This is a genomic window from Orrella sp. JC864 (assembly GCF_037026685.1).
GTDB lineage: Bacteria > Pseudomonadota > Gammaproteobacteria > Burkholderiales > Burkholderiaceae_B > Orrella.
This window is the reverse complement of sequence record NZ_JBANET010000006.1, coordinates 56,934-113,090: the sequence shown is the minus strand read 5'-3', so window position 1 is coordinate 113,090 and position 56,157 is coordinate 56,934. Positions and strand designations below refer to the sequence as shown.

Sequence of the window (56,157 nt, the reverse complement as noted above, 5' to 3'; positions counted from 1 at the left end):
TGGGCAGGTTGACCGCGGCTTTCACGCCGGCGGCCTGAGCTACGGCTACCGAAGCGTCGATGCTGATGGCGGAAAGCGCCTGGAGGTCAACCCAGAGCAAGCTGGCTGGGTCCGCTGGATATTCAAGAAGTACTCCGAAGGCTGGTCCGTCCAGCGTATTGCGCACGAGCTGAACCGCCTGGGCGTCCCCGCGCTGCGGGGCGGCACCTGGGCCGTGTCTGCCATTTATGGGAATCCGCGGCGGCTGGCCGGCGTGCTCAACAACGAACTCTACATCGGGCGCTACATCTGGAACCGGAGCCAGTGGCTCAAAGATCCGGATACTGGCCAGCGAATCCGCGTGGATCGCCCGCGTGAAGAGTGGCTAACCCGCGAGGTGCCTGAGCTGCGGATCGTGGATGACGCCACCTGGGAAGCCGTGCGCGAGCGGCTGTCGCTTTCCCGCACCTCGGGCGGACCCGGCAAATCGCCACCACCGCGGACGTTGCTTGGAGGCCTGCTGCGATGCAGCCTGTGCGGGGGGGCAATGGTCGCGATCAACCTGCGCATGTACGGCTGCGGCGCGCATAAAGACCGTGGGCCCGCAGTCTGCCGAGGCACGATGACACCGCGGCGGGAAACAGACAAGCGCCTGCTCGATATTATCCGGGAGGAATTGCTATCGCCCGCCGCCCTGGCCGAGCTGCAACGCCAGGTAAAACTCATGACGGAAGCGATACAACGCAACGGGCGCCAGGGCCGCGACGCGGCGGTACAGCGCCTTGCGCACGTGGACGCCGAACTGGATAGGCTGACAGATGCCATCGCCCGATTGGGCTTCTCTGAGGCCCTTGCCGACCGACTGCGGGCCGCCGAGGCCGAGCGGGCTAAGCTGAAGCGGGCCCTCGCCGAATCAGATCAGCCGCCGTCTCAGGTGCAAGACGCCGTGGAGCGGTACCGCGCGCTGCTGCGCAACCTGGAATCGGCATTGGCCAGCGACATCGAGCGTGCCCGGGCGATTCTGCTACAGATTCTCGGGCGTCCCGTCATCAGCAACGACGATGACGGGACCTGGGCGACCCTGGAAAGTGAAACGACCCCACTGCGCGTGGCAGTCGGGGCCGTTTCTGGGTGTGGTTGCGGGGACAGGATTTGAACCTGTGACCTTCGGGTTATGAGCCCGACGAGCTGCCAGACTGCTCCACCCCGCGTCTGGAGAAATGAATAATACACCAAAATGAAATACGTTGGCAAGCCGGCCTCAGTTCAGCCCGGCCGGCGCGCGCTCGCCGTCATAGCCCAGCACGTCCAGGGCGGCATCGTAGGCTTCGTGGTCCGAGCACAGGAACACCGCCACGTCGCCGGGATCCATGTTCTCGAGCACTTCGCCCACCTCGTCGTAGGCCTGCTCGACGCTGGTGACGGCGGCGGCATGGATCTGCGCATCGCTTTCGAACTGCTCGGCCGGGACGACCTCGGCGACCGCGTTCAGGTCGGCCGCGCTGATCACCACATAGACGCTGATTTCGTGGCCCTCGGCGCGGCATTGCAGCGCAAGGCCGCCGGGCGCGTCGGCGGTTTTGGTACTGACGATATCCATGGACTTTCCGTTGGCTGGGGCGCGCCGCAGGCTGCGGCGCGCCAGGATGGGTCAGCGGCCAATATAACAGCGGCGCGGTTCGCACCCGCCGGCCGGCACCCCAGGCCGGGCCGCCCCCGGGGCCCATTGAGCCCTGCTCATTTTTCGCTATTGTGAAACTGTGCGTAAAACAACGTTTGGCGCAGAAATGCCCGGGTTTCGTGTAAAAAACTGTCAATTCCCCGGGATCGTGGAGGTATGCTGTTGTTTTCCAAGGTGCCCCTATGTTCCCCAATCATTACGTATACAAGGGCTACCGGCTATCGGCGAACGTGCAGCGGGTGTTGTCTGGGGACCCCGGAGCGGGTCTGGAAGGCGTTACCTTCCGCGCAAGCATCGTGGTGGCCCGGGCGGCCGACTCCGACGAGCCCGGCATCGAATACGAAGTGCCGGCATTCGAGCAAAACGGCGGCATGCACAGCCCGCGCGAAGCCATCCACGCGGCGATCGAGCACGGCTGCAAGCTGGTCGATGCGATGTCCTCGCCCTCGCTGGCGCACTGACCTCGCTCCTGCGGGGCCCACGCATACCGATATCGCTTTTCCCGGGGGTTGACGCGCCCGGATTTCCCGGTCATAGTGCGCGGGCAGATCGTCAAGCGACGCGGTTTTGTGCATCAGTCGCCCTCGTTGGACCGTCGGTTGTTCTACTTCCTCTTCCTTGATCGTTCTGGCAATCCTGGGCTCGCGCCTATAAATATCTAGGAAGTACATCATGGCAACCGGTATCGTCAAGTGGTTCAATCCGGAAAAGGGCTTCGGCTTCATCGTTCCCGATGAAGGCGGCAAAGACCTCTTCGCGCACTATTCCGAAATCCGCAGGGAAGGCTTCAAGTCCCTGGAGGAAAACCAACGCGTCAGCTACGAAGTTGGCCAAGGCCCCAAGGGCCCCAGCGCCAAGAACATCCAGGTGCTGTAACCGGCTAAACCCGGTCCTCGCCTTGCAAGACCCGGCCCCGTGGCCGGGTCTTGTTTTTTGCGGACCTTTTGCGGCCTTAGCCGCCCGCCCGTGCCGGCGCCCGCAGCGGCTCGGGCGCGCCGCCGCGCAGGCAGCGCGCCATCAGCGCCACGACCAGCATGGTCAGCGCCACCCGCCCCACCAGCACCACCCAGATGTCCGCGCCCAGCGCCAGCATCAGCAGCGTGTCCTCGATCAGCGAATGCGACAGGGACAGCCAGCTGAGCGCCAGCAGCCGTGTGCGCGGCGGGAAATTCTGCTTTTGCGCCTCTTCGATGATGAGCGCCCCGCCATAGGTCAGGCCCAGCAGCACGCCCACGGTCGTGACGGGCGCCACCCTGGCGTCCAGCCCGGACAGGCGCAGCAGCGGCGTCAGGGCCACGGTGATGCGGCGCGTGATTCCCAGCCGCTCCAGCACATCGAGCAGCACCAGCAGGCCCAGTATCACCCCGTAGGTGGCAAGCAGCGAGAACAGCGTCGATTGCGCCCAGGCCAGGTGGACGTTGGGCGCCTGTTCGGCCGCCCATTGCGAGCCTTGCAGCCAGCCCAGCGATACCGGCTCGTCCAATACCCCCAGCAGCCGGCAGGTCCAGGCCACCATGGCGCCATACAGCAGGGCCAGGCCCAGGCGCAGCGCACTGGTGAACCAGAAGCTGGCGCCGGCGCGGCGCACGATGGCCTGCTCCACCGGGATGCTGTGCGCGAACAGCATCATGGCGGCCAGCGCGCTCAGCTGCGCCACGTTCAGGTCCATTTGCGGCGCCAGCCCGACCAGCGCACCGATGCCGCCGTATATGCCCACGAACACGCAAGCCACCCACACCAGGCCGGCCTGCGGCGGCAGATCGAGCAATGCCATGAACGGGCCCAGCGCCGCGCCCAGCAGGTCGATCAAGCCCGCCAGTTCGGCGGCGCGCACGGCCAGCATGACCGGCAGCATGACTTTGGCCAAGGCCCAGAACAGCCGGCGGCTGCGCGTGAGCAGGTGCAGGAGATAGATTTTCATGAACGGGACCGCCATACCGGAGAAGCGCACGCATCGCGCGGCAGTATGATAGTGCACACGGCATGCCGCGCCCGGCGTGCCGGCGCATCGCTGCCTGCCGCCGACGCCAGGGCCGACGGCAGCGGCGCCCCCTTTTCATTTCGTGGCAGTCAACATGCTCGACGCAACCAGCACTCCCGCTCTTTCCCCGCTCTCCGACATGCCGGCGCAGCCGGACCCGCGCCCCGCCCCGGTGGCCGCGCCCGTGGTGCGTCCGCTCAACGAAATCCTGCCCGACGACCCCCTGCTCATGATGGGCGCGGGGCCCGTGCCCATCCCCGACGCCGTGGCGCGGGCCAATTCCGTGGTCATCAACCACCTGGGCACCACGATGTCCACCATCATCACCCAGGTCAAGGAGATGGCGCGCTACGTCTTCCAGACGCGTTCGAACTGGGTGCTGGGCGTGGCCGGTCCCGGCTCGGCGGCCATGGAGATGGCCATCTGCAACCTGGTCGCGCCCGGCAGCAAGGTGCTGTGCGTGGTCAACGGCTTTTTCAGCGCCCGCATGGCCGACATGAGCCGCCGGCTGGGCGCGGACGTGGCCGTGCTCGAGATCGCCGGCCACCGCGCCGCCACGCTGGAGGAAGTGGAAACGGCCCTGCTGGCCCACCGGCCCGACTGCCTGACCATCGTCCAGGGAGAAACCTCCAATACCGTCTTCAACCGCGAGCTGCCGGCCATCGCCCGGCTGGCCAAGCAGCATGGCTGCATGGTGATCGTCGATGCCGTCTGCACGCTGAGCACCATGCCGCTGGACATGGACGCCTGGCAGATCGACGCGGTCATCACCGGCGGACAGAAAGGGCTGTCCTCGATTCCCGGCGTGTCGCTGATCGCCTTCTCCAACGAGGCCTGGGAGCGCATCGGCCGGCGTGAAAGCCACAACAGCCACTGGTGCCTGGATGCGCGCCTGGCCACCAATTTCTGGCACAAGGGTTCGTACCACTACACGGCGCCGGTCTCGGGCGTGCTGGCCTTGCACGAGGCCTTGCGGCTGGTCTGCGCCGAAACCCTGCCCGTGCGTTTCGAACGCCATGCGCGCTGCTCGCTGGCGCTGCAGCAAAGCATCACCGCCATGGGGCTGAAACTGTTCGCCCCGCAAGCGTCCCGGCTCAATTCCGTGGTCGGCATCGAAATGCCGGCATCGCTGGACAACGGCAAGGTCTGCGCCCACATCTCCGAGCACTATCACGTGGAGATATCCAGCTCCTTCGGCCTGCCCATCGTGCGCATCGGGCAGATGGGCGAACAATGCCGCTCGCACAACCTTTTCAGGACGGTGCACGCGCTGGGCTCGACCATGCGCGACCTGGGCGTGAAGGTCGACCTGCCCACCGGCATGGCCATGCTGGAGAAAGGCCTGCAAGTGCCGGCGCAGAAGACGGCCGGCGCGCCCGTGCCGGTATAGCGGGCCCTGCGCCCGGCCATCGGCCGCAGGCCGCCGGCGCCCGCTTGCGCGGGCCGGACGGCCTGCGGGCCAGGCGCCAGGCTAGGCGGCCTTGCGGCGGCGCGCCAGGACCCGGCGCGACACCAGGGAAGCGGAAAACGAGATCATCAGGCCAAACAGGCCGGCGGCGGCCGCCAGCAAGGGGGCATAGCCGGCGTCGGCCCCGCCCTGCGTCAGCCGGTAGGCCAAGCCCGCGCCCAGCACCGCCGTCAGCAGGCAGACGGCAAACCCCTTCTGTATGCTGGCCGTGCGGCCAGCCGCCGCGCCCACCAGCATGGCGAGGAGCACGACCCCCACCATGCCCAGGAAAAGATATTCGTATGTCATGGCCCTGCCCTGCATCGAGGATGGGCCAGTTTAGCAAGGCGCGGCCGGCCCCGCGGGCAGGGCCGTTAACGGCGCGGCTCGTACTGGGAAGCCCGTTGCGAGAACTCCTGGGGATCGAAGGGGCAGCCCAGCGCCTCGGCCATGACGGCCAGGCGCGAAGCCGCGTCGTGCAAATGCCCATCGGCAAACAGCGAGGCACAGCCCCACAGCGTGGAATTGCTGGCGACTTGACGCATGAAGGCGTCCAGGTTGTGTTGGCTCATTACAGTGGTGGGATGGCGGACAGTACGGGCGAATTATCACCCAGGCCGGCGCAGAGGGATGCCATGCAGGTCATTGAATTTATTGAAAAAGTAGATAAGGAAAGGCAATAATTCTCCAAGCTCCCGCTGGACAACACCAAGGGTTAACCCTAGTTCCGCGAAAAACCTGGATCCGCCCAGCGGCAAGCCCGTATGACGGGCGCTTCAGGCCAAAAAGCGCCGCCAGGCCGCAGTATTGCTGGTTTGCTGCCCTGCCCGGCCAGCCGGCTGCCTGGCCGCCCTCGCGGCCCGGCCTGCCGCCGCAACGCCGCGCGAGCCGCACGGGGCGTTGCGCCGATGCCACATGCTGGCTGCTAGACGGCTCGCGCGGTCAGCCATTGCGCCGGGGGCAAGGGCCGGGCCACGATACGGATCTCGCCCAGCGTGTCCAGAAAGCCGTTGTTGGGCGGCCCGCCGTCCCAGAAACCTGCGCCCACGTACCAGGGCAGGCCCAGGCTGGCCAAGCCCACGGCCCCGCCGATATTGCGCAGCACCGGCGCGCCTTCGACGTACAGGGTGGTCTCGCGCGTGGCCGGATCGTTGTAATGCTTGTCGGCCGTCCATGCCAGGTCCTCGACCTGGGCGGTATTGCCGGCCGGTTCGCTTAACGGCGCCCGCACCAGGTCGTTGCCGTTGCCCGACAGGTCGGCGATGACCGCGCCCGCAGCCACCGGCGAGCCGTCCGCGCCGCCGGCAAAGCGCCAGTGCGCGCGCGTCTCGGCCACCTGGGGATAGTCTTGCGGACCGCTGGCTGGCGTGCGCACCGGCGGCTGCGCGTCGGTAAAGCCGTCCAGGATCAGCGCCGCGGCCGCCGCGGCCAAGGGCGCGTTGCTGGGCGCCGCCGCGGCGAACCCGGGATTGAAGCCGGCGAACCGGCTGGCGAAGTCCATTTCGATCTCGAACTGGTCGTTCGGCGAGGTCAGCATGGCCTGGTCGAACTCATTGAGGGTTTCGGCCGGCTTTTGCGGCACCCAGGGGGAAAACGACAAGGCACGGATGCGGTTGTTGCTCAGGTCGAATTCATAGAAGCGCATCAGGCCGTTGCCGCCCTGGTAGGCCATCTGGTAGTCCACCACCATCTGCTCGACGGCATGGCCGAAGTCGTTGAGCTTGGTCAGGCGCGCCGAGCCGTGGAAATGCCCGTTCAGCGTCATGAAGATCTGGTGGTTGTCGCGGATCAGGCGGTCCCACAGCATCAGGCCGTAAGGGGTTTGCAGCGGGCTGACGCCGTCGCGGTCGGCGTCCGTGCCGTTGACCGGATCGGAATCGTAGCCAACCGGCGCCAGCACGTCGTGGTTGCCGGCCAGGATCGAGTACGGCAGGCCGGCGTCTTCCAGCACCTTCATCGCCTCGTCGGCGACCTCCCACTGCTGCGGCCTGCCGGCCTGGTCGACCACGTCGCCGACATGGATGACAAAAGGGATCTTCAGTGCGGGGGCCTGCGCGGCGAGCCACTGCGTCTGGGCCAGGAAAGGCTCGCTGCCATAGAGGCGGTCGAACTGGTTGCCGGCCTCGGCGAAGGCATAACGCGCGTAGAACTGGGTGTCGGGCAGCACCGCCAGCCCGAAGCTGGACACCAGGCCTTCGTCCTGGCCGGGCTGCCCCGGTTCGGGCTGGGGCTGCTCCGGCTGCGGCGGCGCGGCGGCCTCATCGTCGTCGCTGCTGCCCCAGCCGGCCAGCAGCCCCGTGGCGCCCAGGCCGGGCGCCAGCCAGGCGCCCATGCCCAGCTTGAGCAGCGAGCGGCGCTTGTTCGGCAGCGCGATCAGGCCGGCATCGCCGCCAGGCCCGGTGTCGTCCTGGCGATGGGAACAAGGAAGGGGGTTGACGTGGGAATCAGGCCAGCGGCATGGCCAAGCCTGCCGCACGCCCCGCGGGCCCAGAAAAGAAAAGCAAAAGCTGTCGAAAAATCCCCCACCAAAAAGAAAGCGCGGGCTGCGTCATCACACGCAAACCCGCGCCAATATTGGTAGGCCCCCCGAGAGTCGAACTCGGCACCAACGGATTATGAGTCCGCTGCTCTAACCAGGCATGAGCTAGAGGCCCGTTTGGAAAGGCTTTACTGGCCTTCCAGGAAACTCTTGAGCTTGTCGGCCCGGCTGGGGTGGCGCAGCTTGCGCAGCGCCTTGGCTTCGATCTGGCGGATGCGCTCGCGGGTGACGTCGAACTGCTTGCCCACCTCTTCCAGCGTCTGGTCGGTGCTCATCTCGATGCCGAAACGCATGCGCAGCACCTTGGCTTCGCGCGGGGTCAGCGAATCCAGCACCTCCTTGACCACGTCGCGCATGGAGCCATGCAGCGCCGCGTCCGAGGGCGCCAGGGTGGCGGTATCCTCGATGAAGTCGCCCAGGTGCGAATCGTCGTCGTCGCCGATGGGCGTCTCCATGGAGATCGGCTCCTTGGCGATCTTCAGGATCTTGCGGATCTTGTCCTCGGGCATGTCCATCTTGGCGGCCAGGGTCGCCGGATCGGGCTCGGCGCCGGTTTCCTGCAGGATCTGCCGGCTGATGCGGTTCATCTTGTTGATGGTCTCGATCATGTGCACCGGGATGCGGATGGTGCGCGCCTGGTCGGCGATCGAGCGTGTGATGGCCTGCCGGATCCACCACGTGGCATAGGTAGAGAACTTGTAGCCGCGCCGGTATTCGAACTTGTCCACCGCCTTCATCAGGCCGATGTTGCCCTCCTGGATCAGGTCCAGGAACTGCAGCCCGCGGTTGGTGTATTTCTTGGCGATGGAGATCACCAGGCGCAGGTTGGCCTCGGTCATCTCGCGCTTGGCCTTGCGGGCCTTGGCCTCGCCGGTGGCCATGCGCTTGTTGACTTCCTTGAGGTCCTTGAGGGGCAGCACCACGCGGGCCTGCAGGTCGATCAGCTTTTGCTGCAGCTCGTGCACGGCCGGGACGTGGCGCTCGAGGGTGGCGGAATACTCGTGACCGGCGGCCACTTCTTCCTGGACCCAGTTCATGTCGGTTTCGCGGCCCGGGAAGACCTTGATGAAATGGCTGCGGGGCATGCCGGCGCGGTCCACGCAGGTGTGCAGCACCGCGCGCTCGAGCTGGCGCACCTCCTCGACCTGGCTGCGCAGCGTGTCGGCCAGCCGCTCGACCATCTTGGCGGTAAAGCGGATGCCCATCAGTTCGTTCTGGATGGCTTCCTGGGCCTGCACATAGGCGGGCGACTTGTAGCCATCGCGCTCATAGGCCTTGCGCATGGCGTCGAACCACTTGCTGACCTCGTCGAACTTCTTCAGAGCCTTGACGCGCAGGTCCTCGAGCTGGCGGCTGCTCATGCCACCGGCCGGGCCGTCGTCGTCCGAATCGTCGGCCACGCCGGCGCCGGCGTACTCCTCGCCGTCCTCGGGATCGACCAGGCCATCGACCACCTCGTCGATCTGCGCCGAGCCGTCGCGCACGCGGCTGATGTGGGCGATGATCTCGTTGATGGTGGTCGGGCAGGCCGAGATGGCCATGACCATGTGCTTGAGGCCGTCCTCGATGCGCTTGGCGATCTCGATCTCGCCTTCGCGCGTGAGCAGTTCGACCGAACCCATTTCGCGCATGTACATGCGCACCGGGTCGGTGGTGCGGCCGAAGTCGGAATCCACGGTGGTCAGCGCGGCCTCGGCCTCGTCCTCGACGTCGTCGTCGTTGGCGGCCACGGGCGCGTTCTCGCTCATCAGCAGCGTTTCGGCATCGGGCGCCTGGTCATAGACCGAGATGCCCATGTCGCTGAAGGTGCTGATGATGCCGTCGATGGCCTCGGCATCGACCAGGTCGTCGGGCAGATGATCGTTGATCTCGCCATAGGTGAGATAGCCGCGGTCCTTGCCCAGCTTGATCAGCTGCTTGAGCCGGTTGCGGCGCGCTTCGTATTCCTCGGGCGAGACGGGGCCGCGGGCGATCAGGTCCTTGGGATCGGCCTTGCCGCGCTTGCCGCGCTTGGGGGGCTTGAAGTCCGGCACGACCTCGCCTTCGCCGTCGTGATCGCCGCCATCGTCGAAGTCGGCATCGTTGTTGGCGTTCTTGGAGGGGCGCCCGGGGCGGCGGCCGGTGCCCGACGGGCGCGTGACCATCTCGGTCAGGCGGTCCTCGGCGGCGTCGTCGTCAAGGGCGGCGGACTTGGGGCGGCCGGGCTTGCCGGCCGGCTTGGCCGCGGTCTTGCCGGCGGCCTTGGCCGTCTTGGCGGGCGCCTTGGGTTCGGCCTTGGCGGCCGCCTTCTTGGCGGCGGGCTTGGCCGCAACCTTTACCGAGGCCTTGGCGGCAGGCTTTTCCGCCGCACGCGAGGTGGCGCGCACGGGCTTGACGACCGCCTCGGACGTCGCCTGTTCGAGCGTGGAGCTTGCGGGGGATTTCTTGCCGTTGGATTGGGTCATGGTCGCTTCCGTGACTGGTATAACAGCCACATTAACTATTGAGTGCCATCCGTGCAACACGGACGGACCGTAAAACAGCTTCCGTGCTGCAGCGGGAACGTTTTCAGCCGGAAAAACCGGGCCGGACATCAAGGGGCGCGCATCCGCGCGACAGCGGCCGGACCGCAGGCCTTCCGGGGATTAGACCCCGATGCGATCCAGGCGTTCACCCGCCCCGGGCGGCCTGGCCGGTCCCGGCCTGCCAGTCTGCCCGCCAGCCTTCCTTGTACGGCTTGCACGGCTGTGTTTGCACTGCTGCTCGAAAACCCTTAAGTGTACCGCATTCCTTACTGTCCGGCAGCCCGGCTCAGCACCGTAATGCGTTGTGACAATTCGAGGTATTGCGCCCGGGCCGCCGCGTCTTCCAGGCCCTGCTCGACCAGCGCCGACTGCTCTGCGCGCAAGGCATCGAGTTCGATACGCCGCAGCGCGTCTTCCCACTCCTTCTGCGGATGCGGCAGTTCTTCCTGGGCCATGACGTCGGCCAAGGCCTGCTGCAGCACCAGCTGCAGGTCCGAATCGGGCTCGGCCGCCTGCAGCAGCGCGCCCAGATGGCGCGCCCCGCTGCGCTGGGCAAGCAGGATCAACTCCCTTACCAAGGACAGATGGGGGCCGCGATCCAGGACTTCAAGCTGCTGCTCGCCCATTTCGTCCACCAGCTCCGGATGCGAGAGCAGCAGGCGCAGCAGGCGCTTGGCCAGCGGCGTCACCGGCCGGCGCCCCCTGGGCGGCTCGGCCCCTGCGGCGCGTTCGCCGCGGTCCTGGCGCTTGAACTTGCGCCCGGCGCCTGCGTCCCGGCGCCACCCGCCCGGCCTGGGCTCGTAGACGGGCTCATCCGGCTCGTGCGCGGGCTGCCAGTTCAGGTCCATCTCCTCGGGGGCCGGCGCCTCGCCCTGCCAAGGCTGCGCGCCGGGCTCGGGCGGGCGGGCCGCCTTGGAGACCGGAGCGGGCTCGGGCGCGGCTGCCAGCAGTCCGGCCAGCTCTTCGGGGGTAAGCTGTACCTGGCGCGCCAGCGCATGCTGCAACTGCAGCCGCAGGCTGCCCTCGGGCACCGCGGCCAGCAACGGCTTGGCCTCGTGCACGCAGGCCGCCCGGCCTTCCACCTCGGACAGGTCATGGCGCGAGGCCAGCTCGTCCAGCAGGAAGCGCGACAGGGCCACCGCCTCGTCCAGGCGCGCCTTGAAAGCCTCGGCGCCGAATTCGCGCACATAGGAGTCCGGGTCGTGCTCGGCAGGCAGAAAAAGGAAACGGATGGAAATGTCGTCGCGCAACAGCGGCAGGCAGGCCTGCAAGGCCCGCCAGGCCGCCCGGCGCCCGGCGCTGTCGCCATCGAAGCTGAAGACGATGCGGTCGCTGGCGCGCAGCAGCTTCTGGACGTGCGTGCTGGTGGTCGCCGTGCCCAGCGTGGCCACCGCATTGCCCACCCCTTGCTGGGCCAGGCCGACCACGTCCATATAGCCCTCGACCACCACGACCTGGCCTTCGCTGCGCACGGCCAGGCGCCCTTCCCACAGGCCATAGAGCTCGTTGCCCTTGGAAAACAGCGGGGTCTCGGGGGAGTTCAGGTACTTGGGCTCGCCCTTGCCGATGATCCGCCCGCCAAAGCCGATCAGCTGCCCGCGCGCGTTGCGGATGGGAAACATCACGCGCTCGCGGAAACGGTCGTAGCGCCGGCCGTCCTCGGATTCGATCACCAGCCCGGCCTCGACCAGCAGCGGGTCGTCGTAGCGCGGGAAGACCTTGGCCAGGCCCTGCCGGTCGGCGTCGGCCCAGCCCAGGCCGAAACGCGCCGCCACGTCGCCCGTCAGGCCGCGCTGCTGCAGATAGCGGATCGCAGCCGGCGACTGGCGCAATTGCTTGCGATAGTGGGCCAGCGCGGTTTCCAGCACCTGGCCGTGGCGGGAGATTTCCTCGCGGCGGCGCGCGTCCTGCGCCCGTTGGCGTGGACTGCGATCCTCGTCGGGCACGGTCAGGCCCACGCCGCCGGCCAGCGAACGGACTGCCTCGGGGAAACTGGCCCCCGTATGCTCCATCAGGAAGGTGATGGCGCTGCCGTGCGCGCCGCAACCGAAGCAGTGATAGAACTGCTTGGTGGGACTGACGGTGAAGGACGGGGATTTTTCGTTGTGGAAGGGGCAAAGGCCGAGCAGATTGGCCCCGCCCTTGCGCAACTGGACGTAGCGCCCTACGACTTCAGCGATGTCGACACGGGCGAGCAGCTCCTGGATGAATGAATCAGGAATCAATTCCTGACCACCCAGGAATCAATACAGACGCGGAGGCAGCTGTTGGCTACGGATACGCTTGTAGTGACGCTTGACCGCGGCGGCAGCTTTGCGCTTGCGCTCGGCGGTGGGCTTCTCGTAGAACTCGCGCGAACGCAGCTCGGTCAGCAGGCCGGTCTTTTCGATGGTGCGCTTAAAGCGCCGCAGGGCGGCTTCAAACGGCTCGTTTTCTTTCAGTCGGACAATAGGCATGAATGGTATGCGCGTCAAAAGTTCCAGGTAACTGTAGATTCTAGCATGTTATTGCCAAAAATCCAGAAAAATCAATCGCGGCGCCCCTTGCGCATCCAGGCTTCGAGCTGGTCCGGGCGCAGGCTGTCGTATTCCTCGAAAGGCTGGTGTATCCACGGATTGGTTTCCAGCTTCTCGACGTAATAGTCGGGAACCGCCTGGGAATGCCCTTTCCACCACAGCACCGCGCTCTTGAGTTCGGTGATGCCGGGAAACTGCTTGCGCAGGTGATCGCGCACCCGGCTGAAGGTCAGGCCGGTATCGACCATGTCGTCCACCAGCAACACCCGGCCGGCCAGGGTGCCGCGCGTGATGGTGATGAACTGGGCGATGTCCAGGGTGCCCTGCACCGTGCCGGCCGCCTCGCGATAGCTGCTGGTGGCCAGGATGCCCAGGGGCACGTCGTAGATGCGCGAGAGCACGTCGCCCACCCGCACGCCGCCGCGCGCCAGGCAGACGATCTGGTCGAAACGCCAGCCCGACTGGTAGATGTTCAGGCCCAGCGTCTCGATCAGGCGATGGTATTGGTCCCAGCCGACCCAGAGATCGCGGTCGGTGCTCGGTGGCAGGTTCATGGCGCGCCCTCCCGCTCAGCCCTTGAAGGGATGGCGCAACAGGATGGTCTCGTTGCGGTCCGGGCCCGTCGAAACCATGTCGATGGGCACGCCGCAGGTCTCGGACATGCGCTCGAGGTAGCGGCGCGCGTTGGCCGGCAGCTTGTCGTACTCGGTGATGCCCACGGTCGATTCGCTCCAGCCGGGCAGCTCTTCGAGCACGGGTTCGACCCGGCCCACCGCCGCCGCGCCGTAAGGCAGCGTGTCGTGGAACTGGCCGTCCATGCGGTAGCCCACGCCCAGCTGGATCGTGTCCAGCCCGTCCAGCACGTCCAGCTTGGTGATGCACAGCCCCGAAATGCCGTTCAGGCGTACCGAGCGCTTGAGCGCCGCCCCGTCGAACCAGCCGCAGCGGCGCGGCCGGCCGGTGACCGAGCCGAACTCCTTGCCTACCGTGGCCAGGCGCGCGCCCACGTCGTCGAACAGTTCTGTGGGGAACGGGCCCGAGCCCACCCGGGTGGCATAGGCCTTGGTGATGCCCAGGATGTGATGCAGGGATTGCGGCCCCACCCCGGCGCCGGCCGCGGCCGCGCCCGCCACGCAGTTGCTGCTGGTGACGTAGGGATAGGTGCCGTGGTCCACGTCCAGCAAGGCGCCCTGGGCGCCTTCGAACAGCAGCTTGTGGCCGGCCTGCTGCGCGGCGTACAGGTTGTTGGAGATGTCGTTGACCATGGGCGCCAGGGCCGGCGCCAGCGCCATGGCCTGGTCGCGCACCTGGGCGGCGGCCACGGCCGGGGCGCCCAGGTACTGGGTCAGCACGAAATTGTGGTAGTCCAGCACCTCGGCGAGCTTTTCGTCGAAGGCCTTGGGATCGAACAGGTCCTGCACGCGCAGCGCGCGGCGGGCCACCTTGTCCTCGTAGGCCGGGCCGATGCCGCGGCCCGTGGTGCCGATCTTGCTTTCGCCGCGCCGCGCCTCGCGCGCCTGGTCGATGGCCACGTGATAAGGCAGGATCAGCGGGCAGGCCTCGGAGACCTGCAGGCGCGAGCGCACGTCCAGGCCGGCGGCCTCCAGCTCGGAGATCTCCTTGAGCAGGGCCTCGGGCGAAAGCACCACGCCATTGCCGATGTAGCAGGTCACCCCCGGATGCATGATGCCCGAGGGGATCAGGCGCAGGATGGTCTTCTGGCCGTTGATCCACAGCGTATGGCCGGCATTGTGCCCGCCCTGGAAGCGGACCACGCCCTGGGCCGATTCGGCCAGCCAGTCCACGATCTTGCCCTTGCCTTCGTCACCCCACTGGGTGCCTATCACCACAACGTTCTTGCTCATTGTCGCCAACGAATGAAAAGTTATTCCTGAAAACTCGCATCGCCCGCGCCGCCTACCGCCCGGCGCACTGGGCCCCATTGATCCATCTATAGCGCCCGCAGCGTCCAGACGCCGTCTTGCAGCACGAGCTCGCGATCGCAGACGAATTCGTCCTGGTCTTGCTCGTGGCCGGGCAGCGCCTGCACCACGACCTCGCCGCCGGCGCGCAGCTGCTGCACGGCCAGCACCAGCGCGGGCTCGCGCCCCCAGGGGGCGCGCACCGCGCGGGAGGGCTCGGCCGGCGGCAGGCCCGCGGCCAGCTTGCGCAGGTCCATGCTAAAGCCCGTGGCCGGGCGCGCCCGGCCGAAGGCGCGGCTGACGTCGTCGTAGCGCCCGCCGCGCACCAGCGCGTCATGCCAGCCTTCGGCGTAGATCGCGAAGGTCACGCCGGAGTGATAGGCATAGCCTCCCTGCACATCGGCCAGGTCCACGCTGGCGTCGACGTCCTGCAGCGCATCGAGCACGGTGGCCAGCGCATCCAGGGCCGCGGTCACGCCCGGCAGGCCGGGCAGCGCCTGGCGCGCCTGCGCCAGCACCTCGGCGCCGCCGTACAGCTCGGGCAGGCGGCGCAGCGCCGCCCAGGTATCGGGCCGCACGCCCTGGACCGTGGCCGACAGTTGCATCAGCCCGGGTACGTTCTTTTCGCCCAGGGCGGCGTAGATGGCGTCGGCATGGCCGGCGGCGGCCGGGTCGGCATCCAGGATGGCCCGCACCAGCCCGGGATGGCACAGGTCCAGCCGGGGCGTGCGCACGCCGGCCAGGCGCACGCTCTCGAGCGCCAGCTGCAGGATCTGCAGGTCGGCTTCGACCCCGGCATGCCCGTAGAGCTCGGCGCCGATCTGCAGCAGCTCGCGGCTCGAGAGCAGGCCGGCCGGCCGGGCATGCAGCACCGGGCCGCAGTAGCACAGGCGCGTGACGCCGGCGCGATTGAGCAGGTGCGCGTCGATGCGGGTGACCTGGGGCGTCATGTCGGCCCGCACGCCCAGTGTCCGCCCCGAAAGCTGGTCCACCAGCTTGCAGGTGTGCAGGTTCAGATCGGTGCCCGTGCCCGAAAGCAGGGAATCGATGTATTCCACCAAGGGGGGCGCCACCAGCTCGAAACCGTAGGTGCGGTACAGATCGAGCAGGCTGCGGCGCAGTTCCTCGATGCGCCGGGCCTCGGCCGGAAGGATGTCGGCCAGGCTCTCCGGCAGCAGCCAGTTACCCATCATTGATTGAATTTGCCCGAAAAACGAAAACGTATCTTGAACACTGGAGGATTCGGCCGGACGATGCATTTGCGCCGCCCAGACGAAAAAGCGGCTTGGGGCGTAAGCCCCAAGCCGCTTGGGAATGTTTTCTAGCTTACGGCGTATTGTACCCGTTTTGCCGGCAGGCGCCAGTGCCCGCCGGCGCCGGCCGCGGCACCCTTGCCGGCCGGGCCCGCTATTGCGCCGGCGCGCCCGCGCCGTTGGCGGACTTCATGAAGCGGAAGAACTCGGACGAGGGATCGACCACCAGCACATCGCCCGAATCGGAGAAGGCCGCGCGGTAGCCCTCCAGGCTCTTGTAGAAGCTGTAGAACTGCGGATCGCGGCCGAACGCGTCGGCATAGATGGCGCTGGCGCGGGCATCGCCCTCGCCCATGATGGCCTGCGCCTTGGCATAGGCCTCGGCGACGATTTCCTCGCGCTGGCGGTCGGCCTCGGCGCGGATCTTCTCGCTTTCGGCCGCGCCGATCGAGCGCAGCTCGTTGGCCACCCGGGTACGCTCGGCTTCCATGCGGCGATAGACCGACTCGGAGATCTCCGGCGCGAACTCGATGCGCTTGAGCCGCACGTCGACCACCTGCACGCCCAGGGGCTCGGCCCGGCGCGCCACGTTGGTGAGGATCTCGGCCATGATCTTGTCGCGCTGCGCCGAGATCACGTCGCTGACGGTGCGCACGTTGACCGAGGCGTTCAGCGCGTCGCGGATCTGCGCCTGCAGGCGTTCCTGGGTGGCGCGCTCGTTGCCGCCGAACGTGACGTAGTACTGGCGCGGGTCGGCGATGCGCCACTTGACGTAGGAGTCGATCAGCAGGTTCTTCTTCTCGGAAGTCTGGATGCGCTCGGCGTCGGGCGACTCGATGGTCTGGATGCGCTTGTCCAGCAGCACCACGTTCTGGAAGGGCGGCGGCGCCTTGAAATACAGGCCCGGTTCGCTGATGACGTTGCGCACTTCCCCCAGGGCGAAGACCAGGGCGTAGTCGCGCTCGCGCACGATGAACATGCACGAGGACAGGGCGGCCAGCACGATGAGCAGGCCGACCATGATAGGTACGAGGCGTTGCATGATCGTTCCTCCTTAGCGCGACGCGCGATCGCGCGTCAGGGTGTTGGCCGCCGCCTGGCCCGCGGTCGGGCGCGGTGCGGCGGGCACGCTGGGCTGGCTGGCGCCCGGCAGGCTCGAGGGCCCCGGGGGCGGCGAGCCGGCGGCCGGCTTGTTGCCGTCCCTGGCCGTCTGCTCGATGATCTTGTCCAGCGGGAGGTAGATCATGTTGTTGTTGTTCTGCGTGTCGACCATGACCTTGCTGGCGTTCTGGAACACCTGCTGCATGGTCTCCAGGTACATGCGCTCGCGCATGACCGCGGGCGCCTTCTGGTATTCGGCCAGGATGCTGATGAAGCGCGCGGCATCGCCCTGCGCATCGCCCAGCACCTTGGCGCTGTAGCCTTCGGCCTGCTCGAGCATGCGCGAAGCCTGGCCGCGCGCCAGCGGCACGACCTGGTTGGCGTAGGCCTGGCCTTCGTTGATCTGGCGCTCGCGGTCCTGGCCGGCCCGCACGGCATCGTCGAAGGCCGCCTGCACCTGCTCGGGCGGCTGCACGTTCTGGATGGCCACGGTGCTGACCTGGATGCCGGTCTGGTAGCGGTCCAGGATCTGCTGCATCAGGTCCTGCACCTCGATTGCCACCTGCGTACGGCCTTCGTACAGCACGAAATCCATGCGCTGCTTGCCCACGATCTCGCGCATGGCGGTCTCGGCCGCCTGGCGCACCGATTCATCGGGGTCGCGCATGTTAAAGAGGTAGTCCGGCGCGCCGTCGGGACTGAGGCGATACTGCACCACGAACTGCATGTCCACGATGTTCTCGTCGGTGGTCAGCATGAGCGACTCGGGCATGACCTTGTTGCGCGAGCTGCCGCGGAAACCGACCTCGAAGGTGCGCAGCTGCGAGACGTTGACCGCCTCGTGGCTCTGGATGGGATACGGCATGCGCCACTGGAAGCCCGGCGGCGCCGTGGTCTTGTACTTGCCGAACTGGGTGACCACGGCCACCTGCCCTTCCTGCACGATGAAAAAGCCGCTGGCCAGCCACACGCCCAATGCGATCAGGGCGATCAGGCCCACGCCGATGCGCGTGCCGCGCGGCGACGGGGTAAAGCCGCCGCCGTTGTTGCCGGCGTTGCCGCCGCCGCGATTCTTGCGGCCGAACAGTCCGTTCAGGCGATTGTTGAAATCGCGCCAGACCTCGTCCAGGTCGGGCGGACCATCGTTTTTCTGGGGACGCCGCGGCGGTTGGGAGCCATTGTTGTTACGGCCCCAGCCCGGGTCATTCAGGTTGAACAGTTTGGATATTAGACGCATTGTTTCCTGCGGGTGGGCCAACCTGTGCAATTGCCCCGCGCAACGCATCCAGGCCGGCGCGCTCGGTGGCGCTTACGAATATCCGCGCAATCGTACCATGTGAGTCCTGGTCCACCCGCGGGGCGAGCCCGGCTTTGTCTATTTTGTTGTAGACCAGGATACGGGGGATGTCGGCCGCGCCGATTTCCACCAGCACCTTGTCCACTTCGGCGATCTGCTCGTCGCGCTGCGGGCTGGCCGCATCGACCACGTGCAGCAGCAGGTCAGCGTGCACCGTTTCCTCCAGCGTGGCGCGAAAGGCCGCGATCAGCGTGGTGGGCAGGTCGCGGATGAAGCCCACGGTATCGGACAGCGTGACCTGCCCCGCCCCTTCGATCCAGATGCGGCGCGTGGTGGTGTCCAGGGTGGCGAACAGCTGGTCGGCCGCATAGGCGCCGGCGCGCGTCAGCGCGTTAAAAAGCGTGGATTTGCCGGCATTGGTATAGCCCACCAGCGAGACCGAGAGATTGCCGCCGCGCTCGCGGGCCCGGCGCTGGGTCTGGCGCTGGCGCTCGACCTTGGCCAGGCGCTCGCGCAGCACGCGCACCTTGGCGCCGATCATGCGCCGGTCCATTTCGAGCTGCGACTCGCCCGGGCCGCGCATGCCGATGCCGCCGCGCTGGCGCTCCAGGTGGGTCCACAGGCGCGTCAGGCGCGTGGACAGGTGCTGCAGCTGGGCCAGCTCGACCTGCAGCTTGCCCTCGTGGCTCTTGGCGCGCAGCGCAAAGATGTCCAGGATCAGGGCCACGCGGTCGACCACCCGCAGGTTGATCTTGCGCTCGAGGTTGCGCTGCTGCGCGGGCGAGAGCGCCTGGTCGAACAGCACGATGTCGGCGCCCTCGGACTGGCTCAGGACCATGGCCTCCTCGAGCTTGCCGGTGCCGATGAAGTAGGCCGCGTCGGGCCGCGCGCGGCGCACCGTCAGGCGTGCGACGATCTGCGCGCCCGCCCCTTCGGCCAGCATGGCGAATTCTTCGGAATGCGCGTGGAAATCCGGGTTGCCCAGGTCCACGCTGATGATCAATGCGCGCATGGCGCCTCCGTGCCGGGCGCCCAGCGAAAACGCCCGCCTGCGCAAGACGCGCGGCGGGCGAAGGATACTGCGGGAAAGACCCGTGAAACGACTGGAAGATAAAGACTATTCAGCAGGAACGTCCACCTGGAAATTGACGGCGCGGGCCGGCACGACGGTGGAGATGGCGTGCTTGTAGACCATCTGGGTCACGGTATTGCGCAACAGCACCACGTATTGGTCGAAAGATTCGATTTGCCCTTGGAGTTTAATCCCATTGACCAGGTAGATGGAAACGGGGACGTGTTCTTTGCGTAGCGTATTGAGGAACGGGTCTTGCAGCGTTTGCCCTTTATTGCTCATTGGCAGGCTCCATTGTGTTGTTTTGAGATGGTGGTACTGATACCGGCACTCTACAGGGTTTTCCCGGGGTTCGCCAGCATGGCCCTGACGCCGGGCGGGTAAAGCGCAATGGCCGGCAAGGCGTTGCTGTCGGACCGGCGCGCGCCGCCATCGTTCCCCGGTTTTGCGCGAGCGCGCGCTTTCCGGCGACACCCCGTCGGCAGGCACGGGGCGGTTCAGCGGCGCGGCACTTCGATGCCCGCCACGGGCGGGTCGATCCAGTCCTGCATGACGGCCACGCCGGCCGCGCGGGCGCGCGACTCGGCCGCGTGCCGCTGCGCGAGCAGGCCGGGCATGGCCTGCGCGTAGGCGTTGCGCGCGGCCTCCCAGCCGCCCGCGCCCGCGGGCGCATGGGCCCGCAGGACGGCGCGCTCGCCCTGTACGCTGGCGCGCAGCGCCGCGGCCTGGCCCTGCGCGGCATCGCCCCGATAGTAGGACAGGCGCAGGAACGCGCCATCCAGGTACCAGATCCAGGTGGGCGTATGCCGCAGCGCCAGCCAGTCCTGCGGCTCGGGCAGGTAGCCGGTGTCGGAGTCCTGCACCTGTCCGGCCTGCCACGAGCCAGGCAGGTCGTAGCTGTCACGGCCGGCCACGCGCGGGCTGGACAAGGGGATATAGCGCTGCCAGCCCTGCTCGCGCAGCGCCTGCTGGACCTGTCCGACGGTCCGGCGCAGCGCGAGCGCGTGGCGGCGCTGAGCCTGACCTTCGCTTGCGGCCTGCCCGGTCCCGGTTCCGTTTATTTCCGCGGTGTCGCGATCGTCTGCCGGCACGGCGAACTGGATGTTGACCTCCTGCACGCCTTCGTCGCCGGCCAGGCTGTCGTAGAACAGCAGGGATCCGGCCGGCGGCAGCGCCACGCGCCGGCCGCGATGCTCGATGACGGGCACCACCGGCGTACCCAGCTGGCCAGGGCTGGCGTCGTAGAGCAAGGCCTCGCCGGCCTGGCTGCGGCGTATCGGCAGGCCCGAACGATTGACGATGTCGTCGCCCGCGGCGCCCAGTTCGAGGGTCACGCGCACGGCGGCCCGGTCCGGCCCCGGCGGCGGCCGGGACTGCCACAGGACCACCGCCCAGGAAACCAGCACGGCGGCCAGGGCCAGGACCGCGCTGCGTAGGATCGCGCTTTTTGTTTTCACGGTAATCGACACATGGCTGGCGCCGCCGGGACCGGCCGCCGCGCCAAGCATAGCAGCCGCCGCGGGCCCGCCCGTCCGCCCGCGCCCTGCCCGCCCGCCGCTGCGGCCCGCCGGCCGGACGGAAAGGATCAGCGCCCCAGGATCTGATCCAGCGCCGCCAGCAGCGCGTCGCACTGCTCGTCCGTGCCCACGGTGATGCGCAGGAACTGATCGATGCGCGGCTTGGCGAAATGGCGCACGATAATGCCGCGCTCGCGCAGCGCCGCGGCAATCTGCGCGGCATCGCGGTCCGGATGGCGCGCGAAGACAAAATTGGCCTGCGAAGGCAGGACCTCGAAGCCGCGCTCGCCCAGGCCCGCCGCCAGCCCTTGGCGGCTGGCGATGACGCGCTGGCGGGTGGCCTCGAAATAAGCGGTGTCCTGCATGGCCGCGGTCGCGCCGGCCAGGGCCAGGCGGTCCAGCGGATAGGAGTTGAAGCTGTTCTTGACCCGGTCCAGCGCCTGCAGCAGCGCCGGCTGCCCCACGGCGAACCCCACGCGCAAGCCGGCCAGCCCGCGCGACTTGGACAGGGTCTGCACCACCAGCAGGTTCTCGTGGCGCGCCACCAGCGGCACGGCCGACTCGGCGCCGAAATCCACGTAGGCCTCGTCGATCACCACGACCGCCTGGGGATTGCTGGCCACGATGCGCTCGATCTGCGCGCGCGCGAGGGCATGTCCGGTGGGCGCGTTGGGATTGGGCAGGAAGATGGCGCCGGCCTGCCCCTGCGGGCCGGGCAGGTAGCTGTCCGGGTCGATCCGGTAGCGCTCGTCCAGCGGCACCTGCCGGCCCTGGATGCCGTACAGCCCGCAATAGACGGGATAGAAGCTGTAGCTGATGTCCGGATACCAGAGCGGCCGCTCGTGCCGCAGCAAGGCCATGAAGGCATGCGCCAGCACCTCGTCCGAGCCGTTGCCCACGAAGACATGGTCGGCCGGCACGCCGCACTGCGCGCCGATCGCGGCGCGCAGGCCCTCGGCCGCGGGATCGGGGTACAGGCGCAGGTCATCGCCCGCGGCCGCGCGGATGGCCTGCAACACGCGCGGCGAAGGGCCATAGGGCAGCTCGTTGGTGTTGAGCTTGACGAGATTGGCCAGCTTGGGCTGCTCGCCCGGCACATAGGGCGTCAGCCCATGGACAACCTCGCTCCAATAGCGGCTCATCGGGTCTTATCCTTTGCAAAGGGACCGGCGCGGCCGGTCAGTCGTCGACGTAGGGATTGCGCGAGGACTTGAACTCGATGCGCAGCGGCGTGCCGGCCAGCTTGAAGACCTCGCGCATGCGGGTCTCCAGGTAGCGCCGGTAGGAATCCGGTATGGCATCGAGTGCGCTGCCGTGAATGATGATGCGCGGCGGGTTCTGCCCGCCCTGGTGCGCATAGCGCATCTTGGGACGGAAGATGCCCTTGCGCGGGGGCTGCTGCTGCTCGACGGCGGCATGCAGGGCCCGCGTCAGCTTGGGCGTGGAAAGCTTGGCGAAGGCCGCGGCGTGGGCCGCTTCGACCGACTTGAGCAGCGCGTTCACGCCCTGGCCCTTGAGCGCCGAGAGCGTATGCATGCGCGCGAAGGACAGAAAGCGCAGCTTGCGCTCGAACTCGCGCAGGATGCGTTCGCGCTTTTCTTCGTCCAGGCCGTCCCATTTGTTGATGCCCACCACCACGGCGCGGCCGGTCTCGAGGATGAAGCCGGCGATATGCGCGTCCTGCTCGGACACTTCCTGCTGGGCATCGAGCATCAGCAGCACCACGTTGCTGGCCTCGATGGCCTGCAGCGTCTTGATGACGGAGAATTTCTCGACCGCCTCGAAGACCTTGCCGCGCTTGCGCAGGCCCGCCGTGTCGATCAGCGTGTACTGCCGGCCGCCGCGCTGGAACTCGATCTCGATGGCATCGCGCGTGGTGCCCGGCATGTCGAAGGCGATGACGCGCTCCTCGCCCAGCAGCGTATTGATCAAGGTGGACTTGCCCACGTTCGGCCGCCCGACGATGGCCAGCTTGATCCGGTGCGGCACCGGCTCGGGCGCCTGCGCCTCGTCGGCGTCGGCCTGGGCCAGCGCCTCTTCGCCGGGGTCGCCCGGATCGGCATCCTCGCCGTCCTGCGGCGCGGCCGGCTCGGGCTCGCCCAGGCCTTCGAGCGCGCGCTCGATCAGCTCGACCACGCCGTCGCCATGCGCGGCCGAAATGGCGATCGGCTGCCCCAGGCCCAGCTCGTGGAACTCGGAGACCGCCGCGGTATGGGCCATGCCCTCGGCCTTGTTCACCGCCAGCAGCACGCGCTGGCTGTTGCGGCGCAACTGCCGGGCGATCTCGTGGTCGTGGGCGTTCACGCCGGCCCGGGCATCGACCAGGAACACCACGGCGTCGGCCTCGGCGATGGCCTGCTGGGTCTGGCGGGCCATCTCGAGCAGGATGCCGCTTTTGGCCACCGGCTCGAAACCGCCGGTATCGACGACGATGAAGGGCTTATCGCCCACCCTGCCCTCGCCATAGTGGCGATCGCGCGTCAGGCCGGAGAAATCGGCCACCAGCGCGGCGCGCGAGCGCGTCAGGCGGTTGAACAAGGTGGACTTGCCGACGTTGGGCCGGCCCACCAGGGCGACGACAGGCTTGAGGGACACGGTTTCTCTATCAGTTCACGGAAATCATGGCCAGATCGCCGCGGCCGGTCTGCACCAGCACGCCTTGCGAAGTGGCCTGCGGCGGGGAGACGATGGCGCCGCCGCCCACCGAGATGCGGGCAAGCAGGCGGCCGTCTTCGCGCGCCAGGAAATGGACGTAGCCGTCGTAGTCGGCCAGGGCCACGGCGCCGCCCAGCACGGCCGGGGCGGACAGGCGGCGGTTGCGCAGCGCATCCTGGCGCCAGATGTTGCCGCCGCTATCGAGCGCAAAACCGTAGACCACGCTGTGCTGGTCCGGCACGTAGACGAAACGGTCGTCCAGCGCCAGTCCGGCGCTGCTGGAGAAGTCCTTGGCCCATTGGGTGCGCCCGCCCGCCGACACGTCGAAGCAGGCCACGCGGCCCTGGTACGAGGCGGCGCACAGCAGCCGGCCAGCCACGCGCGGCATGCCGACCACGTCGGTGACCCGCTCCAGGTCGCTGGAGCCGCGCGGCGTGGCCACGGTGCCCTCCCATTGCACGCTGCCGGTGGCGGCCTGGATGGCCAGCAGCTTGCCGCCGGGCATGCCCGAGAGCACCATGCCCTCGGCCAGGATCATCTGCGTGCTGCTGCGCAGCGCCAGCGCAGGCCCGGGGCGCTGCACGTTCCAGAGACGCTCGCCGTTCTCGGCGTTGAAGGCCTGGATGCGGTAGTCGCCGCTGCGCACGATGACCACGCCATAGCCCACCACGGGCGGCACGGTGACCTCGCTGGTGGCGCGCGAACGCCACTTGACCTGGCCCTGGTCGTCCAGGGCGATCACCTCGCCTTGCGGCGTGGCCACCGCCGTGGTGACGCCGTCGCTGCCCACGCCGGCCGACAGCCGGGCGTCGACGTCGGCGCGCCATATCTGGCGGCCGGTGCGCAGCTCGTACTTGCCGACCCGGCCGTTGGGCGCGGCCGCATAGACAGCGTCGCCGACCACGGCGGGGGCAAAGCCGATGCCGCTGCCGCTGCCGATCGAGGCATTCCAGGCGACGGAGACCGAAGCGCCGGGCTCGAAGTCGGTCAGAGCGGCCGGATCGTAGCGCCCGTCGTCGCTGGAGAACAGGCCGCAGCCGCCCAGGCCCAACAGGGCCGAGACGGCCAGCGCGCCACGCAGCGAACGCAGGCCGGCAGGGGTCCAGAGCATGCGCAGAGCGGATTTCATCAGGCGCCTCCCAGAGCGTCGATCTTCAGTTGCAGCACCGAAGCCAGCGGATCGCCGGCCGGCACTTCCTTGACGGCGCCGCGCCATGCGGCCAGGGCCTCTTCGTGCTTGCCCTGGGCCGCCAGCACGTCGCCGCGGCGATCGGCGTACAGGGCCGCAAAGGCCTGCGGCGCATCGCTGAGCTGCGCCAGGGCGGCGTCGTATTCCTTCTGGTCCAGCAGCAGGCTGGCCAGGCGCAGCCGCGCCAGCGGCCGCAAGGCCGGGTCCTTGATGCCCACCAGCCATTCGAGCTGCTCGCGCGCGCCCACCACGTCGCCGCGCACTTGCAGCGCATGGGCCGCCACCAGGGCGCCGCGCGGCGCATAGGGCGTCTTGGCGAAATCGTCGCGCAAGGTCTGGCTGGCCGCCTTGATGCGGGCGGCCGCCTCGTCGCCCTGCTGGCCGGCGGCTTCCTGCAGGGCCTCGAAATAGCCCATGGCCTGCGTGGCACGGTGCGTCTCGTACCAGCGCCAGCCCTGCCAGCCGGCCAGCACCGCCATCACCACGAGCAAGGCGGTCGAGACCACGATGCCGTAGCGGCTCCACCAGGCCTTGAGCGAGTCGAGTTTTTCCTGTTCGTCGAGATCGTATGCCATGCACTACACCTTCGATTGCAAAACTTCGGCCAATTGGTCCAGCGGCACCTGCTGCTGGGCCTCACCTTGCTGGGCGTCACCGCGCAGCCACTTGACGCCGGCGCTGCCCGAGGCGAGCTCGTCGCCGCCCAGGATGACCGCCGCACGGGCGCCGCTCGCGTCGGCGCGCTTGAACTGCGATTTGAAGCCGGCGCTGCCGGCGTGCACGATGACCGACAGGCCGGCGTCGCGCAGGGTTTCGGCCACGCGGGCGGCGCGGCGCTGGGCCGCTTCGCCCTGGTGCACGATGTAGACCTGGCACTCGGGCACGGGCTCGGGCGCCTGGCTCTGACCCCACAGATCCAGCAGGCGTTCCATGCCGATGGCAAAGCCCACGGCCGGCGCGGGCTTGCCGCCCAGCAGCTCGATCAGCCCATCGTAGCGACCGCCTCCGCAGACGGTGCCCTGCGCCCCCAGGCGGTCGGTGACCCATTCGAAGACGGTCAGGTTGTAGTAATCCAGCCCGCGCACCAGCCGCGGGTTCATGCGGTAGGCGATGCCAGCGTCGTCCAGGCGCTCGCACACGCCCTGCAGGTGGGCGCGCGAGGCCTCGCCCAGGAAGTCGGACAGGCGCGGCGCGCTGTCGGCCATCTCCTGCATGGCGGGGTTCTTGGTGTCCAGCACCCGCAAGGGGTTGCTGTAGAGCCGGCGCTGGCCGTCCTCGTCCAGGATGTCGCGATGGCGCTCCAGGTGGGCGATCAGCGCGGCGCGGTGGGCCGCCCGCTCGTCGGGCTGGCCTAGCGAGTTCAGCTCCAGGCGGATATCGGCCAGCCCCAGCCGGCGCCACAGCCGCGCCAGCATGACGATCATCTCGGCGTCCACGTCCGGGCCGGCAAAGCCCAGTGCCTCGACGTCGATCTGGTGGAACTGGCGATAGCGCCCGCGTTGCGGGCGCTCGTGGCGAAACACCGGCCCCATGGCATAGACGCGCTGCGGGCGCTCGTAGAGCAGGTTGTGCTCGATGGTCGCGCGCACCATGCCGGCGGTGAACTCGGGCCGCATGGTCAGAGAATCGCCGTTCAGCGCGTCGGTGAAGGTGTACATCTCTTTTTCGACGATGTCCGTGACCTCGCCGATGCCGCGCGTGAACAGGCGGGTATGCTCGAGCACGGGCGGGCGCATGTTGCGATAGCCGTACGAATGCAGCCAATCGCGGATCAGCGCCTCGAAGGCTTCCCAGCGGTGGCCCGCCTCGGGAAGTACGTCGTTCATGCCGCGGATGGCGGCCAGTTTCTGGAATGCCTGGGTCATGTCTTGGTGGCTGGAACGCCGCCCGGTCGGCGGCGCGGCGGCCAGTTTACTTGCTTATGGAGATTTGCCTACGGCCGGGCCTGCGCCGGCGCGCCGTAGCGGCGCGCCACGTAGTCCTCGACGATGGCCTGGAACTCGGCGGCGATGCCATCGCCCTTGAGCGTGACGGTGCGCTCGCCGTCGATGAAGACCGGCGCCGAAGGCACCTCGCCCGTGCCGGGCAGGCTGATGCCGATGTCGGCATGCCGGCTTTCGCCCGGGCCGTTGACCACGCAGCCCATCACGGCCACGTTCATGGTTTCCACGCCGGGATACTGCTCGCGCCAGATGGGCATCTGGCGCCGCAGGTAGGACTGGATGCTGTCGGCCAGCTCCTGGAAGAAGGTGCTGCTGGTGCGCCCGCAGCCCGGGCAGGCCACCACCATGGGCGTGAAGGCGCGCAGGCCCATGGTCTGCAGGATCTCCTGCGCCACCACCACCTCGCGCGTGCGGTCCCCGCCCGGCTCGGGCGTGAGCGAGATGCGGATGGTGTCGCCGATGCCTTCCTGCAGCAGCACCGCCAGCGCGGCGGTGGAGGCCACGATGCCCTTGCTGCCCATGCCGGCCTCGGTCAGTCCCAGGTGCAGCGGATAATCGCAGCGCGCCGACAGATCCCGGTACACGGCGATGAGGTCCTGCACGTGGCTGACCTTGCAAGAGAGCACGATGGCGTCGCCGCGCAGGCCCAGCTCCTCGGCGCGCCGGGCGTTGCTGATGGCCGAGACCACCAGGGCGTCGCGCATGACGGCCTGGGCCGTCCAGGGCGCGGCGCGGCGGCTGTTCTCGTCCATCATGCGCGCCATCAGCTCGTGATCGAGGCTGCCCCAGTTCACGCCGATGCGCACGGGCTTGTCGTGGCGGCAGGCCACCTCGATCATCTGGGCGAAATTATCGTCGCGCTTCTTGCCCCCGCCCATGTTGCCGGGGTTGATGCGGTACTTGGACAGCGCCTGGGCGCATTCGGGGAACTCGGTCAGCAGCTTGTGGCCGTTGTAGTGGAAATCGCCGACCAGCGGCACGTCCAGGCCCATGCGGTCGAGCTGCTCGCGGATGGCCGGCACCTCGCGGGCGGCTTCGGGCGTATTGACGGTGATGCGCACCATCTCGGAGCCGGCCTGGGCCAGTTCCTTGACCTGGATGGCCGTCTCGATGGGCTGGGCCGTGTCGGTATTGGTCATGGACTGCACCACCACCGGCGCCTGGCCGCCGATGGTGACGACCCGCTGCCCCCAGCGGACCGCCACGGCGCGGGTCTTGCGCTTGGGAGCGGGGCCCACGGGCGCGGGCTGTGGATTGCTGCAGGGCTTTTCGGTATCTAGCATCGGAGTTCAACCGCCGGAAGACGGCCGCGTGAACCAGTCGAAGGAAGACAGCCAGCCGGTGGGGAGCCAGCCTTGCCAGAACGCCACGGCCACCAGGCCCGCGGCCACGAGCAGCCCCAGCACGAGCCAGAAGCCCGAGCCGGGCCCGCCGCGGGTATCGGCCGGCGCCGGGTGGCCGGTATCGCCGATGGAGCCGGCCAGCCGGGCCTGGCTGCTGCGCGCGACGTGCGGCTCGATGGCCGCGATCAGCGCCTGGGGATCGGCGCCCAGCAGCCGGGCATAGTTGCGCACCAGCCCGCGCAGGGAAATGCCGCCGGGCAGGTCCTGCCAGCGCTCCTGCTCGAGGGCTTCGATCTGGCGCGCGGAGAACTTGAGCCGGCTGGAGACTTCGTCCAGCGACAGCCCCTTGGCCTGGCGCAGGGCGCGCAGCGCCGGGCCCACCGAGGCGGTGGCCGCCGCCGCCAGCGGGCTGTCCTGGGCCGATACGGACAAGCCGTCGTCCTGCTTCATGCGCGCAGCTCCTTGATGGGAATGGCCGCGCGCTGGGCGGCCAGGCGCTCCTTGATGCGCGTGCGGTCTTTCACGTCGCCGGCCAGCTGCCCGCAGGCCGCCTCGATGTCGTCGCCGCGCGTCTTGCGCACGGTGGTCAGCACGTCGGCGTCCATCAGGCGCTGGGCGAAACCCTTGACCCGCGCGGCCGGCGAGCGCAGCAAGCCGGACTCGGGGAAGGGATTGAAGGGAATCAGGTTGATCTTGCAGCGCACCTGGCGCGCGATGCGCACCAGTTCGCGCGCATGCGCGTCGCTGTCGTTCACGCCGTCGAGCATCACGTATTCGAAGGTGATGAAGTCGCGCGGGGCGTGTTCCAGGTAGCGGTTGCAAGCCGCCAGCAGCTCGGCCAGCGGATATTTTTTGTTCAGCGGGACCAGCTCGTCGCGCAGCGCGTCGTTGGGCGCATGCAGCGACACCGCCAGGGCCACCGGGCAGTCGCGCGCCAGCCGGTCCATCATGGGCACCACGCCCGAGGTGGAGACGGTGACGCGCCGGCGCGACAGCCCGTAGGCATTGTCATCGAGCATCAGGCGCAGCGCCGCCACCACGGCGTCGTAGTTGAGCAGGGGCTCGCCCATGCCCATCATGACGACGTTGCTGATCAGCTTGGCCGGCGCGGCCTCGACGCCCTCGCCCTGCCCGGGCAGCCGGGCCGAGCCCTGGTCGGCGGCCAGCACGTCGCGCGCATGCCAGAGCTGGCCGATGATCTCGGCGGTGGCGAGGTTGCGGTTAAAGCCCTGGTGGCCGGTCGAGCAGAAGCGGCAGGCCACGGTACAGCCGGCCTGGCTGGAAATGCACAAGGTGCCGCGGTCGTCCTCGGGGATGAACACCGATTCGATCGCGTTGCCTTGCCCCACGTCGAACAGCCACTTGCGGGTGCCGTCGGACGAACGCTGCTCGGTGATCACCGGCGGGGTGGCCACCTTTGCGCGCGCGGCAAGCTGGCTGCGGAAATCGCGCGCCAGGTCGGTCATGGCCTCGAAGTCGGCCACGCCGCGCTGATGCAGCCAGCGCATCAGCTGCTTGGCGCGAAACGGCTTGCCGCCCCACTGGCCGACCAGGTCGGCCATGGCTGCGGCATCCAGGCCCAGCAGGTTGATGCGTTCGTCCATGTCGCGGGTAGCGCGTATCGGGCGCGCGCCGGCCGCAGCCGCCGCGCGCTGCCGGTCAGCGGCTGTGAATGTCGATTTCGGGGAAGAAGAAGGCCACTTCGACGGCGGCCGTCTCGGGCGCGTCCGAGCCGTGCACGGCGTTGGCGTCGATGCTCTCGGCGAAATCGGCGCGGATCGTGCCCTTCTCGGCCTTCTTGGGGTCGGTGGCGCCCATCAGCTCGCGGTTCTTCTGGATGGCGTTCTCGCCCTCGAGCACCTGCACGAACACCGGGCCCGAGATCATGAAATCGACCAGGTCCTTGAAGAAGGGACGGGCCGAGTGCACGGCGTAGAAGCGCTCGGCATCGGCGCGCGAGAGCTGGGTCAGGCGCGCGGCCACGACCTTCAGGCCGGCCTGCTCGAAGCGGGACACGATCTGGCCGATGACGTTCTTGGCGACGGCATCGGGCTTGATGATCGAGAGGGTGCGCTCAATGGCGTTGGCTTGGGACATCGAAAAAGCTCCAGGAGGGTTTTGGCTCGGGGCCAAAATTCAATAAAAACAGAGACTTCGCGGCAATTTTTGCTAACCCGGTATTCTATCATGCCGCAGATTTGCGCTACATCTTAAAATTACGGGTTTTGCCCTGCCCCGTAGCGGGCGGCGCGCCCGTCACACCCCAGCCGAACCTGCAGGACAACACGCCCCATGAACGCACCCTCCCCGTCCACCGAGACCCAGGAACTGTCCAAGAGCTTCGAGCCCGCCGAGCTCGAGGCGCGCTGGTACGCCGAATGGGAGCGCCGCGGCTATTTCCGCGCGGGCAGCCACGTGCCCCCGGCCGACGGCAAGAGCGAGCCCTACGTGATCCAGTTCCCGCCCCCCAACGTGACCGGCACGCTGCACATGGGGCACGCCTTCAACCAGACCATCATGGACGGGCTGGTCCGCTACCACCGGATGAAGGGCTGCGACACCGTCTTCGTGCCCGGCACCGACCATGCCGGCATCGCCACGCAGATCGTGGTCGAGCGCCAGCTCGATGCCCAGAACCTCTCGCGCCACGACCTGGGCCGCGAGAAGTTCCTAGAAAAGGTCTGGGAGTGGAAGGAGCGCTCGGGCAGCACCATCACCGGCCAGGTGCGGCGCCTGGGCGCCTCGGCGGACTGGCCGCGCGAATACTTCACCATGGACGAGCGCATGTCGCGCGGGGTGGTCGAGACCTTCGTGCGCCTGTACCGGCAGGGGCTGATCTACCGCGGCAAGCGCCTGGTGAACTGGGATCCCAAGCTGCTGACGGCGGTCTCGGACCTGGAAGTGCAGTCCGAGGAAACCGACGGCCACATGTGGCACATCGAATACCCCTTCGTGGACGGGCCGCAGACCATCGTCGACAAGGACGGCACGCGCGTGACGCTACGCGGCCTGACCATCGCCACCACCCGTCCCGAGACCATGCTGGCCGACGGCGCGCTGTGCGTGCATCCGGAGGACGAACGCTACAAGCACCTGGTGGGCAAGCAGGTGCACCTGCCGCTGTGCGAGCGCGACATCCCCATCATCGCCGACGATTTCGTGGACCCGGCCTTCGGCACGGGCTGCGTCAAGATCACCGGCGCGCACGATTTCAACGACTACGCCTGCGCCCAGCGCCACGGCCTGCCGCTGATCGTGATCTTCACGCCCGATGCCCACATCAACGAGAACGGCCCGGCGCGCTTTCGCGGCCTGGAGCGCTACGAGGCGCGCAAGGCCGTGGTGGCCGCGCTCCAGGAGGAAGGCTACCTGGTCAAGGTCGAGCCGCACCGCATGATGCAGCCCAAGGGCGACCGCACCGGCGTGGTGCTCGAACCCATGCTGACCGACCAGTGGTTCGTGGCCATGAGCCGGCCCGCCCCCGAAGGCACCCACCACCCGGGACGCAGCATCACCGAGGTGGCGCTGCAGGTGGTGCGCGAGGGCAAGGTGAAGTTCCATCCCGAGAACTGGACCACCATCTACAACCAATGGCTGGAGAACATCCAGGACTGGTGCATCTCGCGCCAGCTGTGGTGGGGCCACCAGATCCCGGCCTGGCACGCCCAGGACGGCAGCATCTTCGTGGCGCACAACGAGCAGGAGGCGCTGGAGCAGGCGCGCGCGGCCGGCGTGCAGGGCCCGCTCGTGCGCGACCCGGACGTGCTGGACACCTGGTTCTCCTCGGCCCTGGTGCCCTTCACCACGCTGGGCTGGCCCGAGCGCACGCCCGACCTGGCGCGCTACCTGCCCTCCAGCGTGCTGGTCACGGGCTTTGACATCATCTTTTTCTGGGTGGCGCGGATGGTGATGATGAGCACGCACCTGACCGGCCAGGTGCCGTTTCGCGACGTCTACGTGCACGGGCTGATCCGCGATGCCGAAGGCCAGAAGATGAGCAAGTCCAAGGGCAATACGCTCGACCCGGTGGACCTGATCGACGGCATCGGCCTGGAAGAGCTCGTGTCCAAGCGCACCTTCGGCCTGATGAACCCCAGGCAGGCCGGCGAGATCGAGAAAAAGACCCGCAAGCAGTTTCCCGACGGCATCCCGGCCTTCGGCACGGACGCGCTGCGCTTTACGATGGCGGCCTATGCCACGCTGGGGCGCAATATCAACTTCGACCTCAAGCGCTGCGAGGGCTACCGCAACTTCTGCAACAAGCTGTGGAACGCCACCCGCTTCGTGCTGATGCACACCGAAGGCCGGCCCGAGGCCACCCAGCCGGCCCAGCCGCAGGCCCTGTCCTTTGCCGACCGCTGGATCGCCAGCCAGCTGCAGCGGCTGCAGGCTGACGTGGCCCGCGGATTTGCGGAGTACCGCTTCGACAACGTGGCCAATGCGCTGTACCGCTACGTCTGGGACGAATACTGCGACTGGTATCTCGAACTGGCCAAGGTGCAGCTGCAGCAAGGCGACGCCGCCCAGCAGCAAGCCACGCGCCGCACGCTGATCCAGGTGCTCGAGGCGGTGCTGCGCCTGGCCCACCCCATCATCCCCTTCATCACCGAGGAGCTGTGGCAGAAGGTGGCGCTGGCCGCCGGCGTGCGCGCCCCGGGCCAGGCCGCCAGCGTCAGCGTGCAGCCCTACCCCCAGCCCGACCCCCGGGCCATCGACGAGCAGGCCGAGGCGCAGGTGGCCGAGCTCAAGCGCCAGATCGAGGCGGTGCGCGCCCTGCGCAGCGAGATGTCGCTCTCGCCGGCCCAGCGCGTGCCGCTGCTGGCCGAGGGCGAGGCGGCGGTGCTGCGCCGCAACGCACCGTACCTGGCCGCGCTGGCCAAGCTCAGCCAGGTGGACGTGGTCGCCACGCTGCCGGAACTGGGCGCGCCGGTGCAGGTGGTGGGCCAGGCCCGGCTGATGCTGCACGTGCAGATCGACGTCGCCGCCGAGACCGCGCGGCTGGACAAGGAGATCGCCCGGCTGCAGGCCGAGATCGCCAAGGCCCAGGGCAAGCTCGGCAACGCCAGCTTCGTCGAGCGCGCGCCCGCGGCGGTGGTCGAACAGGAAAAGGAGCGCCTGGCCCAGTTCGGCGCGACGTTGGACAAGGTGCAGGCCCAGCGCGCCAAGCTGGGCTGAACGCGGGCGCGCTGCGCCGGGGCGCCGGGCGCCCTGCCTGCCGGCAAAAGGAGCATGTACGGTGCGGATCCTGCTGGTCGAAGACGATGCCCTGCTGGGCGATGGCCTGCGTGCCGGCTTGCTGCAAGGCGGGGCCACGGTGGTGGACTGGGCGCCGGACGCCGGCGCGGCGCGCCTGGCGCTGACAGATCACGCCTACACCACGGTGCTGCTGGACCTGGGACTGCCTGACGGCTCGGGCCACGGCGTGCTGGCTTCCTTGCGGGGGCGCCTGGACCCCACGCCGGTGCTGGTGATCAGCGCCCGCGACCAGTTGAGCGAGCGCCTGCAGGCGCTGGATGCCGGGGCCGACGACTACCTGGTCAAGCCCTTCCCGCTGGACGAGCTGCTGGCCCGCATCCGGGCGGTCATGCGGCGCAGCCAGGGCACGGTGGTGCCGCTGCTCACTTGCGGCGACGTGGCCATGGAGACCGCCAGCCGCAAGGTCACGCGCGCGGGCGAGCCGGTCACGCTGAGCCAGCACGAATACCTGACCCTGCTGGCGCTGATGCAGCGCCAGGGCCAGGCCGTCTCGCGCAACCAGCTCGAGGACGCCGTCTACGGCGGCCATGGCACCATCGAAAGCAACACCATCGCCGTCTACATCCACCAGCTGCGCCGCAAGCTGGGCGAGTCGCTCATCGTGACGGTGCACGGCTACGGCTACCGCCTGGGCGAGGCCGCGCCATGAACACGCTGGGCGTGCGCCTGTTCGCCACTTTCATCGCGGTGATCCTGGTCGCATCGCTGCTGGGGCGCGTGGACCAGATGTACGAATACACCCGCCCCGAGACCGGCGTATGGGACAGCACCCTGAAGGAGATCGGCGGCCAGATCGTGGCCTCGATCCCGCGCGCGCTGGCCGAACTGCCCGAGGACGCGGCCAGCGAGAACTACACGCTGCCGGCGGGGCAGGAGCTGCGGCCCGAAAGCCTGACCTTCCAGGCCTGGGACCGGCAGAGCGGCCGGCTGCTGATGCGCTCGCCCGGCGCGCCGCTCGAACCGCTCAGCACGCTGAGCCAGGAAGGCTTCAGCGACAGCCGGGTGGCCGGCCAGCGCTGGCGGATCTACACCCTGTCCGATGCCGACTCGCTCATCCTGGTGCACGTGGCCAAGAACCGCGAACAGCTGCGCGCCGAATACCGCGAGCTGCTGGACCACAAGCTGCGCATGACGGTGCTGTTCGTGCTGCTGATGACCGGCGCCGTATGGTGGGTGCTGCGCCGCGCGCTGCGTCCCCTGGACACGCTGCGGCACAGCATCCTGCACCGCCCGGCCCTGGACTTCAGTCCCCTGCCCCATCACGACCTGCCCAAGGATTTGCGCCCGCTGATCGATGCCTTCAACCGGCTGCTGGCGCGGCTGGACGGCGCGGTGCAAAAGGAAAAACGCTTCGTGGCCGATGCCGCGCACGAACTGCGCACGCCGCTGGCCGTGCTCGCCAGCCAGGCGCAGGTGGCGCGCCAGGCCGACACCCCCGAGAAAGCCCGCGCCGCGCTGGACAAGCTGCAGGAAGCCGTGAACCGCAGCTCGCGCCTGGCCGAACAGCTGCTCGACCAGGCGCGCCTGGACCGCCTGGAGGAAGCCGCCTTGCAGGAAGGCGTGGCGCTGGACCGGGTGGTCAACGTCCTGACGCGCGAGTTCGAGACCGCCGCCCGCAACAAGGGGCTGAGCGTGTCGCTGGAGACCCAGCCGTGCACGGTGCGCGGCAATGTCGATGCACTGGGCGTGCTGGTGGGCAACCTGCTGGATAACGCCATCCGCCATGCGCCGGCCGGCGGCATGGTGCGCGTGCGTTGCGCCCGGCGCGAGGACGGCGGCGTGGAGCTGAGCGTGGCCGACAACGGACCCGGCGTGCCGCCCCAGGAACAGGAAAAGATCTTCGACCGCTTCTACCGCGTGCCGGGCAGCCGCGAGCGCGGCAGCGGCATCGGCCTGTCGCTGGTGGCGCGCGTGGCCGCGCTGCACGGGGCCACGCGCCGCTGCGGGGCGGGCCTGCAGGGCCGGGGGCTGCAAGTGAGCGTGATCTTTCCCGGCGCTTGACGCAGGACAAGCTGCGCTGGGCGGCAAGCTGCTACGCTATGGCCGTTGCCTTTCAATTTCCATTCAAGGAGACTTCATGGCCAAGCTGCTCGTTCCCGTCGATGGTTCCGAAAACGCCCTGCGCGCCGTCGATTTTGTCATCCAGCAAGCCAGGCAGGCGCCGGATACCGAGCTGCACGTGCTGAACGTCCAGCCGCCGATCATCTCCGGCGCGGTCAAACAATTCGTGGACAAGGCGACCATCGACCAGTACTACCAGGCCGAGGCCCGGGACGCGCTGAAGGCGGCCCTCGAACGGCTGGACCAGGCCAAGGTGCCCTACACCCGCGCCGAGCGCGTCGGCCCGGTGGCCGAGACCATCGCCAAGTATGTGCAGGACGAGGACATCGGGCACGTGGTGATGGGCACGCGCGGCCTGAGCGCCATGAGCGGCTTCTGGCTCGGCTCGGTGACGACCAAGACCCTGCACCTGATCCAGGTGCCGGTTACCCTCATCAAATAAGGCCGCGCAGGCCGGGGCCGGCCGGGCGGGCGACGCCGGCCCTTGCGCAAGCCCGGCAGCCCCGCCTTCAAGCGTCAGGCCGCTCGCGCTCCAGTTCCGCCAGGAAACGCTCGTCCCGGGCGCAGAGCAAGCCCGCGCGGCGCGCCGCCTCGATGATATCCGGGCGGCTGGCCGCGGTCAGTCGCAAGGCCTGCTCGCGGCGCCACTGGACGATGCGCGCATGGTGCCCCGAGAGCAGGGGCGCCGGCACCGCCAGCCCTTCGTAGACCTCCGGACGCGTGTAATGGGGGCTATCCAGCAATCCCGAGACGGCGGGATGGAAGGAATCCTGCAAGGCCGAGTCGGGATCGCCCAGCACGCCCGGCAACAGCCGCACCGCCGCATCGATCATGGCCATGGCGGCCAGTTCGCCGCCGGACAGCACAAAATCGCCCAGGGACCATTGCTCGTCCACGCAGCGCTCGATGAAGCGCTGGTCCACGCCCTCGTAGCGCCCGCAGACCAGGATCGCCCCGGCGCCTTCCTGGGCCAGGCGCTGCGCATCGGCCTGGCCATAGCGGCGCCCCGCCGGGGACAGCAGCACCACCTTGGCTGGCGGGCAGCCCTGGTTCATCCGATCGTCCCTGGCCTGGCGCACCGCGTCTTCCAGGGGCTGGGCCATCATGACCATGCCCGGGCCGCCGCCATAGGGGCGATCGTCCACCGTCCTGTGCACGTCGTGCGTGAAGTCGCGCGGGTTCCAGGTGTGCAGTGCCCAACGGCCATGCGCATGCGCACGGCCCGTCACGCCCATGTCGCGGATCGCCCCGAACATCTCGGGAAACAGGGTAAGAACGTCGAAGCGCATGGCCTTGGCGCCTTGGCAGGCTATTCGTAGTCGCTGGGCCAATCGGTATCGATGCGGCGCGCGGCCAGATCGACCGACCTCAGATGCGCATCGACGAACGGCACCAGGATTTCCTGCTCGCGCCCCTTGGCCGACAGCAAGGGCTGCAACTGGCCGTCGGCCTGCCTTTGCAGGCGCAGCACCTGCAGCAGGGCATGCGCGCCGTTTTCGGTCACGCCGCGCACCCGCCCCAGCAATACCGGCTCGCCGGCGTCCTCGCCCCAGACCAGGCAGCCGATCAGGTCTATCCAATAATATTCGCCCGCCTCGAGCGCGGGGAAGTCGCTGCGCGGGACAAGGACGCTCAGGCCGCGCAAGGCCTGGGCCTGGTCGCGGTCGGCCACGCCTTCGAGAGCGGCCACGACGGTCGCGCCCTGCGGGCGGGCGCTTTGCACCGCCACGGCGCGCAAGGCGCCAGCCGGCGGGCACGCCGGCACCGCGCCGGCGGCGGGCGCAGGCGGCCTGGCCAGCCACCAGCGGCGGGCAGCCAGCAGCACTTCGGCTTGGGAAGAATGCGGCTGGACCTTGACCCAGCCGCGTACGCCATACGCGGATACGACACGGCCCAGCTCGACGAGGTCGGCCGGGACTTCAGGCCGCTCGCCGGCCCGCGTCACCGCGCTGTCCTCCGACCGCCAGGCGGCATCCTTCCCGAGGAAGAAAGCGCGTCCTTGCGGACGGCCGAAGGGCCCAGGCGCATCTTAGGCAGCGGCCGAAACCTTGGCCGAGTATTCCTTGACCAGGCGCGCCACGGCCGGCGAAAGCTGGGCACCGTTGCCGGTCCAGTGCTGCACGCGGTCCAGGGAAAGACGCAGGCGCTCGTCGTTCTCGTTGGCGATGGGGTTGTAAAAGCCCACGCGCTCGATGAAACGGCCATCGCGACGATTGCGCGAATCGGCAGCCACTACGTTGTAGAAAGGTCGCTTCTTGGACCCACCGCGGGCCAGGCGAATCACCACCATAGGTAATTCCTTGAAAATGTTGAGAAAAGCCAGTAAGGATAGCACTTGCAAGCCACTCTTGGCAAACATTCTTGCAAGTGCAAACCCGTTATTCTAACCCATACCGCACTGCAGCGGACCGGATGTGGTTCAGCGCCTACGCATGAAATGCAGGACGCGCGCGCCGGCCTGGTGCTGCAGCATCAAGGTATTGCCCGTCTGCTTGGCGAAGGCCTGGAAGTCCTTGACCGCATTGCGGTCGGTCGTGACCACCTTCAGGACCTGCCCGCTTTCGAGCTGCGCCAGGGCCTTCTTGGCCCGCAGGATGGGCAATGGGCAGGCCAGCCCGCTGGCGTCGACCTCCAGGTGGTGCATGGGCAGTTCGCCCGGGGCCTGGGATGAAGAAGCATGTTCGGCGCTCATAGCCTTCCCTTCGTGCTGCGCACTGCCGTATTCGCGCTCGGGGCGGCCCGTCACAGCCGCTGCTCGACCCAGGCCCGCACGCTTTGCACCGCGCCGGGCAAGGCAGCCAGGTCGGCGCCGCCGCCCATGGCCATGTCGGGGCGCCCGCCGCCCTTGCCGCCCACCTGGGCGGCGACATGGCCGACCAGTTCGCCCGCCTTGACGCGCCCGACCAGTTCGGGCGTGACCCCGCCCACGATGCTGATCTTGCCGTCGGCCGCACCCGCGGCCAGCAGCACCACGGCGGGCTTGAGCTTGTCCTTCAACTGATCGACCATGCCGCGCAGGGCCTTGGGATCGACATCCTTGACCACGGCGGCCAGCAGGGTGGCGCCGTCGAGCTTGACCGCCGCGCTGGCCGCCAGGTCGTTGCCGGCGCTGGCCGCCAGGCGCGCCCGCGCCTGCTCGAGATCTTTTTCCAGGGCGCGCAGCTGCTCCTGCACCTGGGCGATGCGCTCGGGCAGCTCGGCCGGCTGGCTCTTGAGCGCGCCGGCCGCGCGCGCCAGCGTGGCATTGATGTTTTGCACCCAGCGCAGGGCATTGTCGCCGGTGATGGCCTCGACGCGGCGCACGCCGGCGGCCACGCCGCCTTCGCTCACGATCTTGAACAAGCCGATGTCGCCAGTGCGGCTGACGTGGGTCCCGCCGCACAGCTCGCGCGAGCTGCCGATATCGAGCACCCGCACGGTATCGCCGTATTTCTCGCCGAACAGGGCCATGGCCCCGCCCTTGACGGCCTCTTCGTAGCCCATCAGGCGCGCCTGCACCGGCGCATTGGCCAGCACCTCGGCGTTGACGATGGCTTCCACCTGGGCGATCTGCTCGGCGCTCAGCGGCGCATCGTGCGCAAAATCGAAGCGGGTCTTGTCGGCATCGACCAGCGAGCCGCGCTGCTGCACGTGGCTGCCGAGCACTTCGCGCAAGGCCTTGTGCATGAGGTGGGTGGCCGAATGGTTGCGCACCGTGCGCGCCCGGCGCTGCGCATCGACCTGGGCCTGCAGCGTCATGCCCAGCGCGAGTTCGCCCGATTGCAGCGTGCCGTGATGGCCGAACACGCCGGCCTGGATCTTCTGGGTATCGGACACGTCGAACAGCACGCCCGGGGCCTGCAGCGTGCCCGCATCGCCGACCTGGCCGCCGGATTCGGCGTAGAACGGCGTGGCGTCCAGCACCACGATGGCCTCCTGGCCTGCCTGTACGCTTTGCACCGCGGCCCCGCCCACGTACAGGGCCGTCACCCGCGCCTGGCCGGACAAGGTTTCGTAGCCGTCAAAGCGCGTGGGCGCGCCCTCGTAGGCCAGGCCCTCGGCCGCCTTGAACTTGCCCGCGGCGCGCGCCTGCTCACGCTGGCGCGCCATGGCGGACTCGAATCCTTCCAGGTCGACCTCGACGCCGCGCTCGCGGCAGATATCGGCGGTCAGGTCCACCGGAAACCCATAGGTATCGTAGAGGGTGAAAAGCGTGCCGCCCTCGATGCGCCCGCCTTCTTGCACGCCGGCCAGGGCGGCGTCCAGGATCTTCATGCCGTGCTCCAGCGTTTCGCCAAAGCGTTCTTCCTCCTGCTTGAGCACCTGCTGCACACGCCCGGCAGCCTGCTCTAGCTCGGGATAGGCCGCTCCCATCTCGCGCACCAGGTCGGGCACCAGGCGATGGAAGAAGGGTTGGGTCTGGCCCAGCTTGTAGCCGTGCCGCAGGGCCCGGCGCACGATGCGGCGCAGCACGTAGCCGCGCCCCTCGTTGCTCGGAATGACGCCGTCCACGATCAGGAAGGCGCAAGCGCGGATGTGGTCGGCAATGACCTTCAGGGAGTTCTCTTGCAAGTCGGTGCAGCCGGTCTCGCGGGCGGCCGCGGCGATCAGCGCCTGGAACAGGTCGATCTCGTAGTTCGAATGCACCCCTTGCAGCACGGCCGCGATGCGCTCCAGGCCCATGCCGGTGTCCACGCAGGGCTTGGGCAGCGGCGTGAGCTTGCCCGAAGCGTCGCGGTCGAACTGCATGAACACCAGGTTCCAGACCTCGATGTAGCGGTCGCCGTCTTCCTCGGGCGAACCGGGCGGGCCGCCCCATACGTCCGGACCGTGGTCGTAGAAGATCTCGGTGCAGGGACCGCAGGGGCCGGTCTCGGCCATCTGCCAGAAGTTGTCCGAGGCATAGCGCGCGCCCTTGTTGTCGCCGATGCGGATGATGCGCCCGGCCGGCACGCCGATCTCGTTTTGCCAGATGCCGTAGGCCTCGTCGTCTTCCTGGTAGACCGTGACCCAGAGCTTTTCGGCGGGCAGGCCGTAGACCTCGGTCAGCAAGGTCCAGGCATAGCGGATGGCATCCTGCTTGAAGTAGTCGCCGAAGCTGAAGTTGCCCAGCATCTCGAAGAAAGTGTGATGCCGCGCGGTATAGCCCACGTTCTCCAGGTCGTTGTGCTTGCCGCCTGCGCGCACGCTGCGCTGCGCCGACGTGGCGCGCGAATAGGGGCGCGCCTCCTTGCCGGTGAAGACGTCCTTGAACTGCACCATGCCGGAGTTGGTGAACAGCAGCGTCGGATCGTTGCCGGGCACCAGCGACGAGGATGGGACGATGGTATGTCCCTGGGACTGGAAGAACTGCAGGAACTTTTGGCGGATCTCGGAGACTTTCATGGCATGGTGGCCGAAACGGGGCGAATCGCCGATTATAAGGGCGCGCCCGGGCAGCGGCGCAGCCGGGCCGCCGGCCAGGGCCCGGCGTGTCAACGCAGGCAAATATAGGTCCTCAGGAACACGCCGTCGTCGTAGGGCCCGGGCGCCCATTGCGATATCCATTGCGCCTGGTAGCCTGCCGGGCAGGAGCAGCCGCCGGTACGCGGGTTGACCAGGTCCGGGTGGATGCAGCCGCGCACGTTGTTCACCACGTAGCTGCCGCCGAAACCGCCATCCTGGGCCGCCCAGACGCCGCCGCTGCATCCGAGCAGGCCGCCGGCCGCGTCCCGGGCGATCAGGCCCGCCGGCGAACAGCCCGTCCCGGCCGCGGCGATCCCGCCCACCTGCAGGAATTCGTGGGCCACCACCCTGCCCTGGCCCGTGAGCGTGCCGCCGGCGGTCAGGCCGCCCTGGACCGAGGCCCAGCCGCCCAGGGCCGCGCCGCCGCGCACCTGCAAATCGCCCTGCAGCAAGGCCCCGGCGCCGAAGTTGGCCTGGCCCGCCACCGACAAGGCCCCCTGCAGCGCCGGATCGCGCGTATCGCGGCGGCGTACGTAGGGATCGTCGTAGGGCGCGCTGCCCGCGACCAGGACGGCAATCGAACCGGGCGCCAGCGGCGCGGCCTGGGCGGACGGGGGATTGGGCAGGTTGAATACAGCCCCGCGCACCCGGCCCGGGTCGTGCGCGTGCACGGCACCCGCCTTGCCTTGCGCGGCCAGCAGGACCGCGCCCACCCGGTCGGCCCGCCGGCCCGGGTCCGCCGCACCGCTCCCCACGCCGGTGTGGATCAGCAAGTCCATGGCGCAGGCCGGCCCCGGACATGACTGGCCCTGCAGCACCTGGATGGACGCGCCGTCGTTCCAGGCGGAACGCTCGGGAAAGCCGGCGTCCAGATAGCCCAGCTGCTTGAGCCCGGCCACCGTTACGCCGCCGGACAAGGCCGTGGGCAGGGGGCCGGCGGCCTGCCCGCGCGCATGCTGCTCCATCTGCGCGAGCGCGGGCCGTGCGGCCGCCTCGATGGCCAGCAGCCATCGGGCCAGCGCCTGCGCGCCGGCGTCCTCGATGCGGCGCTCCCAGGCCCCGGCCGCCCAGATGGCGGCCAGCGACAGCAAGGCGGCGGCAAGCGTCAGCTCGATCAGGGCGAATCCCCGCGGCGCACGGCGCGCGCCGGACCGCCCCGCGCGAGGCCTGGCGCGCGGGCCCGGGCGCTTGGCCTTAGCGGAAGGTGAATTCGAAAAGATTGTCATCGCCGGCATTGCAAAGGTTTTGCGCCGTGATGGCGCTATAGGCGAGCGGGACGGTGCCCCGGTCGTTCTTGGCATAGCCGCCGCCGCGCGAGGTCTCGATGCGGACGGTTTCGGCCAGCCGCTGCAGGATGGACGGCAAGGCCGGGCAGGCGGCGCGGTTCACGTTGCTCAGCGTCAGCGAGAAGGCGGCGCCGCCGTCCACCGGCTGCACGGTCACCACGCCGTTGCCGCCCTCGCCCGCGCCGCCCAGGCCATGCGCCACCACCGCCGAACCGCCCATGCCGGCACTGCCGTTGACGGTCAGCACGCCGGAGGTGCGCATGGCCTCGGCCAGCACGCCGGTCTGCACGCTGGCATAGGGCATGGGCCCGGCGCCCTGGGCGCCGACCTTGAGCCGCAGCACGAAACGCTGCAGTTCCTCGGCCACGCGCGGCACCTTGTTCTCGACCACGTAGGCCGTGACGGCCGGCACGCCGATTACCGCGATGAGCAGGATGATGGCGGTGACGATGGATACTTCGATCAGCGAGAACCCGCGCTGCAAAGGGTGCCGCAAAGGGCGCGGCAAGCCGGCGCGCCGAGGCAGTGGCCGGCGCGCCCGCGCGCGGGGCGGTGAAGGAAAGCGAAGAACGGGCATGGCAGGGTTATCTCCGTAACGGGGTTGGGACGGACGGGGGCTTGGGGGGGGGCGGCCGAGGCAGGCATACGGTGGTCTCGTGCGGGGACCGGCAGCTCAGACGCCGGCATGGCGCAGCAGCAGCGCCCGGCGCATTTCGTCGATGACGGCGTAGTGCCAGCCGGCCAGCGCCAGCAGGCAGGCCAGCGCACCGAGCAGCAGCAGCCACCGCCAGGCCTGGGCCTGCGCCTGGATGCGCCGGCGGGCATGGGTCTCCAGCCGCAGGCGCGCCCGCCGCACGCCTTCGTCCATGCCATAGGCCTCGATCATGTCCTGCATGAACCAGCGGGTGGACGCATCGAGCAGGCCGGTATCAAAAACGCCGGCCCCGCGCTCGCCCTCGTCCATGCGCTCTCCCATGCGCTGTGCCTGCCAGGCCATCCAGGGCGCAGAACCGCCCGCGATGCGGGCCAGCGCCTCGCCCAGGGCCATGACGCGGTGGCCCTGGCGGCGCAGCAACAGCGCCAACAAGGCAAGAAAGCGCAATGCCTGGAAATCCCGGTAGACGGACCAGGGCGGAAGGCGATCCAGCCAGGGGCGCAGCCGGCCGGTGTAGCGCGGCAGGCTGGCCAGGCCGGCGGCCACGGCCAGCGCGATGCCAAGCGCTAGCCACGGCCAGCCCTGCTGCAGCGCCTGCGCGAAGTCGTGGAACAGCCTGGCGCCGGGTCCGTAGTGCTCCGGCGCCAAGCCCTGGAAAGCCTGCCTGAGCCGCGGCGCGGTGTAGTAAGGCACCGCGGCCAGCGTCGCCAGCATGACGGCCAGCGCGGCCAGCGCCACGCCCAGCGTGCCCGCCAGCAAGGCGCGCACTTGGCCCACCAGCCGGACGGCGCCGGCCAGTTCAGCCAGCGTCTGGACGAAGGCCTTGGCGCCGGCCTGCTGGGCAATGCGCAGCAGGAGCAGCTCCTCTTCCGGGAACACGCCCTGCCAGATCGCGTGCACGTCGGCGCCCTGCTCCTGGCACAGCGAGGCCCAATGGGCCGACAGCAGGCCGCGCGCCGTATGCGGGCCATGGCGGGCCGCATCATCCAGGAACAGCGCAAGCAAGGTCTTGCCGCCATTGCCGGCCTGCAGCCGTTCGGACAGGTATTCGTAGTAATCGCCGCGGCTGCGCCGCAGCACGGTTGCCGCATGCGCGCGCCAGATCGCGCGCATGCCCGATGCCAGCCTGGCCGCGATCATGCTGGCCTGCCCGCCGGGGCCACGCTGTCGAAGGGCCGGAAACGCGCCTCGACGTCGCGCGGGTCCACCCATCCCTGGCTGGCCTTGTACAACGCGCACTGCATGGCGGTCTTGCCGCGCATGTCCGGCTCGTCGAAGGCCGCGCCGCGCTGGCCGGCGAAATGCCGCAGCAGCCCGAGGTTGTCGCGCTCGCGCAGGCAGCGCAGGAAGACGGGGTCGTCCTCGGGCTCGAACATCTCCGCCGCCACGGTGCGCCCGGACAGCCCCGCCATGTCCGGCAGCCGGTCCGAGCGGCAAGCCGCGCAGCCTTGCGGATTGCGCACCTTCATGCGCAAGGGATCCAGCGCAAATGCCGTCTCGATGCGCTCGGCCCAGCGTCTGCAGGCCGCCGCGCCCGGGCCTTCGAACAACGATTCGAGCGGCAAGGCGCAGTGCGCGCACAAGGCCGGCAGCAAGGCCTGGTAGACGAGCAGCTTGAGTATGCCGGGCGTGGCCAGGAAATCGCGCGAGATGCCGATGAAGTCCGAGGCCAGGCGCTCGCCGATCAGCAGCACCGAGCCGGCATGGGTGGTGGTGTAGACGCTCACGCCCGAAGCGGCCAGGTCCATGAATGCGCGGCCGGTCTGCGCATCGCGGATCTCGCCGATCATCAGGTCGTTCATGGCGCTGCGCTTGAGCGTGCGCAGCTTGGCGTCGAACACCGTCTGGCCGTCGTCCTGCAAATCCCGCCCTACCGTGTTCTGCAAGGCGCCGGGGATGAGGTATTCGACCGGATCCTCCAGCGTGACGACCTTGCGGGTGGCCGGCACCGCGCGCATGAGCGCGGCCAGGGTGGTGGACTTGCCCGACCCCACTGCTCCGGCCAGCACCACGGCGCCGCCCTCGCAGCGGCCGGCGCGCGCCAGGGCCTGTGCCTGGCCGGGCAGGTAGCCCAGCTCGGCGATGCCGGTGGCGGCGCTCTCGCCGTCCAGGCGGATGATCCGCAGGCAGACGCTGGGGCCGGCATCGGCCGCCAGCGAAGCCCAGCGCAGCATGACGCCGGCCGGCGCCGGGCCGGCGCGATGCCAGATCTGCCCCTGCTGCTCGATGGAAGGATCGAACACCGCGCCGTTGCCCCCGCGCACCTGCATCCAGGCCACCGATAGGATTTCCATCAGGGTGGCCGTGGGCATGCGGGCATAGCACTCGGGCGCCACGTACCGCCCCGCCACGGTATAGCGCACCTGGGATTGGCGCTGGCGCAGGCTCACGTTCAGGTGGATGTCGCTGGCGCCATGACGCAGCCCCCAGGCCACGATCTCGTCGAAAGCGCGGGCCAGCGCCGTACGGCGGGGATCCGCATGCAGGGCGCGGCGGCTGCGCAGGCTGGCGGCGGTGATCTGGCCTCGCGACAGCGCCAGCAGCAAGGGCGCCGGCAGGACATAGATGGAAGGCTCGGCCAGGGCCAGGCCGCGGCCGCGCAACTGGCGCAGCAGCTCGGCCGCCGCATCGGTCAGGGCCTGGTCCTGGACGGCGAACACGGCGGCGCTGCCGTCCTCGAGCAGCGCCGGGCACAGCTGGCCCTCCAGGGCCGCCAGGTCGAAGTCGGCCGCGATGACGCGGGCCAAGGCCGGAGACAGCGCAGCCAGATCGTCGTGGCCGGACAGATTGGCCACGACGGGCCTGAAGGCGGACGGCTCCAGCCCTTCGGGGGGCAGCGGACGCAGCGAGCGTGCGGCTCGTTTCATTTCAGCGCTCCTGCCCGGACGCGCCCAGGCACAGCGTCAAGGGCGCCTGGCCCGCACGCGCGGCCTTCAGGCAATGGCCGCGCACCTCCAGCAGGTGATAGGCGCCGTCCCAGTCCGCCGGGCCGTCCGGCGAAAGGCGGTGCCGGTGTCCGTCGACCAGCATCTCGGCATGCATGCGCTTGCCCACGCCGTAGATGGCCAGCACGCGAGGCGCCTGCGCCAGCGGCTGCGCCGGGGTGGCGGCGGGCACGTGCGCCGGCCCGGGCACGTGCCCTGGCGGCGCGGCCCCTGCGGCGGCCAGCGCGGCCTGCAGGTCCAGGCGCATCAGGTCCTGGACGGTGGGCGCCTGGCTCCAGGCCGATGCAGGCCCGGGATGCGGCCGGGCAGGCGCGGGCAGGCAGGACAGGCCGGCGGCCAGCATGAGCGGCGCCCCGTATTTAGTGCATTTCATAGAGCATTCCTTGCAGGCTGACCTGCGCACGATGGGACGCCAGTCCGGCGCCGGAAGGAGAAGCCAAGCGCAGGTGCAGGCGCTGCCAGGACGCGGACAGCGCAAGATCCTCGAGCAAGGCGTAGGCATGCAGCGGCCCTTCGAGCAGGATGGCGCGCCGGCCCGGCACGGGCAGCGCGTCGGGCCGGCGCAGCATCTGGCCGGCCGCATCGCGCGGGGCCTCGACGGGCAGGGCCTGCCAGGCATGCACCTGCACGCGCGTGAATAGCCGCATGACTGACTGCAGGCGGGTAGCCAGGTCTATCTCGATCTCCTGGGCGCCGGCCAGCGTGCGCCAGCGCAGCGGCTTGGCCGCGCCATCCTGCCGCCAGCTCAGCTGCGCGCCGTCCAGCAGATCCACCCGCAGCTGCCAGCCCGGCGGCAGGACGTCGGCCAGATGGCGGTTGCGCCCCAGCGTGCCGCGCGCATAGCTGGCCTGGCAAAGCCAGCCGGGCCCCTGGGCCAGGCAAAGGGCTTCGTTCAGCGTCCATCCCGTCACGGCGGCAGGCAGCTGGCGCAAGCTTTGCAGGACCGGCTCCAGGTCGGCCGGCGTATGCCAATGGACGGAGGCCACGCTGGCATCGAGCGCGGCCTCCCAGGCGGCCTGTGCCTGGTCCGCGGCCAGGGCCGGTTCCTGGCGCTGTGCGCCGCCCCACCCCAGCCAAGCCGCGCAGCCAGCCGCCGTGCACGCCCCGGCGATCCACGCGGCACGGCGCGCCGCGCCATGCACGGGCCGCAAGGCCCCGGCCTGCTCGCGTCCAGCCTGCAGCTGGGCCCAATCGAAGGGCACGATGCCGTCCAGGTCCACGTTGCCATAGACCGGCATGGCGGGATAGCGGACTTGCAGCGCCTCCAGGGCCAGGCGCGCCTGCGGCACGGAGCCATACACCCGGTCGGTTTGCGCCACGACCGCGCCCGCGTGCCAGGCCGCCAGCCAGCAGCCGGCCTCGCCGGCCTGAAGCAGCATGGCGGCCGAAGGCACGCCGGCGGCGCGCATGGCCGCCAGGGCCGCCGCATGGCGATGGCGCGGGCCCTTGCGCCGCAGGCGCGCGCAGCCCGCGCTGGCCTGCGACTGGCCGGACCAGGTGTAGTGCGTGGCGCCGAGCGCACGCGCGCGCCGCCGCGCCAGCCGGGCAAGGTCGCGCCCGAGCAGCGGCGCCCAATGCAGCCCGAACAGCCATTGGACGCCGGCCTCTTGCGCCAGCCACTGCCCGGGATGCGCCGTATCGGGAAGCAGGCGCATGCTAGAAGCCCTCTTCGATTTCGGCGCCGACCATGACCACGGTGGTGGTGCGCTGCGAGGCGGCGCGGTCCCGGCCGCCGCTGAGCAAAGGCCAGCCGTCCAGGTGGCGGCGCCGCTGGCCGTCGTCTTCGCTGCGGTCGAAACCCGCGATCACCATGGGCTGGCCCGGCCGCAGGGCCACCTGCTGCACGGTGCCGGAGCCATCGATGGCCAGTTGCTGGATCTGCACCTGGTTTTCCTGGGCGCCGAAGGTGACGGTCTTGAGGGGCTGGGCGACGGTGTTGTCGTAGGACACCGACAGCAATACCTGTCCGTCGTCCTGCGCATCGGGCAGCAGCGTCAGGAAGGTGCCGGTGGTTTCCTGCTTCTGGCTGACCGACACCGACGGCAAGGCCGCCCCCAGCGCGCCGCCCATGCCCAGCGTGGTGCTGGTCTGGGCTTGGTCGATATAGGAGAAGGTGGTGCGAACCGCGTGCGTGACGGGCCGGCGGTTGAGGGTGTAGACCGGCACGCGGGTATGGCGCAGCACCGTGCCGACCTGCGACAAGGCGGCGACGATGGCATCCGAGCCTCCCAGCGGCCCGGCCAGCAGGCCCGCTTGCAGCCGGCCGGCCTCGGGCAGCAGGCCCGCGGCCGTGCCCCCGGCCAGCGCCGCGGCGGTGCGGCTGCTTTGGTGAATGAGATGCCAGTCGATGCCGCCCTCGGCGCTGCGGTCCAGCGCCAGCGTGATTTCCTCGAACACCAGGCGTACGCGCCGGGTCAGCACGCGGTTTTCGCGCGCCAGGAACTGCGCCACGCGCTCGAGCGCGGCAGGCGTATCGGTGACGACCAGGGACGCCCCTGCGCCCGGCTCGGCGCTGACCGTGCCTGCCCGTGAAAGCAGCGCCTGCACGCGCAGCCGCACCGCTTGCAGGGGGTCGGCCTGCTCCAGGCTCAGCGACGTGCTCGATACGTTCTCGAAGCCGCCTTCCTGCTGGCTGCCCGAGCGTCCCAGGCTTACGTGCGAACTGGCATCCATGGTAAGCAGGCGCACGTCGAAAACCCGCGTCTGCACACGGTAGAACTCGATGGCGCCTTCGTGATAGCGCCAGTGGATGCCCAGGCGGTGGGCCAGCGCGTCGAGCATGCGGGGCAAGGGCTGGGGACCCTGCGCGAAGCCCGCCGTCGTAGGCGCCAGGACCAGCAGCTTGCCCGCGCCGGCCACGCGCGGCAGGAAATCCTCCGCCGGCAGCAAGGCATCGGGCATGACCCGTACCGCGATGCCGGTGGCGCGGGTGATGCGCTCGGCCAGCACGGGCAGCTCGGCCAGCTCGTCGGCGAACAGCAAGGTGGTGTTGACGTGCGCCTGCAAGGCAGGCGGCAGGACCGCCTCGCGCGCCAGCGGCTGCGCCCGGCCTGCCAGCCATGCGCGGTCGACCTCCTGGGCGGCACGCCGCGCCTGCGGATCGGGCAAGGGCTGCACGAAGGCCTGCCGCCGGCTGCGCAGCTGCTCGCCAGCCTGCTCATGGCGGGCCAGCATGTCGTCCACCTGGCGGACCACGGCGCAGCCGGACAGCGCCATGCCGGCAAGCAGCACGCCGACCCATGCCCGCCGCGCACCGCGGCATCCGCCCTTGGGGCGGCCCGGCGGGCTCATCGGGCAACCTGCGTGCTGCGCACTCCGGTATTCGCCCTTGGGGCGGCCCGGCGGGCTCATATCGCCCCCCTTTCGCCCGCGCTGCGGTCGCAAGGTTCGTTCAGCGCCACGACCCGCAATACGCGGTTTGCGTAGAAACACGGCTGCACCGGGCGCTCGCCCAGCTCGGAGGCCGCCAGCAGGGCGCGCACCGCCTCGCGGTAGCCGTTGCTGAACGAGGCCGAGCCGCTGAGCGGGATGTCCACGTCGACCGCCCAGTGCTCGTTTTCGAAGGTCCAGCCGGCCTGGCGCGACCATGTGCCCAGCAAGGCCCGCATGGTGCCGTCGGCGGGCGAGGCGTGGAACACCGTGGGCGCGGCAGGCGGCTGCGTGCCGTCTTTCGGCGGCGCGGCCGAAGCCGCGCCGGTAGCCGCGGACCCGGGCGTGACCACCGGCCCCTGGACCGGCAGCGCGGCTGCCACCGGCCCCGCCGCTGCGGCAACGTCCGGCGTATCGCCTGCCGGCGAGTTCGCCAAGGCATGGGCATGCTGCATGGGCCCGGCCTGGGCCGGCACGGCGGCGCCCTGGCCGCCGGGCCCGAGATAACGGGCCTGCGCCAGGCTGCGTCCGCCGCGCAGGGTGATGGCGGGCCACACGCCCTGCACCACCACATAGGGATCGCGCCGCGTATAGGCCGCCAGCCGCTCGCCCTGCCCGGCCGAAACGAACAGGGCCGGCACCGGCTGGCCGGGCGGAAAGTGCAGCCAGGTATCGCGCCCGTCGTGAAAGACCTGCAAGGGCGCCACGGCCCTATCGCCCGACAGGCTCCAATTGAAGTCGTAGCCCTGGGCCGCAGCCAGGCTGGGCCAGGGAGGCTGGGACGGCGACGGCGCCGTGCAGGCCGGCAGGACGGCCGCGCAGGACAGGAACAGGATGCAAGGCTTCATGGCTCACCACGCAAGGCCCGGCCAAGATGGCCGGATGGCTTGCATGGTGGCCCGCGCAACGGGGGCGGACAAGCCGCGAAATATCCGGATGGATACAAACGCCGCTTAAGCCCCCCCGGGCCTCGCGCCGCGTTTCAGCGGCCCTGCGGCATCACCGCATGAGCGCCGACGCCTTCTCCGAGATGTTGTTCAGCGCCCGCATCGGCGGCGTCTGGCCGGTCAAGGCGTTTTGCAGCTCGGTGTTCATCACCGTCTCGATCTGCGGATAGTTGTTCAGGCGAAAGCCGCGCGAAGACGGCGAAGGCTGCGTGCGCAGCGCTTCGATCAGCTGGTGGGCGCCCGGGATCTTGTTGTAGAACGACACGTCCGAGGCGCGGAAGGCCGCCTCGGTCAGGGGCAGGTAGCCCGTCTGCTGGTGCCATTGCGCCGCCACCACCGGCGTGGCCAGGTAGGCCAGGAAAGTCGCCGAAGCCTTGTCCTCGCTGCGCGGATGGCCGGCGATGGCCCACAGGGCCGAGCCGCTCACGAAGGGACGGCCGGGCTGCTTGGCCACTTGCGGATAGTAAGGCAGCGGCGCCACGCCGAAGGACAGCCCCTTGGCCGCCTGCAGCTGGCCCAGCGCGCCGGTGCCCGAGGTCAGCACCGAGCAGGCGCCCTTGGCGAAGGAGGCGTCGGGCGTATTGTCGTTGGGGTGCTCGGTCAGCAGCATCGACCGCGTCCAGCTGACCATCAGCGAGATGTGGCGCATGTAGAGCGAATCGAAGTTCAGCTTGGGCTGGCCCTTGCCCAGCCCGTTATCGGAGGTGGCGTAGAGCTTGCCGTTGACCGGCGCCAGGTTGGCCAGGTGCACCTTCACGGCGTCGCTGGTGGCGTAGGGGCAATGCACCCCGGAAGCCCGCAGCTGCAGCAGCTCGGCCTGCAGGTCGTTCCAGGTGCGGGCCGGGGCCTTGGGATCCAGGCCGGCCTTCTTGTAGGCATCCAGGTTGTAGAACATGACCGGCACCTCGGCCATGAACGGGAAGGCCAGCAGGCGGCCGCGGCTGTCGCGCACGAAGTTCGAGGTCTGCGGCAGGAACCAGGCCAGGTCCCGGATCGGGTAGTCGTCCAGCAGGCGGTACATCGGCAGGATGTTCTTGTGCTCGGCGATCACCTCGGGCGAATGGTTGTCGGCGATCTGCACCAGGTGCGGCGCCTTCTTGGCGGCCAGCGCCTTGCCGGTTTCCTCGCGCAGGGCGGCCTGGCTGTCGAAGCCGCGCAGCACGACCCGCACGTCCTTCTGGTCGCGGTTGAACTGCTTGACGAGCTTCTCGAACTCGGCCCGGTTCGGTCCGGCCAGCGTGTGCCAGACCTGGATATCGGTGGCGGCGTAGGCCGTGGCGCAGGCCGCGCCCAGGCCAAGGATCATGGCGTGCCCGGTGGCCCGCAGCGTGCGGGCCAGGCCCGCGAAGGTGTGTTCAGTCATGTCTACAAGCCGATGAAAGGAAAATCGGGTTCGGGCTGGCGTCCATCCACGATGTCGGCCAGCGCCCTGCCCGAGCCGACGCCCATGGTCCAGCCCAGCGTGCCGTGGCCTGCGTTCAGGAACAGGTTGGACACGCGTGTGCGGCCGATGAGCGGCACGTTCGAAGGGGTGGACGGGCGCAAGCCCGACCAGTAGCTGACGCGCTCGAAGTCGAGCGCCTCGGGAAAAAGCTCGCGCGCCAGGCGCGTCAGGGCCTGGCAGCGCACAGGGTTCAGGGCCCGCGAATAGCCCGACAGCTCGGCCGTGCCGGCCATGCGCAGCCGCTCGCCCAGGCGGCTGAACACCACCTTGTGGCCGCTGTCGGTCAGGCTGACGGTGGGCGCGCCGGCGGGGTCGGTCACGGGGAAGGTGGCCGAATAGCCCTTGGCGGGATAGATGGGGCAGGACACGCCCAGCGGACGCACGAGATCGGGCGTGAAGCTGCCCAGTGCCACGACGTAGGCATCGGCCTTGAGCGCGCCGTAGCGGCCGTCGGCCTGGATGAGCTCGGCCGCGCGCACCTGGCCGCCCTCGCCCTGCAGGCGCGTGACCTGGGTATTGAAGAGGAACTGCACGCCGGCCTGCGCCGCGCGTTCGGCCAGCGCGGCGGTGAACAGGTGCACGTCGCCGCTTTCGTCATCCGGGGTGTAGTCTCCGCCCACGATCAGGTCGCGCCGGGGCGCCAGCGCCGGCTCGATGGCCACCACTTCGTCCGGGCCCAGGATGCGCCGCTCGACGCCGAAGTCGCGCATCAGGCCGGCGGCACGCTGGGAAGCGTCGAATTCGGCAGGCGTGCGATAGAAGTTCAGGATGCCGCGTTCGAGATGGTCGTAGCGGATGTCCAGCCCGGCGCGCATCTGCTGCAGGGTCGAGCGGCTGTATTCAGCCAGGTTGACCATGGCGCGGATGTTGGGCGCCAGCCGGCCGGGCAGGCACTCGCGCAGGAAGGCCAGGCCCCATTGCCACTGCCGCCAATCGAGCCGCGGACGGAAATACAGCGGCGCGTCGTCCTGGAAGATCCAGCGCAGCAGCTTGAGCGGGGCCTGCGGATTGGCCCAGGGCTCGGCATACGAGACCGATATCTGGCCGCCGTTGGCAAAGCTGGTTTCGCGGGCCGGGCCGCTGGCCCGGTCGACCACCACGACATCATGGCCCGCTTGCTGCAGCCACCAGGCACTGGCCGTGCCGATGATGCCGCTGCCCAAAACCGCGATTTTCATTCCAGATTGGCTCCCGCCTGATCGGTTCCGGCCGGGCGCCAGGCAGGATGCGCAGGCTGCGCCCAGGACGGATACGGGAGTTTACCGTGCACGGCAGCCGCCACAAACACCCGGCGCAAGGCGCCGGCCAGCCGCCTATCCCTTGATGGCCGCGACATCGGCCTCGGAGGTGAAGGCGTCGGCATAGAACTCGTCATCGGGCAGGCCGCAGCGCTGGGCGAAATCCACCCGGGCCGCGTTGACCATCAGCGGCGTGCCGCAGGCATACACCTGCCAGCCCGACAGGTCGGGCAGGTCCTGCATGACCGCCTCGTGCACCAGGCCCGTGCGGCCTTGCCAGGCATCCTCGGGCTGGGCTGCGGACACCACCGGCACGTAGCGGAAATCGGGCAGCGCCGATTCCCAGCTGCGGGCCAGCGCGTCCATGTACAAGTCGTGCGGGCGGCGCCCGCCCCAGTACAGGCGCACCGGGCGCGCGATGCCGGCATGCAGCATGTGCTGGACCATCGCCTTGACCGGGGCAAAGCCCGTGCCGCTGGCCAGCAGCACGATGGGACGCTCGGAGTCCTCGCGCAGGAAGAACGAACCCAGCGGCCCTTCCAGGCGCAGGATCTCGCGTTCCTTCATCTGGGTGGCGCCGGCGCCGAACACGTGGTCGGTGAAAACGCCGCCGGGCATGTGGCGCACGTGCAGCTCCAGCGGACCGCCTTCGTGCGGGGCCACGGCCATGGAGTAGCTGCGGCGCCGCCCGTCCTTGAGGATGACCTCGACGTACTGGCCGGCGTAATAGCGGAAGGTTTCGGTGGCCGGCAGCTGCAGCCGGAGCACCATCACGTCGTGCGCCGCCCGCTCCATGCCGATCACGCGCGCCGGCAGCTTGCGCACCTGGATATCGCTGGCCAGCCTGACTTCGGCCGATTCGAGCACCATGTCCGATTGCGGCTTGGCCTGGCAGAACAGCGTGTAGCCCTGCTCGCGCTCTTCGGCGGTCAGGATCTGCTCGGGGGCCGGACCGGCCTCGAAGCTGCCCGACACCACCTTGCCCTTGCAGGTGGAACAGGCGCCGTTGCGGCAGCTGTAGGGCAGGACGATGCCGGCAGCCAGGGCCGCGTCCAGCAGCGACTGGCTCGGCTCGGCGGTGAAGGTATGGTTGCTGGGCAGGACGGTGACCTGAAAGCTCATGGATTCGATCTGGATGCGAGGCGCCGTGCGCGCCCGGATGGCGAATGGGGATGGGTGTCAATCCGCAATTCTAGCCTTTTGGGGCGCGGCCCGCCCCCGCGGCGCGGATCAGAATGCGAACTCGGCCCGGACGGGCTCGCCGACCGCCAGGACCGCGCCGGCCGGCGCATGCGCCACGGCGTTCTGGCCGAACATCACGCCCTCTTGCCGGCGGCGATAGGCCGCCAGCGTACGGCCGGGCTCCTCGCCGCGCAGGCCGCTGGCCTGGTCCACGTCGGGCACCGTGCAGCGCGAGCAAGGCTTGACCAGCGCCAGCACCACCTGGCCGCAGCGCAGCCAGGCGACGTGATCCTCGTCGTAGGGCTCCAGGCCCTCTATCACGACGTTGGGGCGAAAGCGGTCCATGGGCACCGGCGCATGCCCCTGCCGGGCGAGCCTGGCGTTGAGCTCGCGCAGCGAGTCCTGGCTGGCCACCAGCAGCGGAAAGCCGTCGGCAAAACCGAAGGCGTGGCGCGAGCCCAGCTCCGGCACGGCCTGTCCGTGCCGCAAGCGCCAGGCGGTGACATGCTCGGGACTGGCCAGGCGCCGCGCCTGCGGGTGCAGGCGGTAAAGCCGGCAGGGCTCGCCCAGCGCGTTGCTGAACCAGGCCGCCGCCTCGGCGCCGGCATCCTGTCCCGGCACGTTGTCGCGCCAGACCGTCAGGGTGCGGGCCGGCCCCTCGGGCGGCGCCTCGTCCAGCGCGGCGACGCGCAGCTCGGGCATTCCCGGGGCGCCGACCCACAAGGCGTTCTCGCGCAGCACGGGACGGACCAGCGCCATGGCCGGCCACTGCCGCTGCGTCATGAAACGGCCGTCCTCGCTGACCAGCATCCATTGGCGGTCCAGCGCCAGGCCGGCCGCCGTCACGGCCGCCACCGTCCAGTCCAGGGCGCCGCAGGATTTGATGGGATAGCTGTGCAGCCCGACTAAGGTGGCGTTCATGGCGCGGCCCGGCAGGGATGTGGAAGCGGCCCATCATAATCTGCCCGGCCAGGGGGCGGAAGACAAAAGGCCGGCGCCCCCGCGGGCGCCGGCCACGGACAAGACCTTGCGGCCCCGCCCGGGAGGGATCAGCTCACGGCCTTGAGCGTGTCCAGCGGCGTCAGCGCCGAGAAGGCGCGGCGCGTGGCGATGTGCTCGGGGCGCGGGGCCAGGCCGTACTTGGGCGGCTGCAGCGTGTTCTCCATGCTGTTGTAGACCATGAAGACGTTGGCGCGCGGCCACGGCGAGATGTTGCTGTTCGAGCCGTGCATGGTGTTGCAGTCGAAGAACACCACCGAGCCGGCCTTGGCCGTCATGGCGCGGATGCCGCCCTGCTCGGTCAGCAATTGCAGGCTGACCGGATCGGGCACGCCGTATTCCTGTTTCTTGAGCGACTGCTTGTAGTGGTTCTCGGGCGTCTGGCCCACGCACGAGATGAACTGGTGGTGCGAACCGGGCACCAGCATCAGCGGCCCGTTGCACACGTTGTTGTCGGTCAGCAGCACCGAGCAGCTGAGCGCGCGCATGCCGGGCATGCCGTCCTCGACGTGCCAGGTCTCGAAGTCCGAGTGCCAGTAGAACTCCTTGCCCTTGAAGCCGGGCTTGAGATTGGCGCGCGACTGGTGCATGTAGACCTCCGAGCCCAGGATCTGGCGCGCCACGTGGATCAGGCGCGGATCGCGGGCCAGGCGCTGCATCACCGGGCTGAGCACGTGCACCATGAAAATGGAGCGCACGGCATCGCTGTTCGGTTCGGTGATGGCCTCCTCGCGGCGGATGATGGCCGGATCGCGCGTCATGCGCTCGACCTCGGCGGTCAGCGCCTTGACCTCCTCCTCGGAGAACACGTTCTCCAGCAGCAGGAAGCCATCGGCTTCGTAGGCGGCGAGCTGGTCCTTGTCCAGCGCGTCGGCATAAGTGCCGCCGCCGTAGACCACGGGGTCCTGGCGGGCGATGATGGCCGCGCCCCGGTCGGTGCGCGATGCGTAGATGTCCTTTGCAGGGGTAATCATTGCGGGTTCCTCCTATCTGTGTCCTGTCCGTGCTCCGCCGCCCTCGAACCGGCGCGGCGGCCGGTGCGGCAAGGGCGCCGGCCCCGTAGGCGGGGACTCAGGCGGCCTCGTCCTCGACGATGGGGTATACCCCCTTCTCGTCGTGGACCTCCAGGCCGGTCAGCGGCGGATTGAAGACGCACAGCACCCGGCAAGGCGCCTTGCCGCCGCGCAGCCAGTGCTCGTCGTTCTTGTCCAGCGCATAGACCACGCCCGGCTCGAGCTTGTATTTCTTGCCGTCGGCGATGGTTTCGATCTCGCCGTCGCCCTCGACCACCCAGACCGCCTCGAGATGGTTCTGGTAGTGGATGTGCGTCTCGGTGCCGGGAAAGATCACCGTTTCGTGAAAGGAAAAGCCCATGCCGTCCTTCTTGAGCAGCACGCGGCGGCTCAGCCAGT

General features: G+C 69.2%; 52 protein-coding genes and 2 tRNA genes (2 of these 54 running past the window's edge). 8 read left to right on the top strand and 46 right to left on the bottom strand.

What is annotated here, in order from left to right:
- Positions 1–1,135: the 3' portion of a recombinase family protein gene (locus V8Z80_RS08170; protein ID WP_336061643.1), read on the top strand. 428 nt of this gene lie to the left of the window's left edge; the window shows 1,135 of its 1,563 coding nt (coding positions 429–1,563); the start codon falls outside the window, past its left edge; it ends in the stop codon at positions 1,133–1,135.
- On the opposite strand, the gene V8Z80_RS08165 is transcribed toward V8Z80_RS08170, so the two are convergent.
- Together V8Z80_RS08165 and V8Z80_RS08160 are read right to left on the bottom strand one after the other, a co-directional pair.
- A tRNA-Met gene (locus V8Z80_RS08165) sits at positions 1,114–1,190 on the bottom strand. The two genes, V8Z80_RS08170 and V8Z80_RS08165, sit on opposite strands and share 22 nt — an antisense overlap.
- Positions 1,191–1,240: 50 nt before the next feature.
- Positions 1,241–1,579, bottom strand: a complete 339-nt coding sequence (locus V8Z80_RS08160) for a hypothetical protein (RefSeq protein WP_155195251.1) — start codon at positions 1,577–1,579, stop codon at positions 1,241–1,243.
- Positions 1,580–1,842: 263 nt separating this feature from the next.
- Here V8Z80_RS08160 and V8Z80_RS08155 point away from each other — a divergent pair, with 263 nt between their 5' ends.
- Complete coding sequence (locus V8Z80_RS08155; RefSeq protein ID WP_155195252.1) at positions 1,843–2,121, top strand: hypothetical protein; 279 nt, start codon at positions 1,843–1,845, stop codon at positions 2,119–2,121.
- Positions 2,122–2,332: 211 nt separating this feature from the next.
- Positions 2,333–2,536, top strand: a complete 204-nt coding sequence (locus V8Z80_RS08150) for a cold-shock protein (protein ID WP_155195253.1) — start codon at positions 2,333–2,335, stop codon at positions 2,534–2,536.
- 76 nt (positions 2,537–2,612) lie between these two features.
- Here the strand turns inward: V8Z80_RS08150 and V8Z80_RS08145 are convergent, their stop codons facing one another.
- On the bottom strand, positions 2,613–3,581 hold the full coding sequence (locus V8Z80_RS08145) for a nucleoside recognition domain-containing protein (protein ID WP_155195254.1): 969 nt from the start codon (positions 3,579–3,581) through the stop codon (positions 2,613–2,615).
- Between the two features lie 199 nt (positions 3,582–3,780).
- Between V8Z80_RS08145 and V8Z80_RS08140 the strand changes: the two genes are divergently transcribed.
- On the top strand, positions 3,781–5,031 hold the full coding sequence (locus tag V8Z80_RS08140; protein ID WP_155195296.1) for a pyridoxal-phosphate-dependent aminotransferase family protein: 1,251 nt from the start codon (positions 3,781–3,783) through the stop codon (positions 5,029–5,031).
- Between the two features lie 81 nt (positions 5,032–5,112).
- Here V8Z80_RS08140 and V8Z80_RS08135 read toward each other — a convergent pair whose 3' ends face one another.
- The 24 genes from V8Z80_RS08135 to ndk all read right to left on the bottom strand — a co-directional run bounded on the left by V8Z80_RS08135 (position 5,113) and on the right by ndk (position 30,036).
- Positions 5,113–5,397: a hypothetical protein gene (locus V8Z80_RS08135; RefSeq protein ID WP_336061642.1), complete on the bottom strand. Its 285-nt coding sequence runs from the start codon at positions 5,395–5,397 to the stop codon at positions 5,113–5,115.
- A gap of 65 nt (positions 5,398–5,462) precedes the next feature.
- Positions 5,463–5,660 (bottom strand): hypothetical protein, encoded by a 198-nt coding sequence (locus V8Z80_RS08130; RefSeq protein ID WP_155195256.1) that lies wholly within the window; start codon positions 5,658–5,660, stop codon positions 5,463–5,465.
- 353 nt (positions 5,661–6,013) lie between these two features.
- Positions 6,014–7,420, bottom strand: a complete 1,407-nt coding sequence (locus V8Z80_RS08125; RefSeq protein ID WP_442951953.1) for a metallophosphoesterase — start codon at positions 7,418–7,420, stop codon at positions 6,014–6,016.
- A 243-nt stretch (positions 7,421–7,663) separates the two neighbouring features.
- Positions 7,664–7,742, bottom strand: a tRNA-Ile gene (locus V8Z80_RS08120).
- 13 nt (positions 7,743–7,755) lie between these two features.
- Complete coding sequence (gene rpoD, locus V8Z80_RS08115; RefSeq protein WP_336061640.1) at positions 7,756–10,071, bottom strand: RNA polymerase sigma factor RpoD; 2,316 nt, start codon at positions 10,069–10,071, stop codon at positions 7,756–7,758.
- A 326-nt stretch (positions 10,072–10,397) separates the two neighbouring features.
- On the bottom strand, positions 10,398–12,356 hold the full coding sequence (gene dnaG / locus V8Z80_RS08110) for a DNA primase (RefSeq protein WP_155195259.1): 1,959 nt from the start codon (positions 12,354–12,356) through the stop codon (positions 10,398–10,400).
- 18 nt (positions 12,357–12,374) lie between these two features.
- The gene (gene rpsU / locus V8Z80_RS08105; RefSeq protein ID WP_066452846.1) at positions 12,375–12,587 is read right to left on the bottom strand and encodes a 30S ribosomal protein S21; all 213 of its coding nucleotides are present in this window, start codon (positions 12,585–12,587) and stop codon (positions 12,375–12,377) included.
- A gap of 71 nt (positions 12,588–12,658) precedes the next feature.
- Positions 12,659–13,201 (bottom strand): phosphoribosyltransferase, encoded by a 543-nt coding sequence (locus V8Z80_RS08100; protein ID WP_155195260.1) that lies wholly within the window; start codon positions 13,199–13,201, stop codon positions 12,659–12,661.
- Positions 13,202–13,216: 15 nt separating this feature from the next.
- Complete coding sequence (locus tag V8Z80_RS08095) at positions 13,217–14,512, bottom strand: adenylosuccinate synthase (protein ID WP_336061639.1); 1,296 nt, start codon at positions 14,510–14,512, stop codon at positions 13,217–13,219.
- An 86-nt stretch (positions 14,513–14,598) separates the two neighbouring features.
- Positions 14,599–15,759, bottom strand: a complete 1,161-nt coding sequence (locus V8Z80_RS08090) for an ATP phosphoribosyltransferase regulatory subunit (protein WP_155195297.1) — start codon at positions 15,757–15,759, stop codon at positions 14,599–14,601.
- Positions 15,760–15,976: 217 nt separating this feature from the next.
- The gene (gene hflC / locus V8Z80_RS08085; RefSeq protein ID WP_155195262.1) at positions 15,977–16,864 is read right to left on the bottom strand and encodes a protease modulator HflC; all 888 of its coding nucleotides are present in this window, start codon (positions 16,862–16,864) and stop codon (positions 15,977–15,979) included.
- Between the two features lie 12 nt (positions 16,865–16,876).
- Positions 16,877–18,160 carry an FtsH protease activity modulator HflK gene (gene hflK, locus V8Z80_RS08080; protein WP_155195263.1) on the bottom strand — a complete coding sequence of 428 codons (1,284 nt, stop codon included), beginning with the start codon at positions 18,158–18,160 and terminating at the stop codon, positions 16,877–16,879.
- Entirely contained in the window at positions 18,126–19,232 is a 1,107-nt protein-coding gene (hflX, locus tag V8Z80_RS08075; protein WP_155195264.1) for a GTPase HflX, read from the bottom strand. Before hflX ends, hflK begins: the two co-directional genes overlap by 35 nt.
- Before the next feature lie 105 nt (positions 19,233–19,337).
- Complete coding sequence (hfq, locus tag V8Z80_RS08070; RefSeq protein WP_012248943.1) at positions 19,338–19,574, bottom strand: RNA chaperone Hfq; 237 nt, start codon at positions 19,572–19,574, stop codon at positions 19,338–19,340.
- A gap of 215 nt (positions 19,575–19,789) precedes the next feature.
- A complete protein-coding gene (locus tag V8Z80_RS08065; protein WP_155195265.1) occupies positions 19,790–20,749 on the bottom strand; it encodes a hypothetical protein in 960 nt (319 codons plus the stop codon).
- A 128-nt stretch (positions 20,750–20,877) separates the two neighbouring features.
- On the bottom strand, positions 20,878–21,951 hold the full coding sequence (hisC, locus tag V8Z80_RS08060; RefSeq protein ID WP_336061638.1) for a histidinol-phosphate transaminase: 1,074 nt from the start codon (positions 21,949–21,951) through the stop codon (positions 20,878–20,880).
- Between the two features lie 37 nt (positions 21,952–21,988).
- Positions 21,989–23,404, bottom strand: coding sequence for a ribosome biogenesis GTPase Der (der, locus tag V8Z80_RS08055; RefSeq protein WP_336061637.1), 1,416 nt, complete (start codon positions 23,402–23,404; stop codon positions 21,989–21,991).
- 10 nt (positions 23,405–23,414) lie between these two features.
- Complete coding sequence (bamB, locus tag V8Z80_RS08050) at positions 23,415–24,575, bottom strand: outer membrane protein assembly factor BamB (RefSeq protein ID WP_336061741.1); 1,161 nt, start codon at positions 24,573–24,575, stop codon at positions 23,415–23,417.
- 17 nt (positions 24,576–24,592) lie between these two features.
- Positions 24,593–25,228 carry a YfgM family protein gene (locus V8Z80_RS08045; protein WP_155195267.1) on the bottom strand — a complete coding sequence of 212 codons (636 nt, stop codon included), beginning with the start codon at positions 25,226–25,228 and terminating at the stop codon, positions 24,593–24,595.
- 3 nt (positions 25,229–25,231) lie between these two features.
- Positions 25,232–26,518 (bottom strand): histidine--tRNA ligase, encoded by a 1,287-nt coding sequence (hisS, locus tag V8Z80_RS08040; protein ID WP_336061636.1) that lies wholly within the window; start codon positions 26,516–26,518, stop codon positions 25,232–25,234.
- A 68-nt stretch (positions 26,519–26,586) separates the two neighbouring features.
- A complete protein-coding gene (gene ispG / locus V8Z80_RS08035; protein ID WP_336061635.1) occupies positions 26,587–27,879 on the bottom strand; it encodes a flavodoxin-dependent (E)-4-hydroxy-3-methylbut-2-enyl-diphosphate synthase in 1,293 nt (430 codons plus the stop codon).
- Positions 27,880–27,885: 6 nt separating this feature from the next.
- Positions 27,886–28,389 carry a helix-turn-helix domain-containing protein gene (locus tag V8Z80_RS08030; RefSeq protein ID WP_155195270.1) on the bottom strand — a complete coding sequence of 168 codons (504 nt, stop codon included), beginning with the start codon at positions 28,387–28,389 and terminating at the stop codon, positions 27,886–27,888.
- Positions 28,386–29,543, bottom strand: a complete 1,158-nt coding sequence (gene rlmN / locus V8Z80_RS08025; RefSeq protein WP_155195271.1) for a 23S rRNA (adenine(2503)-C(2))-methyltransferase RlmN — start codon at positions 29,541–29,543, stop codon at positions 28,386–28,388. The genes V8Z80_RS08030 and rlmN overlap by 4 nt, the downstream gene beginning before the upstream one ends.
- Positions 29,544–29,598: 55 nt before the next feature.
- A complete protein-coding gene (ndk, locus tag V8Z80_RS08020) occupies positions 29,599–30,036 on the bottom strand; it encodes a nucleoside-diphosphate kinase (RefSeq protein WP_155195272.1) in 438 nt (145 codons plus the stop codon).
- A 195-nt stretch (positions 30,037–30,231) separates the two neighbouring features.
- Here ndk and V8Z80_RS08015 point away from each other — a divergent pair, with 195 nt between their 5' ends.
- The 4 genes from V8Z80_RS08015 (at position 30,232) to V8Z80_RS08000 (ending at position 35,698) form a co-directional block, all read left to right on the top strand.
- A complete protein-coding gene (locus V8Z80_RS08015) occupies positions 30,232–33,114 on the top strand; it encodes a valine--tRNA ligase (protein ID WP_336061634.1) in 2,883 nt (960 codons plus the stop codon).
- 61 nt (positions 33,115–33,175) lie between these two features.
- Positions 33,176–33,844, top strand: coding sequence for a response regulator transcription factor (locus V8Z80_RS08010; protein WP_336061633.1), 669 nt, complete (start codon positions 33,176–33,178; stop codon positions 33,842–33,844).
- Positions 33,841–35,196 (top strand): ATP-binding protein, encoded by a 1,356-nt coding sequence (locus V8Z80_RS08005; protein ID WP_336061632.1) that lies wholly within the window; start codon positions 33,841–33,843, stop codon positions 35,194–35,196. Before V8Z80_RS08010 ends, V8Z80_RS08005 begins: the two co-directional genes overlap by 4 nt.
- 76 nt (positions 35,197–35,272) lie before the next feature.
- The gene (locus V8Z80_RS08000; RefSeq protein WP_155195276.1) at positions 35,273–35,698 is read left to right on the top strand and encodes a universal stress protein; all 426 of its coding nucleotides are present in this window, start codon (positions 35,273–35,275) and stop codon (positions 35,696–35,698) included.
- Between the two features lie 67 nt (positions 35,699–35,765).
- Here the strand turns inward: V8Z80_RS08000 and trmD are convergent, their stop codons facing one another.
- The 19 genes from trmD to V8Z80_RS07905 form a co-directional block, all read right to left on the bottom strand.
- Positions 35,766–36,545 (bottom strand): tRNA (guanosine(37)-N1)-methyltransferase TrmD, encoded by a 780-nt coding sequence (trmD, locus tag V8Z80_RS07995; RefSeq protein ID WP_336061631.1) that lies wholly within the window; start codon positions 36,543–36,545, stop codon positions 35,766–35,768.
- Positions 36,546–36,565: 20 nt separating this feature from the next.
- The gene (gene rimM / locus V8Z80_RS07990; RefSeq protein ID WP_336061630.1) at positions 36,566–37,201 is read right to left on the bottom strand and encodes a ribosome maturation factor RimM; all 636 of its coding nucleotides are present in this window, start codon (positions 37,199–37,201) and stop codon (positions 36,566–36,568) included.
- A gap of 84 nt (positions 37,202–37,285) precedes the next feature.
- Positions 37,286–37,546, bottom strand: a complete 261-nt coding sequence (gene rpsP / locus V8Z80_RS07985) for a 30S ribosomal protein S16 (RefSeq protein WP_155195278.1) — start codon at positions 37,544–37,546, stop codon at positions 37,286–37,288.
- A 129-nt stretch (positions 37,547–37,675) separates the two neighbouring features.
- Positions 37,676–37,948 (bottom strand): sulfurtransferase TusA family protein, encoded by a 273-nt coding sequence (locus V8Z80_RS07980; RefSeq protein WP_155195279.1) that lies wholly within the window; start codon positions 37,946–37,948, stop codon positions 37,676–37,678.
- A 50-nt stretch (positions 37,949–37,998) separates the two neighbouring features.
- Positions 37,999–40,620 carry an alanine--tRNA ligase gene (gene alaS / locus V8Z80_RS07975; RefSeq protein ID WP_336061629.1) on the bottom strand — a complete coding sequence of 874 codons (2,622 nt, stop codon included), beginning with the start codon at positions 40,618–40,620 and terminating at the stop codon, positions 37,999–38,001.
- Positions 40,621–40,709: 89 nt separating this feature from the next.
- On the bottom strand, positions 40,710–41,906 hold the full coding sequence (pilV, locus tag V8Z80_RS07970; RefSeq protein WP_336061628.1) for a shufflon system plasmid conjugative transfer pilus tip adhesin PilV: 1,197 nt from the start codon (positions 41,904–41,906) through the stop codon (positions 40,710–40,712).
- Complete coding sequence (locus V8Z80_RS07965; protein WP_336061627.1) at positions 41,875–42,462, bottom strand: prepilin-type N-terminal cleavage/methylation domain-containing protein; 588 nt, start codon at positions 42,460–42,462, stop codon at positions 41,875–41,877. The genes pilV and V8Z80_RS07965 overlap by 32 nt, the downstream gene beginning before the upstream one ends.
- Before the next feature lie 177 nt (positions 42,463–42,639).
- Entirely contained in the window at positions 42,640–43,761 is a 1,122-nt protein-coding gene (locus tag V8Z80_RS07960; protein WP_155195283.1) for a general secretion pathway protein, read from the bottom strand.
- Positions 43,758–45,488 carry an ATPase, T2SS/T4P/T4SS family gene (locus V8Z80_RS07955; RefSeq protein ID WP_336061626.1) on the bottom strand — a complete coding sequence of 577 codons (1,731 nt, stop codon included), beginning with the start codon at positions 45,486–45,488 and terminating at the stop codon, positions 43,758–43,760. The genes V8Z80_RS07960 and V8Z80_RS07955 overlap by 4 nt, the downstream gene beginning before the upstream one ends.
- 1 nt (position 45,489) lies before the next feature.
- Positions 45,490–45,939 (bottom strand): hypothetical protein, encoded by a 450-nt coding sequence (locus V8Z80_RS07950; RefSeq protein ID WP_336061625.1) that lies wholly within the window; start codon positions 45,937–45,939, stop codon positions 45,490–45,492.
- On the bottom strand, positions 45,926–47,221 hold the full coding sequence (locus tag V8Z80_RS07945) for a hypothetical protein (protein ID WP_336061624.1): 1,296 nt from the start codon (positions 47,219–47,221) through the stop codon (positions 45,926–45,928). Before V8Z80_RS07945 ends, V8Z80_RS07950 begins: the two co-directional genes overlap by 14 nt.
- Before the next feature lies 1 nt (position 47,222).
- Complete coding sequence (locus tag V8Z80_RS07940; RefSeq protein ID WP_336061623.1) at positions 47,223–48,857, bottom strand: hypothetical protein; 1,635 nt, start codon at positions 48,855–48,857, stop codon at positions 47,223–47,225.
- A 56-nt stretch (positions 48,858–48,913) separates the two neighbouring features.
- Positions 48,914–49,783: a TcpQ domain-containing protein gene (locus tag V8Z80_RS07935; protein ID WP_336061622.1), complete on the bottom strand. Its 870-nt coding sequence runs from the start codon at positions 49,781–49,783 to the stop codon at positions 48,914–48,916.
- Positions 49,784–49,934: 151 nt separating this feature from the next.
- A complete protein-coding gene (locus V8Z80_RS07930; protein WP_336061621.1) occupies positions 49,935–51,245 on the bottom strand; it encodes an extracellular solute-binding protein in 1,311 nt (436 codons plus the stop codon).
- Positions 51,246–51,247: 2 nt separating this feature from the next.
- Positions 51,248–52,504, bottom strand: a complete 1,257-nt coding sequence (locus tag V8Z80_RS07925; protein ID WP_155195289.1) for a D-amino acid dehydrogenase — start codon at positions 52,502–52,504, stop codon at positions 51,248–51,250.
- Between the two features lie 135 nt (positions 52,505–52,639).
- Positions 52,640–53,686 carry a CDP-6-deoxy-delta-3,4-glucoseen reductase gene (locus V8Z80_RS07920; RefSeq protein WP_336061620.1) on the bottom strand — a complete coding sequence of 349 codons (1,047 nt, stop codon included), beginning with the start codon at positions 53,684–53,686 and terminating at the stop codon, positions 52,640–52,642.
- Positions 53,687–53,794: 108 nt separating this feature from the next.
- On the bottom strand, positions 53,795–54,667 hold the full coding sequence (locus tag V8Z80_RS07915) for an MOSC domain-containing protein (RefSeq protein WP_336061619.1): 873 nt from the start codon (positions 54,665–54,667) through the stop codon (positions 53,795–53,797).
- A gap of 128 nt (positions 54,668–54,795) precedes the next feature.
- A complete protein-coding gene (thpD, locus tag V8Z80_RS07910) occupies positions 54,796–55,719 on the bottom strand; it encodes an ectoine hydroxylase (RefSeq protein WP_155195291.1) in 924 nt (307 codons plus the stop codon).
- Between the two features lie 97 nt (positions 55,720–55,816).
- Positions 55,817–56,157, bottom strand: partial view of an ectoine synthase gene (locus V8Z80_RS07905; protein ID WP_155195292.1) — the 3' portion only. Its footprint extends 58 nt past the window's final position; the window shows 341 of its 399 coding nt (coding positions 59–399); the start codon falls outside the window, past its right edge — the gene reads right to left on this strand; its stop codon occupies positions 55,817–55,819.

Bases quoted from the DNA above. Each gene is read 5' to 3' on its own strand.
- V8Z80_RS08160 (WP_155195251.1), bottom strand. From the start codon at position 1,579: ATGGATATCGTCAGTACCAAAACCGCCGACGCGCCCGGCGGCCTTGCG.
- V8Z80_RS08155 (WP_155195252.1), top strand. From the start codon at position 1,843: ATGTTCCCCAATCATTACGTATACAAGGGCTACCGGCTATCGGCGAAC.
- V8Z80_RS08150 (WP_155195253.1), top strand. From the start codon at position 2,333: ATGGCAACCGGTATCGTCAAGTGGTTCAATCCGGAAAAGGGCTTCGGC.
- V8Z80_RS08145 (WP_155195254.1), bottom strand. From the start codon at position 3,581: ATGAAAATCTATCTCCTGCACCTGCTCACGCGCAGCCGCCGGCTGTTC.
- V8Z80_RS08140 (WP_155195296.1), top strand. From the start codon at position 3,781: ATGCCGGCGCAGCCGGACCCGCGCCCCGCCCCGGTGGCCGCGCCCGTG.
- V8Z80_RS08135 (WP_336061642.1), bottom strand. From the start codon at position 5,397: ATGACATACGAATATCTTTTCCTGGGCATGGTGGGGGTCGTGCTCCTC.
- V8Z80_RS08130 (WP_155195256.1), bottom strand. From the start codon at position 5,660: ATGAGCCAACACAACCTGGACGCCTTCATGCGTCAAGTCGCCAGCAAT.
- V8Z80_RS08125 (WP_442951953.1), bottom strand. From the start codon at position 7,420: ATGGGCGCCTGGCTGGCGCCCGGCCTGGGCGCCACGGGGCTGCTGGCC.
- rpoD (WP_336061640.1), bottom strand. From the start codon at position 10,071: ATGACCCAATCCAACGGCAAGAAATCCCCCGCAAGCTCCACGCTCGAA.
- rpsU (WP_066452846.1), bottom strand. From the start codon at position 12,587: ATGCCTATTGTCCGACTGAAAGAAAACGAGCCGTTTGAAGCCGCCCTG.
- V8Z80_RS08100 (WP_155195260.1), bottom strand. From the start codon at position 13,201: ATGAACCTGCCACCGAGCACCGACCGCGATCTCTGGGTCGGCTGGGAC.
- V8Z80_RS08095 (WP_336061639.1), bottom strand. From the start codon at position 14,512: ATGAGCAAGAACGTTGTGGTGATAGGCACCCAGTGGGGTGACGAAGGC.
- V8Z80_RS08090 (WP_155195297.1), bottom strand. From the start codon at position 15,759: ATGGGTAACTGGCTGCTGCCGGAGAGCCTGGCCGACATCCTTCCGGCC.
- hflC (WP_155195262.1), bottom strand. From the start codon at position 16,864: ATGCAACGCCTCGTACCTATCATGGTCGGCCTGCTCATCGTGCTGGCC.
- hflK (WP_155195263.1), bottom strand. From the start codon at position 18,160: ATGCGTCTAATATCCAAACTGTTCAACCTGAATGACCCGGGCTGGGGC.
- hflX (WP_155195264.1), bottom strand. From the start codon at position 19,232: ATGCGCGCATTGATCATCAGCGTGGACCTGGGCAACCCGGATTTCCAC.
- hfq (WP_012248943.1), bottom strand. From the start codon at position 19,574: ATGAGCAATAAAGGGCAAACGCTGCAAGACCCGTTCCTCAATACGCTA.
- hisC (WP_336061638.1), bottom strand. From the start codon at position 21,951: ATGAGCCGCTATTGGAGCGAGGTTGTCCATGGGCTGACGCCCTATGTG.
- bamB (WP_336061741.1), bottom strand. From the start codon at position 24,575: ATGCTCTGGACCCCTGCCGGCCTGCGTTCGCTGCGTGGCGCGCTGGCC.
- V8Z80_RS08045 (WP_155195267.1), bottom strand. From the start codon at position 25,228: ATGGCATACGATCTCGACGAACAGGAAAAACTCGACTCGCTCAAGGCC.
- hisS (WP_336061636.1), bottom strand. From the start codon at position 26,518: ATGACCCAGGCATTCCAGAAACTGGCCGCCATCCGCGGCATGAACGAC.
- ispG (WP_336061635.1), bottom strand. From the start codon at position 27,879: ATGCTAGATACCGAAAAGCCCTGCAGCAATCCACAGCCCGCGCCCGTG.
- V8Z80_RS08030 (WP_155195270.1), bottom strand. From the start codon at position 28,389: ATGAAGCAGGACGACGGCTTGTCCGTATCGGCCCAGGACAGCCCGCTG.
- rlmN (WP_155195271.1), bottom strand. From the start codon at position 29,543: ATGGACGAACGCATCAACCTGCTGGGCCTGGATGCCGCAGCCATGGCC.
- ndk (WP_155195272.1), bottom strand. From the start codon at position 30,036: ATGTCCCAAGCCAACGCCATTGAGCGCACCCTCTCGATCATCAAGCCC.
- V8Z80_RS08015 (WP_336061634.1), top strand. From the start codon at position 30,232: ATGAACGCACCCTCCCCGTCCACCGAGACCCAGGAACTGTCCAAGAGC.
- V8Z80_RS08005 (WP_336061632.1), top strand. From the start codon at position 33,841: ATGAACACGCTGGGCGTGCGCCTGTTCGCCACTTTCATCGCGGTGATC.
- V8Z80_RS08000 (WP_155195276.1), top strand. From the start codon at position 35,273: ATGGCCAAGCTGCTCGTTCCCGTCGATGGTTCCGAAAACGCCCTGCGC.
- trmD (WP_336061631.1), bottom strand. From the start codon at position 36,545: ATGCGCTTCGACGTTCTTACCCTGTTTCCCGAGATGTTCGGGGCGATC.
- rpsP (WP_155195278.1), bottom strand. From the start codon at position 37,546: ATGGTGGTGATTCGCCTGGCCCGCGGTGGGTCCAAGAAGCGACCTTTC.
- V8Z80_RS07980 (WP_155195279.1), bottom strand. From the start codon at position 37,948: ATGAGCGCCGAACATGCTTCTTCATCCCAGGCCCCGGGCGAACTGCCC.
- alaS (WP_336061629.1), bottom strand. From the start codon at position 40,620: ATGAAAGTCTCCGAGATCCGCCAAAAGTTCCTGCAGTTCTTCCAGTCC.
- pilV (WP_336061628.1), bottom strand. From the start codon at position 41,906: ATGACAATCTTTTCGAATTCACCTTCCGCTAAGGCCAAGCGCCCGGGC.
- V8Z80_RS07960 (WP_155195283.1), bottom strand. From the start codon at position 43,761: ATGATCGCGGCCAGGCTGGCATCGGGCATGCGCGCGATCTGGCGCGCG.
- V8Z80_RS07955 (WP_336061626.1), bottom strand. From the start codon at position 45,488: ATGAAACGAGCCGCACGCTCGCTGCGTCCGCTGCCCCCCGAAGGGCTG.
- V8Z80_RS07950 (WP_336061625.1), bottom strand. From the start codon at position 45,939: ATGAAATGCACTAAATACGGGGCGCCGCTCATGCTGGCCGCCGGCCTG.
- V8Z80_RS07945 (WP_336061624.1), bottom strand. From the start codon at position 47,221: ATGCGCCTGCTTCCCGATACGGCGCATCCCGGGCAGTGGCTGGCGCAA.
- V8Z80_RS07940 (WP_336061623.1), bottom strand. From the start codon at position 48,857: ATGAGCCCGCCGGGCCGCCCCAAGGGCGGATGCCGCGGTGCGCGGCGG.
- V8Z80_RS07935 (WP_336061622.1), bottom strand. From the start codon at position 49,783: ATGAAGCCTTGCATCCTGTTCCTGTCCTGCGCGGCCGTCCTGCCGGCC.
- V8Z80_RS07930 (WP_336061621.1), bottom strand. From the start codon at position 51,245: ATGACTGAACACACCTTCGCGGGCCTGGCCCGCACGCTGCGGGCCACC.
- V8Z80_RS07925 (WP_155195289.1), bottom strand. From the start codon at position 52,504: ATGAAAATCGCGGTTTTGGGCAGCGGCATCATCGGCACGGCCAGTGCC.
- V8Z80_RS07920 (WP_336061620.1), bottom strand. From the start codon at position 53,686: ATGAGCTTTCAGGTCACCGTCCTGCCCAGCAACCATACCTTCACCGCC.
- V8Z80_RS07915 (WP_336061619.1), bottom strand. From the start codon at position 54,667: ATGAACGCCACCTTAGTCGGGCTGCACAGCTATCCCATCAAATCCTGC.
- thpD (WP_155195291.1), bottom strand. From the start codon at position 55,719: ATGATTACCCCTGCAAAGGACATCTACGCATCGCGCACCGACCGGGGC.